Raw genomic sequence first — 57,671 nt, 5'->3', positions numbered from 1 at the left:
AGCCATTGTACAATTTAACCTGAGCGTCGAAATTTGGGTAACTCCACTGATGATTTTAGGTACACAGTGGTATATTTTATTTAATGTGATTGCGGGTGCGTCAACAATTCCGCGTGAGCTTTATTTGGCGGCAGATAATTTTGGTGTAAAAGGATGGCAGTGGTGGAAACGCTTGGCTTTGCCAGGGATTTTTCCTTTTTACATTACAGGGGCTATAACCGCCGCCGGAGGCGCGTGGAACGCGAGTATCGTCGCGGAATGGGTGAGCTGGGGAAACACAACCTTGGAGGCTACCGGTTTGGGTGAATACATTCATGCAAGTACAATAGCAGGAGATTTTCCAAAAATAGCTTTAGGTACCGCGATGATGTGCACTTACGTATTGGCATTTAATCACCTAATCTGGCGCCCACTTTATCGATTGGCGGAAGAACGCTTCAATTTCAGTTGAGGATGCTATGTCAGAGACCATTATTGCTATTGAGAATTGCCGCAAATCATTTAAAAAGGCATCCACACAAGAACTTTTAGTCCTCGAAGACGTCAATTTTAAATTGCATGAAGGCGAGATTGTCGCTTTGCTCGGCAAATCAGGATCGGGAAAATCGACTCTGTTGCGCATCATTGCGGGACTTGTCCCCCCTTCATCAGGCACTGTCACCTATCGTGGTAAACCAGTGACAGGTCCAGTCCCAGGTATTGCCATGGTATTTCAATCCTTTGCGTTGATGCCCTGGTTAACTGTGCTTGAAAATGTGGAATTAGGGTTAGAGGCTCAAGGTGTTGGTCGAGAAGAGAGGCGTCATCGGGCAATTGAAGCTATTGATACTATTGGTCTTGATGGCTTTGAATCTGCTTTTCCCAAAGAACTATCTGGTGGAATGCGTCAACGAGTTGGTTTTGCCCGTGCTTTGGTGATTAATCCTGATGTATTGTTAATGGATGAGCCTTTTTCTGCACTCGATGTGCTTACCGCCGAAAACTTGAAGTCAGACCTGCTTAAATTATGGCAGGAAAAGAAAACGAATACGAATGGCATCTTATTGGTTACCCATAACATCGAAGAAGCGGCGACACTTGCGGACCGCATTATTATTTTTGGCAGCGATCCAGGTTATATCCGTGCTGAATTACAAGTCAGCTTAGATCAACCTCGCAATCCAGAAACCGAAGAGTTCAGGGATCTAGTTGATAAGATCTACACCTTAATGACGACTGGACCTAAAGAAAAGGCAAGGGGAGCGCAGCGTGAGCGACAAATTGGCTTGGGTTATCGGTTACCCGATGTAGAACCTTCGGAGTTATCTGGTTTAATTGAGACCATGAAGTCATTTAAAGATCAAATTGATTTACCCGAGCTGGCTGATGAATTAATGATGAACATCGATGATTTATTCCCCATATTGGAAACGTTAGAAATTCTAGGTTTTGCTAAAGTTTCAGATGGTGATATTCAGCTTAGTGAATTGGGCAAACAATTTTCTGAAGCCGATTTACAGGCACGCAAGCAGTTGTTCGCGAAACGCCTCTTGGAAAAAGTACCTTTAGCACGCTATATCCGTCGGGTGTTGGATGAAAAAATTGGCCATCGCGTTTCGGAAGAGCGGTTTTTATCCAAGCTTGAGGATTACCTCAGTGAGAAAGAAGCTGAACGCGTTTTACGCACCATGATCGATTGGGGACGCTATGCCGAAATTTTTGCCTATGACTTTAATACAGGAATCTTAAGTTTAGAAAACCCCGGCATTCCCGATGGAGTGACAGTGAATTAACGACTTTGAGTATTCGGCTAATACTCCTCCGCTATCCTCGATATTCCCGCTGTTATCATGTGATTTCAAAGTACCTTATTGGGTGAAAAATACTAACTTTGACTATAATTAAGTCAAATGTGGTTGACTGTAAGTATAAATGAGCCCTCCTCCTGGAACTGATAATACCGAACTTGGATATAGCGATATTATTGGAATGGATCAGTACAATCTAAACAAACTGATAATGCTCTATTTAGAAAATCAAAAATTAGAGATTAAAGTTAATGATGAGGGTACGTGTAATGGTTTAGCTGTCGCATTTTGCAAATATGCAACAGAAGGTAGACAAACGGACTTTATTCAAATTATACAAGCGATTATTAAAAAGGGAGCAGCCCTTGCAACAATAAAAAGGGCTGAAACAGACATTAAATTGGCTGAAACAGCCACTCAAAAGGCTGAAATAACCCAAAAAATAGCCGAAGTAAAAATGCAATTTGATGAGCCTACTGATATCAGTGATAGTCAGATTAATAAGTTCATTGGCGAGGTAATTTTTACATTTTTACCCGAAGTCTTTGACAAACGTTATTCCCAAGATGACAGCCTAGGCTTAATATCGGTTTCAACTCCCTTTAAAAAAACCGATCCCTCTGGCCAAGTGGTTGAAGTACAAATCCCGAAGCCAATGCAAAAAATTTACAATCTTGGTCTGATTGCTAAAACCGATTCCTGGGCAAATATATTCGAAAAAATGAAAGCAAATGGAACTTCCTGGACTTTGGCATCACTTACGCATACTGTTGCAGTCTCTGTAAAAGATAACCAATTTCATGTTTATGATCCTAATGAGAGGAAAATTATCGTTTGTAAGGATGGAAAAGAACTTGCCGATCATTTAGCTAAAAAATGTTTTCGGCTAAGGAACGATATACCACCATTGGACCAAATGCAAATAACAATCAATGTCGTGGCCCATCCTGACAAGAAAATAGATTTTCAATTTCCGAACAAAAAGGAATTGGTGGAAGAACTTATTTCCCAGGATCCAGAATATTTAGGGCGAACCAAAGAAATTGATAGATCAACTTACGATCAGTTAACGCTTGCTGCTATCCAAAATGATACAGCCATGATGAAAATATTACTTGATTTGGGTGTTGATTATACCGACATGGCTTTAAAAACAGCTGCACAACATAATCGCGTTGATGCAATATCGCTTTTGTTAGAACCTCAGTATCGCGATCACATAAAAGGGGAATATGGTGATCAAACAGAAACTTACGCTAGGGCATGTAAAAATGCTATTGAAGAAGGAAGGATAGAAGCGTTTAGACGGCTTTTAGATGACCCAGCAGTTAGAAATTACGTTGTTGAGAGTCTTCAAAGGAAATATATTCAACAGAGCTATCTGGAATTGGCTGCTAAATCGGGCAATCCAGAGTGTATCAATCAGGTGATTTCCTTGATTAAAGAACACAACCAGAATATTGATATACCAGGGCTGATAAATTCGTCAAAAGCACTAAAAAAGGCTGAGCATCCCGGTTGTATTAAATTATTAAAAGAGCAAGCGGGTATTACAGAAGCAGTAGAGGATAAAATGCCCCAGCACCAAGAATTGAAAAGTTATCAACCGCCAGAAAAGTCTAGTTCGTTTATTGAGTCGCTTACCCCTTTCACCCTCGTTTTAAGAGACATATTAAAGAGTCCTATAGCGAGTATTGCTAAAGTTATCCATAAACATCTGATGATCCCTCAAACTGAGGTTAAAGGTTCTTCTAACGGGTTAGATAAACAACGTCAACTCAAAGAATCGCTCATGGCTGAAAGAGATAAAACAAATGAAGTGCTGGACGAGAAAATAAATGAGGAGGAGTCTGTAAGCAAATCCTTCCACTAATAAAGCAGGGAAGCCTTATATATTTAGTACAAAGGTTACACGCGAATGATTTCCATACAGCTAGTCCCTCCCGGATGGCCTATCCTATGTCCCCTTGTTAATAAGACAAAACTATTTTTCTCAATCAAACTAAGCTCTAAAAGATAAGTAATAACTACTTCATTCACTTTATTTGGCTTGTTCCCATGGTAATTGAGCAAAATGGGGAAAACATTATTCACCAAACTTAATTTGCGCACAGTATGAGGATTTGCAGTGACGGCAAAAATGGGCACTATACCGTGGTGTCGAGACATCCAAACCGCGCTAGCCCCCGACTCTGTTAGGGCGATAATCCCTTTGATAGGAAAATGATTTGCGGTATGCATGGCTGCCATAGCAATAGCTTGGTCAGCACGTTGATAGTGGCAACTCTCATCATCAGTTTTGTAGAAAAAGCTAGTATGCTTTTCAACACTGCGGCAAATTCTATCGACCATACTCACTACTTTCACAGGAAAATGGCCAGTTGCTGTTTCCGCAGACAACATCACAGCATCAGTACCGTCAAGAATCGCATTAGCTACATCAGATACTTCAGCACGCGTGGGTTGTGGATGATTGATCATTGACTCCATCATCTGTGTAGCGGTAATCACAATTTTATCGAGTTGTCGACTTTTCTCAATAATCCGTTTCTGAATGGCAGGCACTTCGGCTGCGCCAATTTCAACTCCCAAATCACCACGGGCTACCATCACAGCGTCTGTTGCATGAATGATTTCTGTAAGGTTTTCCAAAGCTTCTACACGCTCAATCTTGGTAATGATTGGCATATCCTGAGCACCGCATTGCTGCAATAATTGTCGAGCTTCTAAAATATCATTAGCTTCTTTGACAAAAGAAAGAGTAAGGTAATCGAATTCCAAGGCAACCGCCGTTTCGATATCCTTTTTATCCTTTTTAGTCAGGGCTCTTGCTGCTAGTCCGCCGCCCTTGCGGTTTAACCCTTTATTATTGGCTAACAATCCTCCTTCGATAACTAAACAATGTATTTGCGGAGGGGTAATCGACTTAACTTCTAACTCAATGAGGCCGTCATCTAAAAGTAGGTGATCGCCAGGGTTTAATTCATAACATAAATTCGTGTAATCAATTGACACAAATTGGTTATTACCAAGTTCTTTGGAGCCACAATCGAGTATAAAAGATTGGCCATCAACTAACTTTGTCGAATTCCCTTTAAAATGTCCAATTCGAAGTTTAGGTCCTTGCAGATCCGCTATAATGGCAAGCGGCCGATCAAGTTCAGTTGCTATCCCTCTTGCCTTGCCAATAAGTTGGAGCGTGTCCTCGTTGATATGAGAGAAGTTGACCCGCAGAACATCCACGCCTGCAGCCAGCATAGCACGGAGCGTTGCTGGCTCACTACAAGCAGGACCAAGGGTTGCAACAATTTTAGTGCGGCGCTGCTGCATTGGCGCGCTCTACTAAAATCGCGACAGCAGGTAATGTTTTGCCTTCAAGAAATTCAAGGAAAGCTCCTCCTCCTGTGGAGATATAAGAGATTTGCTGGGTGAGATCATACTGATCAACTGCAGCCAGCGTATCGCCGCCGCCAGCAATAGAAAAAGCTTCGCTGTCGGCAATGGCTATCGCTAATGCTCTTGTTCCATAGGCAAACTGTGGAAATTCAAAGACGCCTACCGGACCATTCCAGATAATCGTATTTGCTTTATCGATGATCTCGACATACCGGCCTACCGTTTCTGGTCCGATATCCATGATCATGTCATCGCTGGCAATACTGGCTAGCGTTTTATTGAAAGCCGGACAACTGTCTGAGAATGTTTTCCCGACAACGACATCGGAAGGAAGGGGGATTTGACAACCGCTCTTTTTAGCCAAATCCAAGATTTCTCGCGCTGCATCCAACAAATCATCTTCATGAAGAGATACGCCAATCTCATAACCCTGTGCTTTAAGAAAGGTATTGGCAATACCACCACCAGGAATCAAGTAATCCACCCTGCTTACTAGTTGAGTGAGTAAAGTCAGTTTAGAAGATACTTTTGCTCCGCCCACAATGGCAACAATAGGTTTAGCTGGATCCTTGAGAACATGTTGTAAAGCATCTAATTCGCGTATTAAAAGGGGGCCAGCTGCAGCAATGGGTGCATATTTAGCCACACCATGGGTTGATGCTTGAGCCCGATGAGCGGTTCCAAACGCATCCATCACGAAAATGTCGCATAAGTTTGCAAGTTTTTTTGCGAGAACATCATCGTTAGCTTTCTCACCCGAGTTGAACCTTACGTTTTCACAAATAACTAATTCACCTGGATGAACGTCAATCCCTTCTAAATAATCACTGACAAAACGAACGGGATATTCAAGATGATTTGCCAAATAATCTGCAATAGGTTTAAGAGAAAAGCGTTTTTCAAATTTACCTTCTTCTGGTCTTCCTAAATGGGATAACACCATGACGGCTGCACCCTCATCCAAGGCAGTTTTAATAGTTGGCAAAGCAGCTTGTAAACGTTGATCGCTGGTGATAATCCCGTCTTTTATAGGAACATTTAAATCCTCACGAATCAATACCCGTTTATCACGAAGACTGAGCTCGCTCATTTTAATCAGATTCATCATGCTGTCCTTAACGATTCATCATGCAGTTTGCAGTGTCTAACATACGGTTAGAAAAACCCCACTCATTGTCATACCAAGCAACTACTTTCACTAAGTTACCCAACACCTTAGTTTGGGCAGTATCGAAAACGGCTGAGGCTGGATAATGGTTAAAGTCACAAGAGACTAATGGTTCTTCATTAATATGCAAGATTTCACTTTTTGCATTACGCATGATGTCATTGACTTCCGCGGCAGTGGTTTCACGTTGGGCGGTAAAGGTCAAGTCGATTACAGAAACATTCAGGGTGGGTACACGCATAGCAAATCCATCAAGCCTGCCTGCCAATTCAGGGAGAACTAAACCAACGGCTTGTGCGGCCCCTGTTTTAGTTGGGATAATGGATTGGGTTGCTGAACGCGCCCGGCGAAGATCGCTGTGGCTTGCATCCAATAGCATTTGATCTTTCGTATAGGCATGGACAGTATTTAACAAGCCGTAAGAGATCCCCAGAGCCTCATGGAGGGGTTTTACTACAGGCGCTAAGCAGTTGGTAGTACAAGAAGCATTAGACACGATAATGTCAGTTGCCTGCAAAGTATGGTGATTAACGCCGTAAACGATTGTTGCATCCGCATCTTTACCGGGCGCTGAAATTAATACTTTTTTGGCACCTGCATGAATGTGTTTCATAGCCCCTTCGCGACTTGTGAAACGTCCGGTGCATTCAAACACAATATCTACATCCAAACTGCTCCAAGGTAGCAGGGACGGATCGCGTTCAGAAATAACGCGGATAGGATGGCCATCGACAACCAAGTTGTCGTTGTCAATACGCACTTCACTACCAAAACGACCATGAGTTGAATCGTAACGTGTTAAATGAGCAGTGGTTTCTATGCCAGACACATCATTGATTGCGACTACATTAAATTGATTTTGGCGCTTATATTCGTAAATGGATCGTAAAATGCAACGGCCAATACGACCATAACCATTTATTGCGACTCGTATCGTCATATACTTCTCCGAATTACAGGGGACTCTTCTTTTTGAGTCAGTTTTTAAAATGAGCTGTTAACCTAAAAATAACTGCGTTTTAGGCCTAAGAGTTTATCTTTTAGCAATTCAAGATGCGCTCTAGCGTCGTAACAATATTTTCAACAGTAATACCTAGATAATCATAAGCTTGTGCAGCAGGTGCAGAAACACCGAACCGGTCGAGGCCGATTACTGCCCCGTCTAAGCCAACAAAACGGTACCAGTAAGCTGTCGCTCCTGCCTCAACAGCTAGGCGTTTTCGGACTGCTTTAGGTAAGACATGCTCTTGGTAAGCGCTATCTTGAGCGAGAAAGCGTTCACAACAAGGCAAGGAAACAACGCGGATCTTTCTTCCGGAAGCTTGCAATTTACTTGCTGCAGCTAAAACTAGATGCACCTCAGAACCGGTTGCTAACAGAATAGCATCGGGCTGTCCCTGGCAATCACTCAGGATGTAGCCGCCTTTTTTAACATTATCCGCGGTACCGGCACTATGGTTTAGTGCGGGTAAATTTTGCCTTGATAATAATAGGGAAGAAGGGCCTGTATGGTGTTCAAGGGCTTGCTGCCAGGCAATAGCCGTTTCGAATAAATCGGCTGGCCGCCATACTTGCATATTGGGCGTCATGCGGAGCATTGCCGCGTGTTCAATAGGTTGATGAGTGGGACCATCTTCGCCTAAACCGATCGAGTCATGCGTAAAGACATAAATAACTCGTTTTTTCATGAGTGCACTTAAGCGTATGGCGTTTCTTGCGTAATCAGCAAAAACTAAGAAAGTGCCGCCATAAGGAATGAAACCACCGTGCAGTGCTAAACCATTCATGATCGCTGCCATGCCAAATTCGCGAACTCCATAGTAAAGGTAGTTGCCTGAAAAATCATTGGATTTGATTGCTTTAGAACCTGACCAATCGGTGTTGTTAGACCCCGTTAAATCAGCGGAACCGCCTAACATTTCCGGTAAAGACTTGGCGAACTGTTCGATACATAGCTGAGAACTTTTGCGGGTAGCTATTGCTTTATCATTGAGGCGGCATCGCTCCACAAACTCATTGGCGAAAGTGCTCCAATTATCGGGCAGATCGCCGTTAATGCGACGTAGAAATTCATGATAATCGCTTTGATATCGCTGTTGATAATCGTGGCAAAGTCTAAGCCATCGATCCTCATCTTCCTGGCCTTGTTGCACATGGTTCCATTCCGCATAAATGGCTTCGGGGATTATAAACGGCTCATAGGGCCAATCAAAGGATTCCCGGACTTTCATTACGCCTTCGGCGCCGAGTGGTGCACCATGGGATTTTTCGCTACCTGCAACAGGAGAGCCATAACCAATGACCGTTTTGCAAATGATTAAGCTGGGTTTGGACGTTTCTTGGCGGGCTTGGTGGATGGCTTTTTCGACACCTTGTTGATCATGGCCATCAATGGGGCCAATGACTTGCCAATGATAGGCTTTAAACCGCATGGTGGTGTCATCTGTAAACCAAGATTCCACGTTACCGTCGATTGAAATGCCATTATCGTCATAAAAAACAATGAGTTTTCCAAGGCCAAGGGTACCTGCTAAAGAACTCACTTCATGAGAAATGCCTTCCATGAGGCAGCCATCACCAACGAAGGCATAAGTGTAATGATTAACCAATTCAATGTCAGACCGATTAAATTGGGCGGCTAACAATTTTTCTGCAATAGCCATCCCTACTGCATTAGCCAGTCCTTGCCCTAGAGGACCTGTTGTTGTTTCAACGCCTGGTGTATCCCCATATTCGGGATGGCCTGGTGTTTTCGAGTGAAGTTGGCGAAAATGTTTTAATTCATCGAGGCTTAAATTATAACCAGTCAAATGTAACAATGAATAAAGTAGCATTGAGCCATGGCCATTCGATAAAACAAAGCGGTCACGGTTAAACCAGTTGGGGTTCTTAGGGCTATGTTTTAAAAATTTTTTCCAAAGCACTGTCGCGATATCCGCCATACCCAGCGGCATGCCTGGATGTCCGGATTGTGCCTGCTCAACGGCATCAATACTTAAAAAGCGAATAGCGTTGGCTAAATCATTGGAAAGACTCATGGGTTCTCTTCTGCAGTCATCAGGGGCACTATTGTCGCTCAGAAGCCTCTAATCAGCAAGTTGGGTTTCAATAATTGTAGCAATAATGAGCAAAAAAAAATTTAATAAAAAATTTTTACTTAAATTATCCTTTAAAATTTACTTTTTGTCTATTTTTTGGGATTATTGACCAGCTTCAACATAACTTGGGGTTGTATGTCAGCACTTTTGCAGCGATTGCAGTCTCTTACAGATGATACACCCATAACGCATCAACAAATAGGGACAGGAAATTTTTGGGTATTCCGTGATAATTTGGAAGAAAAAGGAGTCGACTTTTTTCAACCCCTTGTCAGAATCCACCTGCTATTGGAATTCGAATACAGTGTGCACTGCACTCATCTTGTCCATAGTTTTGCCCGCAAAACAGAGAAATCGCAAAAGCGGAACCTGAGCGTAAAAGAACAGGAAATGCTTACCAAAGAGCTGGTAGCTGCTTTGGCGATGGCTGAGCTTTTGGCACATATCTATCACTATTATCTTAACGTGCCACGGGAAGTATTGCGGTTGCAGGCTGAACAAAAATACTATCGCAAATTGCTCAGGATGCGTGGCTATGAGTTCAACAACACGGCGAAACTTGATGATGAGCCCACTTATTCGCTTTCACAAGCCATTAGAGGAACCACAGTCAGGTATAACTGGCATCGGTTGTTTACCATCCGCATAAGGCGATTATTTATAACTTTGTTACCGTATCTACAAAATTGGCAAACTTTTTCTAAAGTGATCAATGGGGTTGACCGGTTTCTTGGTCCCACATTGACCTACGTGGCGTGGCTATTCTTTATTCCTAGACTAACGGTTAATTTGGTTTTATTGTTCAAGCATCTTTTCCCCAATAAATGGACGGGAATGGCAGAGAAGGAAAAGCAGCTAGATTGGCTGGTACGCCTTGAAACCCAACTACAGCGCCGCTGGTTCCAATTAGGCAATGATACTGCCTGGTTTACTGGAGGCGTTTTGGGCTGTTTCTTGTTTGTTGGCGCCCTAGCGCCAACGGGCTGGTATGTGACTGTCTCAATCTTTTTCTTTGATGTCATTAATGCAAGTATCCGTGCTGTGGTTGAGATGAAACGAATCCAAAAAATACGTGAGGAATATCAGGTCGTCGCAGCATTCAAACGCAGTAATGGGGCGAGCAAGGAAGAGCTTGATGAGATAGAAGAATACCAAAAGCATTTGGAAGAACGTTTCAGTTTCGAACGAAAGCGAGTGATCCTTGGGATAATCAATACCAGTGCATTATTTTTAGGAATGGCTTGTGCTTTACCCATTTTTGCTGCAAACCCCATAATCCCGCTTATTGGTGCAATATTAGTTGTCACAGTAACATTGGCAAATTTTCTTGCTAACCGATGGATTGATAGCCACTCCCCCTCAAGTAACATCGAGAAAATTAGTGAGCAAGGACAATCTTTATTCGGGAATCGTTATGTGATGTTTCAGCCAGTAATTCCAACAGAAGGGCGTCCGATGGAACCCTCGTCCCGCAATTCGAGCGATGAAGGGCCTTTGGGCGAGCGTGAACTTGAATTTGATACGCCACTTGTTTGATTGGCATAGAGCAACCTCGAATTCAATGCTATTCTTAGCAATTTGGAATTTTGCGAGGTTCTATGTCAGCAGTTAGCCTACCCCAATTCACTTCCTTTAACACAGAACACTTTGTCGAACATCTAGATAAGCTTTTGCAGACTAATTTGGAACAAATCGAAGTGATGTTAAGGGAAAATACCCAGTTTACCTGGAATAATCTCATGAAGCCTCTAGAAGATATGGATGATGCACTTGAACGCTTTTGGGCGCCTTTATCCCATTTGCATGCGGTGGTGAATTCAAAGAAATTGCGCGATTGTTATCAAGCTTGTTTGCCTAAATTATCTGCGTATGAAGCTGCAATAGGGCATAACCATGAGCTCTATAGTGCAATTAAATCGCTAGACAAGACAGTGCTGAATGAAACTCAATGTAAGATTGTGGAAGATGGTATCCGTGATTTTGAATTATCCGGTGTCGCTTTGCCCACGCAAAAGAAACAACGCTTTGAGGAAATTCAAACCCGTTTGTCGCAGTTATCAAATCAGTTTGAGAATAACGTATTAGATGCCACTCAGGCCTTTAGTTTACACATTACTGATGAAAAGCGCTTAGCTGGTTTGCCTGAGCACGCTGTAAATACTGCTTACGAATTAGCTGGAGAAAAAGGGGTATCAGGCTGGATGCTAAATTTGGAGTTTCCTTGCTACCTTGCAGTTGTGACTTATGCAGAAGATCGGGCTTTACGGGAAGAGATGTATTACGCTTTTGCGACCCGTGCTTCCGATCAAGGTCCAAGTGCGGGCAAATTTGACAACACCACGTTGATTGATGAAATGCTGGATTTACGACAAGAAAAAGCCGAGTTACTCGGTTTTGCCAATTATGCCGAATTATCATTGGCTACAAAAATGGCTGATTCTACAAAACAAGTTCTCGATTTTTTGCATGATTTATCAGGACGTAGCCATCATCAAGCTGAAACGGAATTCCAATCCTTGCAAGAGTTTGCCCAGAGAGAGTATGGCATCGATAAAATCGCTCCTTGGGATCTGGCTTTTCTCTCTGAGAAAAAAAGCCAAAAGGAATACGCGATATCCCAAGAAGAACTCCGCCCCTATTTTTCGCTGAATAAAGTGATGGAAGGGTTATTCACGGTAGTGAATAAGCTCTATGGTATGAATATGGAGGAAATCACAGGCGTTGATACATGGCATCCAGATGTAAAATGTTATCGTGTTCTCGATGAAGACATGCAACTAAGAGGATATATCTACGTCGATTTATTTGCGCGTCAACATAAGCGAGGAGGCGCTTGGATGGACTCTTTGCAAAGCCGGCGCAAATTAGCCGATGGCGATATCCAACTCCCTATTGCGACATTAACCTGTAACTTTGCAAAACCCTCCGCGAAGAAGCCTGCTGCTTTATCGCATGATGAAGTGTTAACGTTATTCCATGAGTTTGGCCACTGCTTACATCACGTTTTGACAAAGGTCGATTATTTAAATGCTTCAGGAATTAATGGCGTGGAATGGGATGCTGTTGAACTCCCAAGCCAGTTTTTTGAAAATTGGTGCTGGGAGCACAGTGCCATCCAGCTATTGACTCAGCATGTTGATAGCGGGGAAAAGTTACCCGATGAATTATTTAACAAATTGGTTGCTGCTAAAAATTTCCAGTCAGCGATGGCGATGATGCGCCAGTTGGAATTTGCTTTATTTGATTTTCGCATTCATCAAGAGTTTAAGCCAGGAAGCTCAGGCCTCGTGGCAAAAATCTTAAATGAAGTGAGAAAGGAAACGACCGTTGTTCCGGTTGCGCCCTACAATCGTTTCCAACATAGTTTTACTCATATTTTTTCAGGTGGCTATGCAGCAGGTTATTACAGCTATAAATGGGCAGAGGTCCTTTCCAGTGATGCTTTTTCCCGCTTTGAAGAAGAGGGAATTTTGAACCCTAAAACAGGCCGAGATTTCTTACATTTAATTTTAGAAGTAGGCGGTTCAAAGAAAGCGGCCGATGCTTACCTACAATTCAGAGGACGGCCTGCAACGGTGGATGCATTGTTAAGACACAATGGTATTCACTAGCGTTTAAGAATAACCGCGGTTTATTGTAGACCGCGGTAATTGGTTTTCAAAGCGCAGACCCCGAAATTTTGTTCGCTATAAAGATGTGTTATAATAAAAATGTACACAAAGGGGGCGACCTGGCTTCGACGTGGGTTGCGAAACCTGAGGTGCATGCCGAGAATGAGATCTCTCGTAAATAAGACTCACTAAATATAAATGCAAACGATGAAAACTTTGCTGGTGGAGAAGGCGCTATCGCTGCGTAAGCATTGATAGAAACTTTTCCCCAATCGTGCGCTGCCAAAAACCAGCGCCCCGTTGACCGAGCTCGCTTACCGGTATCGAATCAACGGTCATAAGAGATAAGCTCGCAACTTGGTTAGTCCCGCATCAAGTTGTTAAATCCAGGGAATCGCCGTAAACCATCCTGCCTGTCGGAGGGGCTACGGTTAACTTAATAGACAAGGCTAAGCATGTAGAACTGATGGCAGAGGATTTGCGGACGCGGGTTCAATTCCCGCCGCCTCCACCAATTATCAAAACCATTCCTGACCACCAAAGACCATCATAAACCCCATAAAATCAATACATTCCGCGGGTTTTTAATAACTTTTATGTTGTATTTCATGGCCTATCATTGTCTACAAAATGTCCCAAAAAAGCCCCAAATTTTAATTTAATGCCCCAATAGCGCCCCAAAAATATAGGCCGAAAAAACCTTTAATTTGTTTATCCCAACCCCGCAAACGATACGAGGACGTAAGCCTAACATATACTGGTATTAGCCGACACGAGAATGAAAGCATTGGTTTGTATGAAACTGTCATTAGCGCACAAGAGTATCGTGGCGGAGCTGCCGGATAGGCCGTTGGATAGAACTTAGTTATTACCGCTTTATTTACCTTGATGGCAATTAGTAGTTTCTAGTCTTTTGTACTACTATGCCAATAATTTTAACGTTAACATCATCAGCAACTTTAATGTTCGGCCAATGATCATTTAATGTCAGTAGCTCAAACTCAGATGAGGTATAAGATAATTTCTTATACTGGCAAATAATTACTTCCGATTTACCATCAATCTTGACCGCAACATAGTTGCCAGGTTTTGGTGGTATAGCAGGATCGATGATAAGAACATCATTCACTCTAATTTCAGGGGTCATGCTGTCATCTACCATTTTTAGTGCAAATGTCTGTGCACTTAATTCTGGTAGCAGCTCAGTACTCACAGAAATAAAAATCATACCACCAGACAGCTCTTGTTCACGAATCGTATCGATATATAACTTTGAGTTACCTGCTTGACGATGATCCAAGAGAGGAATTAGCTGGCTTGGAGCCTTTGCTTTTATAATTTGCTTCTCATCCGACAAACACATCAAAAAAGCAGGCGAAACGTCCAGTGCCTGTGCCAGTTGCTTGATTTCTTCTGGCCCAGGAGCACGTGTACCTTGTTCCCAATTGGTTAGGCGGGTTTGTTTCAGATTACCTGCAAGTTCACCGAGTTCTTTTAGCGTTAATCCCTTTGCTTTCCGCGCTTCGAGAATTCGCCTGCCAATTTCTTTTTTAATATTCAACTCAGCCAAGTTCACCTCAAAGAAAAATGAATTATCCATTGATATATCACATTTTGTGATATATAGTGAAGTCTATTCTTCACAGTATGTGATATATATATTTGGTTTTTATAAAGATATCACATTATGAAAATAAAAACGAGGATTAACAGGGATAAGTACCAATGATGGATTTTGTCATTAATGGTGATGAGCTGGCAGCAATGAGTGGTTTACCTCATATCCAGCAATTGGCTTATCTAAGAGGAATCAGACCGTATATGGATGTTAATACAGGAATAACGGGCATCAAGCGCCGAATCAGTTATCAGTCGATCTCTGAACAGCTTTATATCGAGCCACATCAGGGAATTAAAAGCCAAAGCTTTTCTCGTGATCAAGTACGTCGTGCAGTTTCAGGTTTGGAACGTGCAGGCATGATTGAAGTTCAATCTGACGGCATGCAGCTCATTTTAAAATGTCCATTAGCTTCCAGGGATTTTTCTGTTCAAAATAAAGCCGCCATAAACCCGCCACAGAAAGCCACCACAAACCCGCACGATAAAAGCTTTGTAAATAAAGGGATATCGGAGGTTGAGCACACAAATGCCGACATAGCTGAACCCCAAAAAGCCGCCATACCTCATAATGATAATTATTATATTTTTTTATTTAAGCAATTCGAAAAATTTTGGGAACTTTATCCGATAAAAAGATCACAACAGAAAGCTTGGGAAATTTTTCAGCAGCTTAATCCTTCAGAAGATTTAGTTAAACAAATTCTAGCAGCGCTAAAAAGCCAAATTACTTTCATTCAAAAAAAACAAGCTAGAGATCAGTGGGTACCCAATTGGAAAAACCCAGCCAACTGGTTGTCGCAACAATGCTGGAAAGACGAATTAACCATGGAATTGCCACAGGAGGAAAAACATGCAACCAATCAAACAAATTATCCAAAACAACAAGCTACAGACCTCCTCTGGGATTCATGCTCACCAGGCTCAAAAGGCAGTGAAAGGAGCAACGCCAACGTCATCTTCTTCCCAAAATGGGGAAGTAAGTCGTAATCGGATGGACAGCTTATTTCTAAAGTTTGCTGCCTGTTATGGGCATGCTTGGAGAAGCCAATTAAAACATGAGCAATTCATCAGTTTTATGAAAGAAGAGTGGAGTCAAGCGCTTATTGATATCAAAGATACTGTACTTGAATCTGCAATTAAAGTTTGTATGGCCAATAAGGAACTTCCGCCAACGTTGCCGCAGTTTATCGAAATCTGTAAGTCAATTGAGAAGAAAAATGCTGTTTTTAAAGTAACACCTTCGACTAAACCAAAAACACCTGCGATAGCCGAATTTAATCTTTCTCAAATGAAAAAAATATTAAATATCAAATCATAACCACTAGGAGTAAACATGCTTGTATTAACAAGACGGGTCGGTGAGCAGGTCTTAATTGATAAGGGTCAAATCAAAATCAAAATTTTAGGCAAGAAAAATGGCGTTATCGCTATCGGCATTAATGCGCCAATTCATGTTGATGTGGATCGAGAAGAAATTTTTTTGCGCAAACTAGCTACAGCTAAATTTCAGCAAAAAGCCGCTAATGAGGAAAATACAAATGAATAAGAAATTACAAAAACTTGCCAAGATAAATCCTTTGTACCTCTTGCTACTGGTTTTGCCAGTACCTGCTTTTGCGGCAACGCTTGAAGGGGTCATTAATAATGCTGTCAATTTTTTACAAGGTTCCCTAGCTCGAGCAGTTGGAGTAGGTGCAATTATCATCGGTGGCTATTTGTGTATCTGGAAACACCAATTCCCTAAAGAATATTTCACAGCCCTTTTAATTGGATTGGGGCTTATTTTTGGTTCCTCAATGATTTACACCCAATTAGTAAGGTGAGCTAATGACTGAACGAAATTCAATCGAAACTCATCTTGTCTATGGGGCACTGACAAGACCCGCGATGACAGCGGGTGTCACCTTTGAATACCATGCGCTTAACCTCATGGTTTCAGTATGTTCTTTTATTGCCTTAGGCAATTTAGTTTATCTAGGGCTTTTTATTCCACTTCACTGCTTTGGCTGGTTAGTTTGCCGCAAAGACGCGGCCTTTTTTAGCATTCTTTTCAAACGGATAAACCTTCCTGTTATTCCTAATCAACGTCTTTGGGGAGTACGCGCTTATGAGCCTTATTAACCCCTTAAAGACAGCACGCCAAGAAACAAGAATCAGCACCATGTTTCCCATCACGCATTTAAATTCGCCCACTATTTTTGAGTCTCAACATGGCTATTTAGGTTCAATATTAAAAATTGAAGGAATCCCATTCCTCCTAGCGGATGAAGACTATTTAAATCAAATGACCTACCGCTTACACCAAGCCCTACTAACGCTTGATGAACGATTTATCCAATACGTTACTGTCCATCGGCGAAAAGAAGAAACGAATTTAGGTGGGGAATTTAAATCAAGCTTTGCAAAAAGGGTTAACGATAAATATCATGCGCGATTTAAAGGAAAAAACCTTTATCGCAATGACATTTATTTAACGACTGTCCTTAAAGGGGATACCTCAAGCAAAATTGCAAAATCCCTCTCCTTTTTAGAAAAACTTAAAGAATCGAAGTTTAAGGAAGAAAAAGCAAAACGACGTGAAGACAATTTAACTGCTTTAAATACCAAAGTAGAACAATTAAAAACATCGCTTTCAGCATTTACCCCTTATCAACTGGGTGAGAAAGACGGAATCAAAGGATATAGCGAGCTTTTAGAATTTCTTTCCATAGTGATTAACGGCGGAGAAAAGATTCAATTTAAAAAGCCTATCACTTGCCCGCCTTCTTCAAAACACATGGCCAAGGCTTTATTACCAGAATTGATTTATCCTCATGGGCATATCGGCCATTATCTTTCTAAACACCAAATTTTCTTTGGCGAAGCCATTCAATTCCAAGGCGCTAACAAAGACGATACCCGTTTTGCCGCTATGCTATCGATTAAACAATACTGCGAAGAAACAGGAAGCGTTATCTTTGACCCACTGCTTGAGCTTGATTGCGAGTATGTACTGACTCACTCCTTTGCGCCCATACCCAAAGAAGTAGCGCTCGATATCATTAAGAAAAAACGCAGTAAAATGCTCAGTGCAAACGATTTAGGCCGCAGTCAAATAGATGATTTAGAAAAGCTTGAAGACAGTATCGCCAGCAGCTTAAGCCTGTTAGGCTACCATCATCATAGCCTCATGCTATTAGCTTCCACTAAAGAAGAATTAGAAAAAGCGATTCGCCAAGCGGTTAAAGCCTACCAGCTATCAGGAACTGCAGTCATTAAAGAAACCATTGGTGCTGAGCCTGCTTTCTGGGCACAAATCCCGACAAACCATCATTTTATTACTAGGGCTACCCCTGTCACCTCTCATAATTTAACCGATTTATGTTCACTGCATAACTTTGAGGCAGGCTTTTATGATGAAAATCATCTAGGCCAAGCCGTTACCTTATTAGAAACGCCTTCTAAGACCCCGGTGTATTTTAACTACCATTCCAAATCGTCAAAAACAAATCCTGCCAAAGGCCATACCGCCATATTCGGGGCAACAAACGCAGGGAAAAACACACTGGTTGCATTTTTAGATACGCAAATGGGACGTTATAACAATCGCAGCTTTTTCCTAGACAGAGACGAAGCCTCAAAAATTTATGTGCTCAGTGCTGAAAACAGTAGTTATACGGTTATCTCACCTGAATTTGTCAATAAAATTCAAATGAATCCTTTGCAGTTACCCGATAGCCCTAAAAATCGTACCTTCATTAAAGAGTGGTTTGCTGAATTGATTAAGCACCCTAATGAAGCTGATTTACCCAGTCAAATCCGTGAGACAATTAACGAGTGTGTCAATTATTCTTTCGAACAGTTAGAAAAACGCTATCGTAATTTATCCAATATCGCCCGTTGCCTACCGAAAGATTTTCCTCGCTGGCCTGAACTTCGCCGCTGGCTTCGTGCTAGCGAGCAATTCGAAAAAGGGGAGTATGCTTGGATTTTTGATAATGATGTAGATGGCTTAAATTTTCATTTCGATAAGGTCGGTTTCGATATTACCTACCTTATCGATGAGGTTTCCCCGTTAATTTCAACGCCAGTGTATTTGTATTTATTACACCGCATGCGCCAATGCTTAGATGGCAGGTTAACCTCATTTATCATTGACGAAGCCTGGCAAGTGTTTGCCTCCCCTTTCTGGCTTAAGCACTTAAAAAGTTGGGCTGCCACCATCAGAAAGAAAAACGGCCACTTCATTTTCATGACCCAATCACCTGAGTCAGTGATTAATTCTCCCATCGCCTCCGAAATCATTACTAATGTGGCAACCACTATTTACTTTCCTAACCCTACAGCCAACGAGAACGTGTTTAAAGAAAAGTTAGGTTTATCGGAAGTGGAATACCAAACCATCAAAAAGCTCACACCCGAATCACGCTTATTTCTCTATAAACAAGACAAGAAAAGTATCCTTTGCAAACTCGATTTGAAAGATTTGGCCGAGGAAATACGCGTTCTGTCAGCAAATCAAAGGAGTGTGAGCTTATTAGATGCTCTTATTGAAGAAGTAGGCACAAATCCAAACGACTGGTTACCTCTCTTTTTACAGCGGAGTGCCTTATGAGAAAGCAAGTCCCTTATTTTCTTCTCATGAGTTTGTTTTTCGCATCAGAAGTGCAGGCAGACGTGTTGGGTGTTTCTGATGCAGCCCTACTTGCGAAAGTGGCTGAAGAAATAAGTCAGCTTAAAAAAGAGTATCAATTACTGGCTGAAACCTATGACAATGCTAAAACGCAACTCTCAGAACTTAAAAAACTTAAAGATTTAAACACCGGTCATTATGGCTTTGGTAATTTAGCTAACTCCATCGAAGACTTAAAAAACCGCCAATGGTCTCCCAACACATGGGATGAAGCCCTACAAAATATTTCAGGCGGAAACCCTATTCGTTATCAAGAACTCATTAAAGCCTATCAAAAAAATCACCCCACACTCGATGACCAATCTTTTCTTAAAGGGGCTTCCAATGAGCGTCTTACACAATACCAACAAAATAAAGCAGTTAACCAGGTCATCAGTGTGCAAGCAACCTATGCGTATAACGAAATTAACACGCATCTTAAAGCCATTCATGCCTTATCGGCCAATATTGAAAAGACAGCGAATACGAAATCAGCCATTGATTTAAATTCACGGCTTATCGCAGAGCTTGCTTACATTCAAACCGAAAACCTGAAATTACAAACGTTATTAAGCCAACAAGCAAGTGCTAATAATGCCAACGATATCGTATTGGATAGTGAAACGGCCAAATTTAATCGATTGCCTGATGAATAACACGGAGAAGGTTATGCGTTTAAGACTAGTCATGCTCATTTTGATGTTAACCGGTTGCGCTCAACCGCCAGATTTAATGGCCCCTTGTCCTGATTATGGCAAGCACTGTTCACAAACAGCCATTAACACGGATTCACTCGTTTATGAGGAAAAATTGCCATGAAAAGAAAATTAAAGGTCTTGTTGTTAAGCAGCTTCTGCCTTCTAAGTGCCTGTCATCAAGGTTCATTCAAAGGAGTCCCTAAAGAAAAGCAAATTACACATTTACTTAAGGCGTCAAAATCAACCGAAAAGCAATTGGGGCTTTTTACGCCACCCGGTGGGGGCTATTACTTAAGTTGCATGGGAAGTAACGAAGGGAATATTGATTGCCAATCTTTTTTTAACGCGATGGCTCACTACCTTAATGCGTCTACAGAATTTAAAAAAGCCCAATTAACCGACATTACCGACCCATCGCTTTTTACTGCGATTGCACTTGATTATCAAATGGCTTTTTTTAATCAAACGGATGAAGAATGATGGCTAATCCCACTTACGCCAACATCATTGTCGAGCTCACCAATCAAATCGATGTGCTGACCAAAACGTTTGTTTTTAATGGCTATAGCACTTTAGCAAGTCTCTTGGCTAAACCTTTAGCTGGGCTTTGTACTATTTTCATTATTGTTATGGGGTATAGGGTATTACGAGGCCTTACGCAATCGCCCTTGCAGGAACTCACTAAAAGCTGCTTTCGCATCGGCCTTGTCTACCTTTTCGCCATGAACTGGAGCTTCTTCTCACAATACTTTGTCAAACTCTTTGTCGATTGTGCTGGCGAGATAGGGGCTTCATTAATGCAAATTATCCCTTTTAAATTACCCATGAGTGGTGGTGGTATTAATGCAGGATTACAAGCCGTGTTCACTGAAGTCATCCGCGTGGGTTCATGGACTATCGGTAAAGCGTCTCTAAAACATGTTGCACCGGTGTTAACTGGGCTCATGATTTATTTATCAGGGCTTGCGGTTGTAGGGCTTGCCCTTTTTGAAATCATAATTGCTAAACTCATGCTCTCCATTTGCCTAAGTTCGGCCCCTTTATTTTTTTGTTTTACTTTGTTTGAACAAACAAAAACGTTTTTTGACCGTTGGCTAGGTGTTTTAGTCGGCTTTTCCTTAATCCTTGTTTTTGTCTCTTCGGTGGTAGGTTTATGCATGCATTTAATTCACTGGACAATTGGCGGTCATTACGCCACGCATGCAGTCAACATTAGCGCAACCGATTGGATCCCTATCTTTGTTGTAGCTTGTTTGTGTGTCATGGGGCTTCTTGAAATCACAGGGATTGCTAAAAGCATTGGTGGTGCCTGTTCTACTAGCACGGGTTCGGCCATGGTTGGTGGCTTTATCGGTGGTGCATTGGGTGCCTCAACCCAAGGAAAAAATATAAGCCAAAAAGCAATTAATCTAGCTAAGAAAGCCGGCTCTTATGGTCTTGCAAGCCTAGGCTTCCCCAGCACCAAAGCAACGCAAACCATGTCAAGCATTCGAAATCAAATGCGAGGTCATTCATGAAGCGATTAAGTTCAAGCAAAAACACCCTCAACCATTATTTTAAGCAAGCCAAAACTTGGGCTGATGATAATTTCGCGCGTATTGAATTGTCGCGTCAGCGTTATCAAATGGCTTTCATGCTGGCTATGGTGCTAAATGTCTGCTCGATAATTACCATTGCCATTTTAGCTAACTTGCAAACGTTAGTGCCCATGATGGTGCACCATTACGAAAGTGGGGTAACTACTGTAGAGCCTCTCACCCAAAGCAACGCTCCAATTAATCGCACGCAAGTAGAAAGTGATCTCGTTCGTTATATTACGAATCGGGAAAGCTATGATTTAAGCTCCTACCGCGCGCAATTTGAGTTAGTCAGCTTACTTTCTAATTATGAGGTCAATAACGATTATTTACGCGAACAAGCCAAAACTTCCGAAGAAGCGCCTATCAATCGCTTAGGGGCAGCCGCTTATCGAACAGTGCATGTCTATAGCATCAACTTCTTAGATAACCTCATTTTTAATGAAAAGGATTTGCCTAAAAATCACCAAAATCTCGCCGAAGTCGTGTTCACTTTAACCGATACCGATAAAGCCACTGGTAAACAGAGTATTACCCACTACAACGCGCTTATTTCCTGGCGCTATACCAAACCTTCGGATGCACCCGATGTGCGTTGGAAAAATTGGGATGGGTTTCAAGTAACTCGCTATAGCAAACAACTTCGTAATGTCTGAGGCCGCCGCCATGAATAAATTACTTTTGACAAGCGTCATTACCTTAATTCCCCTCATAAACTATGGGGAACAAACCCCGTTAGCGTATAAGGAAGATGCGCGGATTAAGTATGTGAACTACCAAGACAATAACGTGGTTAAGCTTAAAGCCTCTACTTTTGCCGCTACTCAAATTTTATTTAGTGAAAAAGAATCTATCCTTGCTGTGGAAGGTGGGGATACTAGCAGCTGGATGGTGACCTATCATGAGCATTTGCCCAATATGATTTTTGTAAAGCCTACCACGCTCAATTCAAACACCAACATGACTGTCGTCACCAATAAGCACAATTATTACTTTAACGTATCGAGCAATACTCGTCTAATGGGAAAACCTAGCCCTCCTGTTTATGCGATTAAATTTAATTACCCAAAAGATGAGCAAGCTCAAAAAGAAACGCAACGAAAAGAAGCCCTTTTGCAAAAAGAAAGCCTTAAAAAGAACAAAGACAAAAAGCAATTCAATTGGAATTATCGCTTCAGTGGTAACAGTCAAATTAGACCTGTGCACGTGTATGACGATGGGCAATTTACCTATTTCGAACTCAATAAAAATCAGCCTGTTCCCGCTATTTTCGCTGTTGAGGATTCACAAGGCAAAGAAGCGATTGTTAATACGCGCCGTCAAGGCGATACCCTTATTATCCATCGCTTAGCACCGCAATTTACTTTAAGAAATGGAAGCCTCATCGCTTCAGTGTTTAATAGCAATGAAATTGCCCGAATCAAACAAGGAAGATAACAATGAATGACGAAGTCTTACATGATAACGAGGAGAACCCCTTTATCTCTCTTTCGCAAGTGACTCCCAATAAAAATACATCCAAGCCCTTGAACCTAAAGCAACTATCTCTAATTATGTTATTGGGTCTAGGAGTAGTTACTTTTTTCTTTTTTCCAACCTTTGAAACGAAAGCAGAAGAAGTTAGCGAGCCAATGAATGAACAAAAAGAATTAACCCTTTCACAAAATCTCGATTTGATCGAACAAATGAAGCATCAAGCTAAGGAAAAAGAAAAACCCCTACAAACTATTTTCACTCCTATCGAAAAGCCTAATAAAGCTAGTCCCGTTCATACCAAATTAAGCAAAGAGCTATTAGCGAGAATGAATGCACCCACCACTTTCTTTGTTTCATCGGAAGCAAAGCACTCACAAAGCCTTAGAGAAACCTCGCAAACCACTGCGTCGTTAATTTCTGGTGATAACCCCGATGTGCAATTTTTAAATCAGCAAAATGAGATTACTTCCGTTAGTGCTACAACACTTGCCCATCCTTATCACACCGTCCCTGCTGGTGAAATGATTTCAGCCACGCTAGAAACCGCTATTCATTCCGAATTACCGGGTATGGTAAGAGCGATTACCACGCGTGATATTTTTTCCCTTGAAGGTCAAAACTGCTTAATTCCGCGTGGCTCTGTTTTAGTAGGGCAATTTAATTCATCCGTGGTCGAAGGGCAAAGTCGGATTCTAGTTGTCTGGAATCGCGTGCAATTGGCCAATGGCGTTATCATTAGTTTAAATAGTCCAAGTACTGATCGCATTGGACGAGCTGGCATTGGCGCTGATTACATCGACAGACACTTTTTTGAACGGTTTAGCACCAGTGCCTTGCTGTCAGTCCTAGGTGCCTATGCTGCAAATAATAGTGTTAATGGTCAAGATGAATTTAATTCCCGTTCACAATATCGCATGGCCATTGCCTCAAGCTTTCAACAAGCCTCAAACCAAGCACTTCAAGAACGCTACAACATCAAACCTACCTTGCAAATTAATCAGGGCACACAAATTAATGTCTTTGTTGCTCACGATTTGGATTTTTACTCCATCGCTTCACGTATTGGGGGTAAATCATGACAGAAAACAAAGCCTTTTTTGCACCCGGCTCTCAAGGTTTACTCAAACCTTTAGAACCTTGGTTAACTGACAAGCAAGTCTCAGAGATTTTAATTAATCAACCAGGTGAAGTCTTTATTGAACGCTTAGGTGAAATGCATCGCTTTGAATTGCCAGTTTTAGATAGCCTACATTTAAAACGCTTATTCACCCTTATTGCCAATGAAAATAGTCAGGTTATTAACGAATCATGGCCTCTTTTATCAGGAAACTTAAGGGATGGCTCTCGCGTTCAATTGGTGATTCCTCCGGCCGCAAAAGAAATGACGTTATCCATTAGGCGTCAATCGATTGCGAGCCACAGTCTCGCTGATTATGAAGCGGCTTCTTTTTTTAGTAAGGCAAAGCCTTTTTCGTTAAGTAAAGTGAATGATTTATTATCGGAAAATGACCACCAATTACTCAAGCTTTATCATCAGCAACAATGGGGTGAATTTATCGTACTTGCCATTCTTGCTAAAAAAACCATTGTCATTTCAGGTGAAACCTCTTCCGGGAAAACTACTTTTTTAAATGCCTGCTGCCATCATATCCCCAAACATGAACGCCTTATCACGCTTGAAGACACCTTTGAAATTAATTTACCTCATTTAAACAAAGTGAGCCTTCTAGCCCCAAAACTTCGTGAAGGGGCTGCAACAGTTACCATGCAAGATTTAGTGCAATGCTCATTAAGGCTAAGACCCGAACGACTTATTATGGGTGAAATTCGCGGTCGTGAAATTTTAGACTTCATTAATGCCTGTGCCACCGGGCATGAAGGCTCGATGACCAGCATTCACGCTTCTAATCCACAAGTCGCTTTTATGCGCATGACCCAACTTTACAAACTCAATAATGTCCCTTCGATGCGTGATGAAGACATTTTACGCGAACTTAATGAAGTCATTGACATCATTGTTCAATTGAAGAAAACGCCTGCTGGAAGGGCGGTCACTTGGGTCTACTTCAAGCTTGCTTCCAATAAAAATACTGCAACACAATGAGGTAAAACATGAAAAAACTAATCCTTTACTTTTCCTCTTTCTTAGCAAGCGTGCCGCTTGCCCATGCGGATGACCAAGAAATCTGGCAGCGCATTGGCTGGCTACAGGAGCAAGTCATTATACTCAGCCAACAAATAGCTTCCATTGGTCAAGGCTCCCAAGGCCTCCCTGGTCCTGAAGGCCCTCAGGGTGTGCCGGGACCACAAGGTCCGCAAGGCCCTCAAGGCCCAGAGGGTCCTCCTGGTTATTACATCGCAGGAGAGGGCATTAAAATTGAAGGTGATGTTATTAGTGCTATTACAAAAACTCATGAGTTAGGTGATATTTACCAGGGGGGGATTATTTTTTGGTTAGATGAAACGCGCCAGCATGGCCTTATTGCAAGTCTTAATGACTTAAATAACTACAAGGGCACCCAATGGCGTAATGGGGCAAGCGGTAATAAAGTCACTAATGCACGTGCTGATGGGATAGGAGCTGGGGAAAGTAATACTCGACTCATTATCGCTCAACAAACCATTGATAATCAAAAGGGGAATTTTGCTGCATTAATTGCTGCACGCTACAGTGTACTAGAAGACGGCGTTACGCCATGCTCTATACCTGCAAGTCCTTACGAAACCTGTTATGGCGATTGGTACCTGCCTTCGATTTATGAATTGAGCTTACTCAAAGCCAATTTACAACCCCGAGGTGTTGCCCACTTTGCACCAGAGTATTACTGGAGTTCGACTGAAGCCGATGTGAGCAATGCTTGGCTACAAAATTTCAGTACAGGCGATTTAGTACAAAGTGACAAATCAAACACCTTGGGGCATGTGCGTGCAGTGCGTAAATTCTGATAAAAAACGATATGGGCTCATTGGAATTATTGCTTTACTGATTATCAGTGAAGCAATAAGCGCTTTGTCGCTTTATTTCTTAAATGTTAAGAATACCCCTTATCCGTGGTCAGTATTGACTATTTTGTCTCATGGGTATTATTTAGAGGTGATGGTCGGTAGTTTTATTGTTTTATTTATTACCATATCGCTTATCGCGTATTTTAAAAGAGGTTTTTTTCGTTTTTTAAGCTTCTTACTTTTTGCACTGTTTTTTCTATCTATCTTAAGTTTTTTTATTAGTAAGGGCCTATTTGCCTTAATTTTTGATGATTCAATAAACAATTTCTCAATCATTACGCTATTCGCTAGCTTAGGCTCGGACTCATCGGATTTAAATGGCTTTTGGATGGTTCAGTTTGCTTCTTTCCTACTGATAGTCTTATTACCTATTTGTTACTTCTTAGGAAAGCTAAGGCCTTCCGATACCGTACTCGGTGACGCGCATTTTGCCAATGCGTTTGAAATCCAGCAAGGCGGATTCTTTAAAAAAGAACAAGAGAGTTTAATTATCGGCTTGAAATACGGCGCACCGCTTTATTCGAATGGCTTTGAGCATGTCTTAGTATTTGCCCCATCAGGTAGCGGTAAAACACGCTCTATCGCTATACCTAATTTATTTCATTACCCTTATTCAGTCGTGTGTAATGACGTTAAGTTAACCTTATTTGAGACCACATCAGGCTACCGGCAAAAGGTATTAGGACATACTTGCTACTGTTTTGCACCTGCTAATAAAGACGGGAAAACGCACCGCTATAATCCCCTTTCGCTAATTTCGAAGGATAAAAACCATCGCATTACTGATATTCAGCGCATCGCTCATATTTTGATACCTGATAATCCAAAATCAGATCCCATTTGGACACAAGCAAGTCGGAAGCTATTTAAAACATTACTACTGTATTTGCTAGATTCATCGGAACATCCAACAACTCTAGGGGAAATTAATCGGCTGGTAAAACAACAGCAATTTGATTATTGGTTGCAAGAGCTACTGGATAATACTGACCATCTCGATCCAGAGTTTTATCGCAATGGTTATTCCTACATCAATAACCATGAAAAAACGCGAAGCTCCATTTTAGAAACCTTTTCTGGTTATTTTGAGTTATTTGATGACCCTATCATTGATGCAGCCACCAGTGAATCTGATTTTGATTTAAGTGATTTACGTCGTAAGAAAATGACTATTTATATCGGTTTTACCGATGAGGATATGGAACGATTAGCACCAATACTTACTTTGTTTTGGCAACAATTAATTTCAGTAATGATTAGAGAAATCCCTGATCCGCAAAAAGAACCTTATCCATTACTTTGTTTAATTGATGAATTTTCATCCTTAGGACGCATTGAACGTTTACGTCGTTCCTTAAAGTTGCTGCGGGAATACCGAGTGCGTTGCATTTTGTTGTTTCAATATATTGCCCAGACTTATGAGAAATACAGCCATGATGAGGCGCGTGCGTTTACCAACATTAAAACAAAGATTGCTTTTGCAACTGAGGATATTAATGATGCCGAGTTTATTAGCAAGATGCTAGGGACTCAAACTAAACGTATTGTTACTTGGGCAACATCTCATCAAACCCAGGGTACAAGTAGAAGCAGAAATATAAGCTATCAGGCGATCCCACTTTTGCGAGCTGATGAGGTGATGAAGTTGCCCAAAGATATTTCCATTATCATGCGCTCAGGCTTTGCGCCTATTCAGGCAAAGCAATATGTTTGGTATCAATGTGAAAAGATGAAAAACCTCGTTGCGCACTCTATTGACGTCCCTAAACAAGAGATTAAGAAAAATATCTTCGTTAAAAATACTGAGAGCTACTCAATAAGTGAAACGTTTTAATTGTTTTTATCAGTTAGATACTTACTGATAAGGCTTTGTGGATGACACTTATTAAATAGCTTTGTATTATCCTCTGTCCTAAAGCAGGCCAATTGGAACTTAATTGAAGAGTCATACATGGATATCGTGAGCATTACTTTTGAAGAAAAATTAATTTTTCAAATTAAAGGCCCAGATTGTTACTATTGTTTCCCAACAAGGAGCCTAACATGGAGAAATTTCCTTTGGGATTAGTGTGCCTAAAGCTATTCATGTGGATAGGGAAGAGATTTATCGTCAGAAAAAATCCGAAAATAATAGAAATAGTTAAGAACTAAACTCCATTAATTCTCTTGTTTTTAGAAAAGAAATGAGTATTAATTTAAAAATTTGAAAGGCGGTAAAAAATGTCTCCTGAGCTTCAAAGAATTTTTGATGTAATACTGCATCATGTGGCTAAGTCATTTATTCATTTTAATTATTCTGTAACTTTCTTTGAGATGTTACAAAAAAATCAGCATTTTTCTATACCTAAGACCCATTTTATCATGGACATGCATGAATCAAATTTTAACTACAGTGTCCAATGTTTAATAAAATTATATGATCAGCAGAGGGATGCTCTTGGGTTATTTGGCTTCTTAAGAAGAATTAAAGAGGAAATTTCGCTTTCCATGGAAACATATTTAGATTGTATCGATGCAGATTTCAAGGCACTCGAGTACATTGATCTGCAACGGCTTATAAAAAAGCTCAAGACAATACGTGATAAAAAACAATTCCATATTGATAGAAGAAATGTTCTGGGTCCGATTTTAATTGACCCGGAAACAAATACGCCTATAACCATGTCCCTAGAAGAAATAAAAATTTTACTTGATCGAGCACTCAGTATTGTCTCAAACTATGAGAGGTTATTCGAGAAGTCAATTAAAGCATGTATTGATATGCCTAGCGGTATAGAGGAAGTTATGAGCTTGTTGGAAACGGTGTGCTTTAGTAGTGAAAGAGAATCGACTGCTTTCTATTGAATACTCATTTAATTTATTCCTTACTACGTGTATGTATTTGTTGAGATGCAATTTTTAACTTATTGATAAAATGCGGCAATTTCTCCTGAAGTTGGATAAAAAGTTCTTTATTACTAGTTATCTCCTTGCTTTTAATTTCCAAAATTGTGGCTAATTGCTCGGCTTTAAAACCTGTGACTTTTTTTCTTACTGAGTGTAAGTGCTCAAAATCAGCTAAGACAGGGTAAGTTACTTTAAGCTGGTTAAAAATCTGTTGTTGGTGTTTTTTTTGTAGATTTTCAATTTGTTGCACTACCTCTGTTGGGTTTTTATTATTTTGGCTACATAGTCTCGCTATATGGATGTAATCTTTTTTTACATCAATTGAAAGTGCTTTCGCTACCGATTCTTTATTAGGTTTTATGTGAGAGGGTAATTCAACAATCGTTTTAATGGCCATATACCGTTCATAACGGTCGCTTCCTTGCTGAAGTTTATCTTTTATCGATGGCGATAGATGAGGCTGCTCTTTTACCTTCATAAATAATTCATAAGCTTTTTTGTTCATCTCAGTTATTCGATTATAAAGTGAGTCAAAAATAGGCGATTTGGTTTTATCAGTGCCTTTAAAACCTTCTTTTTCGAAAATCGATATTTCCTCTTTAAGCACTGCTTTATTATCTAAATATGTAGCTAGCTCGTTTGCCATAGCCCGCGCTTTCTCTCGTTCAGCTTGGTTTTGCATTTTTTCTTGGGCTTTCAAATAAGTTTCATAGTTAATAAGATAATTCCAGCTTTGTTTTACTTTTTGGCCGATATCAGTAATACGATTAATCACTCGCCCAATTAATTTATCAGGGTCAAAGCCTACGCGGATCGCATAGTCCAATGGCCAATCAATGACATTATCTTTTGTTTTTGTGCGAGAAAGCGTTTCAGAAAGGGCCTTTAAATCAGGATGATTATTTTTATCAGCATAAAGTGCGAGTTTTTCTCGATGACGAGTCATTGCGACAAAACTTAAGTTTCTATCCCAGTACTTACTATCAATAAGCACACTAGCTTTATCAACTGTCATTCCTTGGGATTTATGCACTGTTAGCGCATAACCGTAATCAATGTATTTGTAGCTTTTAGGAATAGTTACCTGTTCACCACTATCTAAAATGGCGGTAAATTCTTTGTCATTAATCGTACAAATGGTGGCTAAATCACCATTCCTTACACCTAAATTTTTATCATTCTGGCGCAAAAGTATGCGCTCGCCAACTACTAATTTGATTTCACGTTCGCTATTGTCTTTGTAATAACTATATTCACTAGTACCAAGCTGACCAGCTTCTTGCAAAGCAATTCTTGCTTTGTCATTTAATGCAGAGACTGCTTTACGCGTAAAAGCAAGCATTACATGATTTCTAAGCCCACACTCTTTGACGCTATGAATCCAGTCCGAAACGATATGCTGTTTAGCATTTATTTCATCCTTTTCTAAATGCACTGCGCCTTGTTTGATATAATGGGCAAGAGCAGCATCAACTTTGCCTTTGGCTAAATCAAGACTTGCTTGTTTATCTCCGGGATTCTTTTGCCTTCGAATATTATCTAGCTCGATATAACCAGTGTGCTCGGCGATACCACGAAAAATTTCACCTTTCTGTATGGGCTTTAATTGGTCAGGGTCACCGACTAATATCACCTTACATTTGGCCTTATTGGCTTCATCTAGTAAATAAGCCATATTGGCAAAATCAACCATGCCGGCTTCATCTATGACTAAAACATCATGCCTGGTAAATTTAAGCATTTGCTTATCTAGGCGATATGTCAGTGAAGCAATGGTGGAGGACTCTATACCTGTATCCGCTTGCAGCGCTTTGGCCACCTTCCCTGATAAAGCGGCTCCAATAACCCGACAATGGTTTGTTTCATAGTACTCTTTTAGAGGCTTTAATAAATAGCTTTTCCCCACACCTGGACGACCAATCAAAACACTAATATTTTCACCTTGGGTGATAAAAGAAAATGCCTCCTTCTGCTCTTCGTTTAAACGATAACTTTGAATGAATGGTTCTATGTCATTGTTAAATACAAATGAGCGACGCGCTTGTAATTGTTCTACATTAGTTAATAGCTTAGCTTCTGCAAGGTATTGATACCGCGTGGTGTAAGAATCAATACCTTGATGATTAACCCCTAAATGAATGACGTCTTTGTGAGCGAGTAACCGCTCCACTATGGCCAAATAAACTGAGCTATTTATTTCTGACTGTAAAGTTTTAAACAAAAGCCGCTCAATGTCGCGACGCGTGAAGACACTGTTTGTTAATGAGATTTGATTAATTAAGTTATCTAAATCATGAAGGGCTAGTTCTTTACGCCCTTCTCGAATTAATTCGTTTTCTTCGTGAAGATAGTGGTTACTTCCCTCACGCATACGGCCTGCATGTCGTTCGCTAATAAGGTGATTTAGGTCAACTGCCAAATCAATGTCTTTTTCCTGAAAGTAAGCATTTTGAAATTCACGCCATTGTTCATGCCAATAATCTCCTTCGACAATTAGCCCTTTAGCAAACTGAGGATTTAAATCCCGTGCTTTATATTTTGAGAATTGATTGCCTTCAATACGGCGAAGCGTTACCAGAATATGGGCATGTGGATTGCCATCATTACCGTCATGAATAGCCACATCACAAGCTAAACCATTTTCAACAAAATGCAATTGTGCAAAACGACGAGCCAGTTCGATGTGCTGAACGCGATTGAGTTCTTTAGGTAATGCTAAAACCACATCCTTGCACAGTTGTGAGTTAATGCGGTTCTCAACTCGCTCGACCTCATTCCACAAAAATTCACGGTTTAAAAATTTTTGCGACGTGCCAGGTGGCAACAAAATTTCAGAAAACACGACCTCGCTACGATTAGAAAAATCATAGTTAGTTCCTATTCTCTCATCAAATAGCTTGGATGCAGTGCGATAAGCACTTGCGGCTACGGCGCTATGTCCTTTAGAGCGCGAGTGTATGGAAACACGAGCGAAAGCGATAGCCATAGCTCATCTTAGCAACACAAACGAAGTTTGTATATTGCGCCCTTAGCTTTCGCTTCGGGATAGATGGAATTCGCTTTGCTCATATATTTTTTTGATATTGAATTCGGAGATCGAAGGAGTTATGCTGTTTTTGAGACTATTCAATTTGCGGAGAAAAAAATGTCAAAGAAGACAGTATCGCAAATGGAAGCTGAACTCATGGATAAAATTCAAAAAGCTCAAGAAAAACTTGAAGCCCTTCAGCAAAAACATAAGATTGCAATCGGTGATCTTGCTTATAAATATAATCTTCATCAATTTGATATGCAGCAATTGGACTTATTCTTTTCCAAAATTTCTGCGGAGCATCTTTATGGACATAGTTGATGAAATTAAAACTCAAAAGCAAACTATTGCGCGTTGTGAAAAAAACCTCGCTCTGGAAAGACTCAAAAAAAGACGGGCTGATACTAGGCGTAAAATTGAGTTAGGTGGGTTAGTGGTTAAATCGGGAATGGGTGAATATAACAAGGCAATCATTTTAGGTGCATTAGTATACGGAGCTGAGGCAATACAAAATGATTCACACTATAAAGTATTATTTAATTCTATTGGAAACAAATATTTTATAGAAAAGTGACTCTAAATTTTTATTTATTACAAAAAAGGCAAATTAAATCATCCATAGTTCTCTTACAGTTAAAAATGAGACTTAAGTCTTTTGAGAATATTATCCACAATTTTGTGGGAGATAAAGTTGTGAATCATAGTCTAAAAAATCGAGATTTTCCTGATGTTAATCAATTTTGGGTGTGAAATTGAACTGTAATTAGCTATCAATAAACAACGATTCATTTACTTGCGGTTTTAAGCCAGTTTTTGACATAGATTACTGTTTCCTCAATGACTGAAACGGCTTGTTTATAGAGTTTATCGAATAGTTCTCGTTGACCTGATTTCCAGTAGCGCTCTAAATATTGGCAGGCATATTTCATGCGAATTGTACCCACATACACTGCGCCACCTTTTATTTTGTGCGCGAGTTTTTCGACTTGCTCATAATTCTGAGCAGCAAAGGCAGTTTGCATTTTAAGAAAGTCTTCGGGGACTGCTTTGTCGACTAGGTTTTCTAATAAATCAATAAGAATTGATTTAGATCCTAAATTTTTTAATGCTTGTTCAATTTCAAGCAGTGGATATTGCTCTAGCTCAAATAATTCTTCTTCGGTATCGGGTAAATCAAGTTTGGCTAAATTTTGAGGCTCTACTGCAGCTTTTTCTTTTCTAATAAATCCATTAAGAATATTGGATGCATGGTTTTGTGTAATGGGTTTTGACAAAACTGCATCCATACCTGCCTCAACACAACGTTGCTTATTTTCCTCTGCTGCATGTGCTGTTAGAGCCACAATTGGAACATGATCTGAATCCTTCTCTCTTTTTCTAATTTCTCTGGTTACTTCATAACCATCAGCTCCTTGACCAAGCCCTATATCCATAAAGATTAAATCATAGTGGTTGAGATTAACTTTATTTAAAGCTTCTTTTCCATTGGATGCCAAATCAACTGCACAGTTCATTGAAGAGAGGATGGTTTTCACTACTTTTTGAGCAATAACATTGTCTTCAACGACTAAAACTTGCGTTTTCTTACTGGTTCCTTCTTTATTTTTGTTATCTTCAGTGGAGTTAGAGTTAGAGGGTAGACTGTGTTCTTTATATGAAGGAAAATGGTTATCAATATCGGTTGCATCGGCTAATAAGGGCTCTTGCAAAGGAATAATGCAAGTGAAAGAAGTACCTACACCAACTTGACTATTCACTGAAATTTCAGCCTCTAATTCATCAATAAATTGCCGGACTATGTATAAACCTAAGCCTGCTCCTTTATAAATGCCTTTATAGGAAGGAGTAAGTCGCTTAAATTGCAGGTAAATATCCTGTTGTTTTTCTGGGGGTATGCCAATTCCAGAATCACTCACCTTTATTCGGATGATTAACTGTCTGTCATGTTTTTTAGCTAAATCAGCCGTTAGGGTAACATGACCTGCATTTGTAAAATTAAGTGCGTTTCCAACTAACTCTAGGATAACTCGATGAATCCTGATTTTATCGCCAATGACATATTGTGGAAGATTTTCATCGACAAGAAAATGAAGCTGTAATTTTTTTGCTTTTGATTTTGCTAAATTAAGATCGATGACATTCTTTAATAAAGCTTTTAAATCAAATTTTTGCCTAAGCATCGGGATTTCACCAGAGCTTACACGAATTGCTTCTAACACATCGTCCATTAAATCCAATAAAGCATGACTGGATGCAATTAAATTGTCAGCATATTCTTGCGTGTGTTGCTCTTTTGACTCGCTTTTAAGAATTTCAGCAAAGCCAACAATTCCAGAAAGAGGGGTGCGAATATCATGACGCATGTTTTCAAGAAACTCAGTTTTAGCAAGACTTGCAGCTTCAGCTTTTTTTTGAGCGTTCACTAAATCATGTTCTAATATTTTCTGCTCAGTGATATCCATTGAGGTACCGATTATGCCAACAATCTCATTTTTTTCATTATATAAAGGGCTTTTGATGGTGAGTTCGGTAATGATCGAGCCGTTTGCTAGTTTTGCTGTTTCTTCCCTCTTATAGGTTTTATTCTCTCGCATCACTTCTAAATCGAGGTCGCGCCACTCTTGAGCGAATTCTTTCCAGCACAAATCAAAATCTGTTTTCCCTATGATATGCTCAGGCCGCTCAAAACCTGCCATTTGAGCCACAAATTGGTTACATCCCATGTAGTGGCCTTCGGTATCCTTCCAATAAATGGCGCCAGGTAGGGTGTTTATGATGGTATTGATGTAGGTTTTTAATGCTTCATTTGTTCTATTTATGAGCGTCAATATAACCACATAGATTGTCCCTGTATAGGAAGCCGATAGCATGTATTCTCGGTGTAGCTCCTTGTCGCTAAATTCTGAATGCTCAAAAAAAGATGCAGTTGCCCGTTGAATTAGATTCAATACCCTATTTGTATCAAGATGTAAGAACTCTAGTGCTTCTGTAAAAGATTTTTTATCGTAAGAAGAGAGTTTTAAAAGAGCTTCTTGGTTGGTTTTAAGAATAACTTTTTGAATAATATGGTTTTTATCGATAAAGAAAACAATTTTTTCAGACTCTTTAGGGGAAGAAAGAAAAAATAGGCTATCAAGGCTTTTTATCACTGATTGATTAATTGGTGCATGATTGTCCATCAAAAATCCTTAACTTTTTCATTACCCAGTGATGATGCGAGTAAAGTTTCGATATAGGATGCCACTTTTTCCATGGTATTATGCTGATGAAATTCATGATAAGTCATGTGAAGATGAAATTTCTCATTGATTGTCGCCAAAAAATAATACATGGATAAAGAGGATATTCCATGAGTCCAAAATTCTTCTGTAATCAACGCATTGTCACCTGTAATATTAAGCCACATTTGCTTTAGTTGTGATAGCACTGAACCTTTATCTTGATTATAAGTATAGGCTTTCGGTAGAGATAATTTTTTTTTGTCCAGTTTACCGTTCACCGTTTGAGGCCATTTTTCAACCCATATATAGATAGATGGATTTACCCAGGCCATAACATGTTTTTTGACATTCATCTTGATGTGATCAAAATAGAACTGTTGAACCCATGGGCTAAAAGGTTCTCGGCAATAGGGGTGAAAAGAGTCAATTTTCTCTTTTTCAAGAGGGCGTATTAATGATGGGTTATCAGAGAGGGGAATGAATAGCGCTTGTAAATACCCCTGTGGTGCATTACTTTGATATTGAATAAAGGTTTCATAACCTTCAATTCTATGGTGCAATAGTGAAGAGATAAGTTCCTTCTTTTTATCCTCCAAGGGGAAAGTGAAATTTTTTAGTAGGCTATTAATGGATAAATTTTCGCACAGATTATCAAGATAATCATAAGGGATGTTTTGGATTTTTATCGGTTTTGGTTCCTGATTGATTAAACTACTTAAGTCATTTTCATCACTTAATTCATTGAACCCTTTAATTTGGTATTCAACTTGTTTCACTTCTTTTTCAATGTGTAGTATTACATCATAGCGAAAATAATTAAGCTCATTTAGATAAGTACCCTGTTTAACATTAATATCAACCCAACTTATGCGCTTAACTTGTTCTTTTAATGCATAAAAGAATAGGGGGGATAGAACAATTTCAGCATCTCTTGATTTGTAAAATAAATGGGACGGGCATATTTCAGTGTTTTCGGGATGATGACAAAAATGTTTAATTGTAAGAAACACATCTAACAACTCGAGTGAGCGCACATCACCAATCAGTACAGAACCACCTGGTTTTGTGGCTTTGATGAGTTGTTTTAGTGAATCAACCAGTGATTTTATACTGGGCAAATATTGAATTACTGAATTAACAATAATACAGCTGTATCGATTTATTTCATGAATATTAATAATGGATTCGAGTTTAAAGCCAATTTTGGCTAATTGGGCTTTGGGAACTATGGATTTGACATAATCGATTGCTTTCTGGGAGATCTCAACTAATGTGACTTGCTGTGCTTTTGGTAGATAGTCTAAAAGTAAACTGCCAGTACCACACCCAACTTCAAGCACATCGCTTAAGTCTGCATTGTGAATATATCGTTTAATATTAATATAGGATTCAGCAAGTTCCTCTGGTTCAAACACTTTCCCTGTAAAAGAGTTTTGCCAACCGCAAGTATTTACAATCTTATTTTCAAATTTTTTTGCATTAGTATAGGCTTCATCATAGATTTTTTCCATGTAAAAAGAGGAGTCTTCACTGACAATATGAGAATCGTGAGAAAAAAAAGACTCTTCATCAATTTCGACATAAGCGGCTAATGTTTTGTAATAATCGTTATGCTCGTGAATTTTTACAACAGCTTTTTTCACAAAAATTTCTTGTTCAATGGTTGATTCGATTTCGCCTGCTTCAATGCGAATACCCCCAAATTTTAATTGATCGTCTTTTCTCCCCACATAGCAAATAGTGTCGTTATCTGTTTTGATAACGAGATCACCTGTTTTATAAAAGCGGTCATTTTCGTCAAAAATAAATTTGCTATGAGTCCGTTCTTCATCATTCAAATAGCCTCTCGCGACACCCAGTCCACCAATATAAAGTTCGGCTTCGGCCTGGTCGGAATCCTCCTCGTACACAAGTTTAAGACTAGTGTTTGCAACAGGTTTTCCTAAAGGCACAGATTCTGTGGTTATTGGATGTTTTAAATGATAAATCATTGACCACATGCTAGTTTCGGTTGGTCCGTAAACATTCCAAACATTTCCTTTTTCATAATGAAGTTTTAAAGCAAGGCTAGTTTTAAATTTTTCACCGCCTACTAAGAGTCGTGTTAACCCATTATTTGTCCAACCATTTTTCAATAATATTTCCCAAGTCAATGGTGTCGCTTGCATAAAGCTGATCTCAAAGTTCTTAAGGTATTGTTTTATCCTTTTTCCATCTGCAACAACGCCGTGTTCGGTAAGAACAATAGAAGCACCAAGGGTTAATGGCATTAATAATTCTATTAATGAAATATCGAAAGTGTAATCAGTAATTGCAAGAAATAAATCATTATTTGATAAAGACAAGGTTTCAATTAATGAAAAAAAGAGGTTCATCATTGATTGATGCTCAATTAAAACGCCCTTTGGCTTTCCCGTTGAGCCAGACGTATACATGACATAAGCAAGGTCATTGCCATCATAGACCATATGAAAACCGTTATTAGTGTCAGAATAAAGCTCTTCGGGTGAAATTTTCTTAACTCTTTCTGGGATCTTAAATTGAGTAGTTGCATCGCAAAACAGCAGCTTTGATTTTGTTTCTTCTAAAATATACTCAACACGAGAACAAGGAGATGAGGTGCTTATTGGCAGAAAGGCGCACCCTGATTTTAATATACCGACCATGGTTATGAGCATGTTAGGCGTTCTTTCCAAGATTAAAGGAATAATCGTTTCTTTAGGTAAACCAAGCTTGGAAATTTCATTGGCGATGTTATCAGATAAGTGATTTACCTTTTTATAACTAAGTACTTCCTTTCCAAAGTAAATTGCTGGTTTATTTGAATAATTCTTAACGGCGAGAGTAAAAGCACTAATAAAATGGTTCAACATTATCCCATTCCTATTGGTTAATTTTATTTTATGATGATAATTTTATCATCAATTTCAGTTATATTTCTGTTTTGATAGATAGAAAATGTAACTATTTGTAAAAAAATGCATTTCTTTTTCAGACACAACATAGGCTAAACTTTACACAATAATGCCTAAGGATGAATGCAATGGAGTTGCGTATTCTACTTGTTCAAGCAAACGGGATAATCCAAAAAGTTGAGAAAATGCTTTTGGAAAATCAGGATGCTAAAGTGGATATTGCCATAAATGGCAATATTGCCTTACAAAAGGCTAGTGAAAGTTTGTACGATGTCATTGTTGTAGATCCTGATCTTGAGTATGGATTTGATGGATTTGAAGTGATTCTTGCCATAAGAAATCATACGATCAACACAAAAGCCCAGTTCATAATAGTAACTTCTTATAAAATTCCGTCTTATGTTTTAAAAGCAATCGAGCTTAATATCAATTGGTATATTATAAGACCAATGACCACTTCTATTGTAAAAGCAGTAATTCATTGGATTACCGAGCAGAAAGAAAGAGAACCTTGCTTTATTGTTTACAATCGTCATTTGCTGAAACCTTTTAAATAATCAAGAAACAGGGACTATATTCCAAATATAGGCTTAAGTAGTTGGACAATCATTGGTGGAGTGATTTTCAAGAGAAGGCAGAACTTAAAACTTAAGATTTTAGCGTGCTGTTTGCGGTCGTAAGTAATGGATTTGTTATCCTCAAGCGATTAATGACTCTTTTTAGTTATTAGTTAAAGGATATGGTTTGTTTCAATCAGCTTTTTTTGATCGGTTTATTTTTTATATCAGCAGATGCAATTTGAATAAAATTATTGAAATTTAGTGTGACACATTATATATTTTCTGAGGTTTTTAAACACATATACCTCGGATGTAGAAATTGAATGGATGCCTCAGAATTTTGCAAAGCTATAAAAGAAGTTTTTAACAGTCTGCAGAATGTAGATAACTCATCGGAACAATACCAAAAAAATTATTATTTTCTGACCGAATTGGAGAGGCTTCTTATAAATGATTCAATGGAGGAATCGCTTAAGATGACAAGCGCTTCCATTTTATTTGAGGGGTATTACCGCCATTTAGACATTGATAATTTTATTTTAAAACGAGCGTTAAGTGCTATTAAAGCTAAAAGGTGGGAGCAGCATTTTGGTACACCTACAGTTACCTTTCTTTTGTCATATAAATCCCAAATCGATTTAACGAAACAATTGTTCGATGAATTTTCAACTGTTTCACAGCCAAAACATGATCTTCCCTGGCTTGTTAAAGAAATGAAGGATTTTGCTGTTGATAATGAGAATGGCGTAATAATCGATCCTAAAAGTATTTCTCGAATAGAAGTACCAGGAAAAAATGAATTTACAGGCATTTTTACTAAGACACTTAACCCTTTTGGTGGTTTTACTACTACACCATGTGATCCTGTTTCTCAGCAATTTATTCAGCATGCAGCAATTGCTTCAAAATGTGGAGGTAAAGTTCTTGAAATTGGAGCGGCTTTTGGTGCTGCAACTTTGGAAGCTATAGCAAAAGGTGCAACGGTTTTTTGTAATGATATAGAACCAGCCAATTTAGCTGTGGTACGAAGGCGTTTCATAGAAATGAATGAAGGACAAATCGAATCCATAACTGGAGATAGCAACAAGCTTGTTCTTATCCCGGGTGCACTCCCTGAAGAGCTAATGGGTTTACCTGAAAGATTTTTTGACGCAATTCTAATTTGCCGTGTTTTACATTTTTTTAGGGGTACAAAGATAGAGGAATCGCTATTTCTTTTATCAAAATTATTAGCCCCAGGTGGAAAAATATACATTGTCTGTGAAACTCCCTATTTAAAAAACTGGCAACGATTTCTTCCTGAATTAAATAGAAGAATCGAAAGCGGTGTAGAATGGCCTGGTGAAATTACCAATCCAGCAGAATACGAAAGTAGTGGTAGAGCTGCATCATTACCTAAATTTGTCCACTGGATTACAAAGGAAGTGCTAGAGCGGAGTTTATCTAGAACAGGCTTCGATATAGAACATTCCGCTTATATAAATAGACAGGGTCAATTCCCAGAAGATTTACTACTACCAGAAGAGGGTAAGGAAAGTGTTGGTGCAATAGGAGCTATTAAATTATGAGTCAAAAAATAAGTTGGTATAATTGGTTATTCTTAATGTTTAAGGAATTTGTTGCAGAAACCACAAATAGGTCTCAATATGAGATAGTAGATATTTATGAATGTAAAAAAACGGGTTTTACAAAAGCAGTAGTAAAGTTATCTGAGAGACATACAATAGAAAAAAATATCAGCGATATTGTACTTGATAATGAACTTATTGAAGGATTAGATACTAAAACTGTTCGTACCCTTACATTTATGGCTACCGTTGAAAATTTAAAACCGGACTATTCTATTGTAGTACAGCAAATGACACCGGAAGTAGACGAGTATCTTCTAGTAATAAAGTCCAAAAAAAACCGAACAACAACTAAAAAATCACCGTCTGAATTGTCGAGGGATAAAGATATTATTGCTAAATTCGATCCTGTTGAAGCTAATAGAATTGGATATATGGCAGGTGTTCGAGAGACAACAAAAGAATATCAACTCATACAGAGAAAAAGTTAGGAGTTATTTTTGGGTAACGCAGTACTAGAGACTTTATCACGTAGGAAGCAATACAAATATCCTTATTTTTTCTTAGGATTATATCTAATTTTTTTATTATCTACCGTATGCTTGGCAGGTAAAATAATCCAAATAGGGCCAATGCTAGTTCCTGGAGGTATTTTCGTTTTCCCCATCACTTTCTGCATATGTGATATTGTGGGAGAAGTATATGGCTATGCTTACCCAAGATTATTCATCTGGATAGGTGTTTTAGCGGAATTCATTTTCTCTTTTATAGTTATAACTGTTTCCCACTTATCCTCCCCAAATTTTTTTAATGATGCAGAAGCCTATCAAATTGTGTTCGACCCTACTATACGATATGTAGGGTCAGGCTTGATAGGGTTGTTAGTTGGTGAATTAACTAACGTCTATTTGCTTGCGAAATGGAAGATTTTTTTAAAAGGGAAATTTTTCGTATTTAGAAGCTTACTATCAACAGCGTTTGGCCAAGCACTTCTCACCGTGATTGTAGATATTTTGAATTATTTTGGAAAAATGGCAGAACATAGCTTAGGATGGATGATGGTTTGTGGTTATTTTTGGAAAATGTGTTCTGCACTAATTATGGCTTTTCCAGCCTGGTTACTTGTAAGGTATCTGAAGAAAGTTGAACATATAGATCATTACGACATTCACACAAATTTTAATCCATTTATGCTTAATTTAGATGATAACAATGACTGTGCTGCCCAGCCTGTCAATATTGAATCCTCGCTTCAATAAGGACTCCAATAATCTTATCAATAGTCTTACGTAGCTTAATGAGTTTAAAATTTCCATCTTCTAAATTCTGTTTAAGATAGAGTTCGTTATTTTCAGTAAATAGTCTATTAAATAGAATATTATTATTTTCTTCGATATACGCTATGACAAAATCTCTATCTTGTGGGACCTTACCCACATCAAAAATTAAAAGGGTATTTAAAGGAAACAAAGGCTCCATGGAAGAATTTTTTACAATTACCGCAAAAGAATCTGGGGCTATTCTTTTCTCTAACAATATTTCTTTTGAATATTTAATTTTGTCTTTATCATTCGGCCAATGCTTTAGCGTATCCCACTCTATAATAGGGATAGTTCTGAGCTGTAAATCCTCTTTGATATTCTCAGGAATAACTTGAGGCAACTCCTCTTCTCCAATTAACTGTTCGATTGAGACAGAAAAATAATTAGATAGGGCTTCTAAAGCTTTTTTCCTGGGGTTTTTTGTAGACCCATATAACATGTGGTGGATCGTTGGCTGCGGGATATTAGTTAACCTTGCCAACTCGCTAACAGATAGATTCCCATGGGTCCGCATTAATTGTTTTAAATTACTACTTAGGGTTGATATGGTCATTACTAATTCACAATATGAATAAAAGTATTCAAAAATAAATTGACAAGCTTAATAGGAAAAGTATAAATTACCCTTATAACGAATAAAATTATTCATTTAAAGCTAATAATTAGTTCAAAACAAGAATAATTTTGCTCAATAGTAGCATGGATTATCACTCCCACAAATAAGAGTTTTTTAAAAATCAGGGAGATAATCTTAAGGATTGGAGAAAATAGGGGTTTTGAATGGAAAACACTTCTAAGTTGCACATTTACAGAGGAATAATCCAGTATTTACTTGAATCAACAAACTACACTTTAAAAAATATTGCAGATTTATGTGATACCTCAATTAAAAATATTCACTCTATTTATTGCGATGAAATTCTTCCTGCGAATTTTGCCTCAGAATTAAAATTAATAAAACTGTACGAGTTCATATTGCTGCTAAAACCTAAAGCAATATAGATGCTGAATAAACAAGGATGGATATAACGGAGTTTAATTATGAATTGGGTAAAGCTAAAAAAATATTGCGAAATATCGGGGGACACTTCTAATGCAGTTCACGCCAAACGAAAGCGAGGTATGTGGTTAGATGGTGTACAATGTAAAGTGGGGCCCGATGGTAACATATGGATTAATTTAGTTGAGGTTGAACGATGGGTGGAAAACGGCAACAAAGCAACGAATATCCGGTTGCGCGTGGGATAAGTGTTCGAGGGTTAGATTCCAGTAAATGCATTAGAATTGATTTTACGTATCGTGGTGTTAGATGTCGTGAAACTTTAAAAATTGAACCAACCAAAGCAAATATTAAATATGCCGAAAGGTTGAGAGGTGAAATTCTAAACGCCATTAGTCTGGGTACTTTTAATTATCAGGATTATTTCCCAAATTCTCAAAGGTCAAAAATGTTTGGCTATTCAGTAGTGAAATCTACTGTGGGTGAGTTGCTCAAAGAATATATGGAAATTGCTGAAAAAACACTTGAGCCCAGTACTTTTAATGGCTATAGAAAAGCATGTGAAGCACATTTATACCCAGCATTTGGCAATATTCCTATAAAAGATCTGTCATCTATGATCATTCGTAATTATGTGACAAAACTCGAATTGACGCTAAAAACAATACGAAATATTCTAACCCCATTAAGAAATACTTTAGATCAAGCATTAAATGATGGAATGATTACATCAAACCCTTTAGATAGATTGGTTTTATCTAAGTTAGTTGATAAAAAAACTCGCATCAGTAATTGGGAGGTAGATCCATTTAATCAGGAAGAAATTAAAGCCATTCTTTCGGAGGCTAAAGATCAAGCAAGGAATCTATTCCAATTTGCTTTTTATAGCGGTTTACGTACTTCTGAGCTTATTGCTTTAGAATGGGGCGATATTGATTGGTTAAATGGGATTGTAAGGGTATCAAGGGCCGTGGTTCTTAAAAAAGAAAAAGGCACTAAAACAAAATCAGGTCAACGCGATGTGCTTTTACTTCCGCCAGCATTAGAAGCTCTGCAAAATCAAAAAAAATTTACTTTCCTTGAAGGGACACGTGTTTTTTATAACCCTCGCACTAACACAGCTTGGGAAACAGACGGCCAAATTCGAAAAACCTGCTGGGCTCATATTTTAAAAAAGGCAGGAGTTCGCTACCGCAACCCATATCAGACTCGCCATACTTATGCTTCTATGATGCTTTCCGCTGGCGAAAATTCTTTATGGGTTGCGAAGCAAATGGGACATAAAGATACAGAAATGATTATTAAAAATTATGGTAGATGGATTCCTGACACATCAACCATAGCAGGATATACAACAGTGAATGAATGGGTCTCACCATTGTCTAGCATGGCAAACAAGTAGCATTATCATTCAGCACCTTTCCATGACTCACCTGGCAAAGAGGAAAGAAGCTTCTCTTTTACATGCTTCGCTGCATCATTAATGTCCCAGTTTAAACCAGACACCAACAACGGCTCCATATCACGAATAAAAAGTTCAGATGACATTTTTTGCGCTATATTTTCTTCAAATTGAGCCTTGCTAATGGTAAGGTTTTGTTGCTGTACATAATGCTGGAAAATTCGGACAATTTCTTGATGATTACATTCAATCTGGCTATCCACATACCACAGGTCAAATAAATCTCTTCCCTTTTTTCTTTGATACAGCGCACGCAGTTTAGTTCCAAGCAATTCTTCCAACTGATAAGTCAAAATTTTTGCTTCACCACTAAACCAGTCAGATGATATGGAAAACAATTTTTGATGATGAGCCAGCACTGTAAAGTGTTCCTGGGTATTGATTTCTATCTTTAACTTCATAGGAATGGCTGGCAATCCCTCAGCCACATAACGATAGGTCAAGGCGACCCTACCTTGAGAGCGTTTACTGTTTGGCTTTCCTAACCAAGGATCTAAATGGGTGCGAATGGCATCTAAGACAGGGCCGACGGGTTCTGATTTTAATTGAACCAAATCAATATCCTCAGAGTATCGCGCTGGTTTATCTATAAATAATTTATACAGAGCAGTGCCGCCTCGAAATGCTATCGATTCAGCGATAAGCGGATCATTAAATAATTCAACTAAGGCTCGACAAATTATCAGATCTTGTTCTATCTGACGTTCAAAAGCCCACGGAGCATGGGCCTGCCATTGTGTTATAAATCGTGTGGGAATCATAAATCACTCTCTAACATTTCATTTTGAATTACTTTCCATCGTTTATTAATGGGTTTATCCATATCCTGATTCGTTATTTTGGGCACCAATGCCACAGCACGAATAGTTCGTTTTCGCAAAATAGTTTCTATGACCATAGCAAGTTCATCTAATTGTCCAGCTTCAAACATAAATCCAAGCCGTTGCAACTGTGGTGATGAAGGTAATTGATTTGCTAAGCGCTCTAACGCCTGTGGTTGTATTTGCTCGGCAAGTTCTTCCAGTGTAGTCAAAACATTACTTAGCCCTCCGCAATACATTGGATAGTTAGCCAGATCCAATGCTGTCGCTTCTGGACTCGATATTTTTACATAGCCTTTAGGTGTATTAAAATTTTTCGTCGGAATGTCATAGATATTTTTTCTAGCAATAAACTCAACTCGTATTTGCCCGCATTGAATTTTTTTTCGGTTTTTGGGAACAAGCACTTGAAAAGTTTGAGCTTGCTGATGTGAGGCGCCATAATATTGAGCAGCACTTAAAAGACCAACATAATAAGGTATTTGCAAATAAGTCATTAAATCAGGAATAAACTGGTCGGGTGGGAGGCAGCCCGGACGTTGAAATTCAGGTGGGACAATAATATGAAATCCCCGATGAGGTGTAGCAATAACACCCTTTTTTTCAAGACGAGTAATCGCAGCCCATACCGCTGTTTGTGACATTTTAAGTGCATGCATCATGTCGTCTGTTGTAAAACAGTGTTGGCCTTGGGCGGCTAAATGATTCAAATAATTCGTTGTGTTCACAATGACCCCAATGCAATCCACTTTATATACTTAACACTTTTTGTTAAGTTTAGAGAGTATATTGCATGAAATCAAGAATGTATCTCAAATTAAGATGTTTAAACTTGAGATCACAGATTGTGATCTTAGGTGAAGGTAAGGAGTGTCAAAAAAGCCCCATTTACGCCCCAAAATTAGTAAGAAATAAGTTAAGCCCATAAAAATCAATTGGTTATGAAAAATTGTCGCGGGTTCAATTCCCGCCGCCTCCACCAATTATTCAAACCATCAAAGACCACTAAAGACCATCATAAACCCTTGTAAATCAATGAGTTAAACCATAATTTTTCATAATTGAAGTTGTCTTTTGTGGTTTCTCGTTGGCTCAAAAATCACCCAAAATATGCCCAAAAATTTTAGAAAAGTACCCAATATCTGCCCAAAAGCTGGATGGAAAAAAGATGAAAAATTGCAATTTAGCTACCTTTATTTTTGTTTGCATCAAAATTGGAACGCACGGGTGAGTATTCAATAGACTGAATCAAAGAATTATTTATGAACACTATATGGTCATTATTTTTAACTAGTATTCCTGTAGAAAGATTAGCTAATATTTTAGATTGATAAATTTGCATGTTTGTTAAAGTTATCTGCTCAAGATTTTTAGTTGAGTAGTACTTGAAATATCCTGACATAAATCCCAAAGAGTATACAATAACCATTAGGTTAATTATTATTTTTAATATTATAGGAACAATTGGTAAAGATTTTATAAAACTCAAAAAGGACAGAAAAGCAAGAAAGGAAATCAATAAAGTGAATCCCTTAAATGCAATAGTCGATAAAAGTATAAAGAAAATAATAAATAAAAATATAGAGTAAACAACATCAGAAGTATGAATTTGAACTTTTTCCTCAGTATTTTTAGAATATTGATTTAAATCACTAGAAAAACTAAACAACATTTTTAATATAATGCCTACCAATATTCCAGATAACGCAATTGGTAAATTAGACAAATTCCATTTGTTATATCTATAACTGTCAATGGAATAGAAGAGGGCGGAATTCCTAAACCATAAAAATATCCAAGATAATAAATTAGAGATAAAACAAATAAAAAGGCTGTCAGGTATGACATAGTGATATTATCTTTCGAGAGTGTTCATCTAACTGTGTCACCTCATTGATTATCTAAGTCTCAGGTTCATACGGTCTTCAAAATAAATATGAAGCTGAGACGCGATAAGCGCCCAATTGTGCATGGGCTGACTCCATTTTTCCAGTACTTTTTGGCAGGCACAATAAATAAGCTTTATCAGTGCGTTTTCACTAGTGAAAGCGCCTTTGTTTTTGGTGTACTTGCGAATTTGGCGATGGAACCCCTCTACGATGTTCGTGGTGTAAATGATACGTCTTAGCTCTTCGGGGTATTTGAAGTATTGAGACAAAGCCTCCCAGTTATTATTCCATGACTTCATAACTGCTGGGTATTTCTTGCCCCATTTCTCCTCTAGTTCAAGCAAATGATGCTCAGCTAAATCTTTGCTAGAGGCCTTATACACAAGCTTTAAATCAGCCATGAATGCCTTTTGGTCTTTACTAACAACATACTTCAGGGAGTTTCGTATTTGGTGAACTACACATAGTTGGATTTCTGTTTTAGGAAAGACTTCAGCAATAGCTTCGGGAAAACCCTTAAGTCCATCGATACTCGCAATAAGAATATCTTCTACCCCTCGTGCTTTAAGGTCATTTAAGACACCAAGCCAAAACCGCGCGCCTTCAGTTTCTGACAAATAAAGCCCTAAAATATCTTTCTTGCCCTCAGGAGTAACGGCAAGGACCGTGTAAAATGCCTTACTTGTGACTTTGCCCTCAACACGTACTTTAAAATGCATCGCGTCTAAAAAGGCAATAGGATATATAGACTCTAAAGACCTATTGCGCCATTCGGTAATCATAGGCAACAATTTATCCGTGATGAGGCTTATTTTAGCTGAGGATACGTCTAGACCATACATTTCAGCCAGGTGCTCACTAATGGCTTCATAGCTCATACCTAGGGCATATAAGGCCAGCACTTTATTATCTAATGACTCATTCAATACTGTTTGGCGCTTCTTAACAATTTCAGGCTCAAAAAGTCCTTCTCTGTCCCGTGGAGTGTCTAATTCAAAAATACCAGTTGTAGATTTCATTAACTTGGATGTTTTGCCATTGCGACGATTGGTTAGGCCTGAATCATGACAATCAGAAATGTGAGCCTCCATTTCACCTTCTAAGGCTGCTTCAAGAAGCTCTTTGATCAGAGGAGTTAAGATACCGTCTTTACCAGTAAGGGACTGGCCAGACTTTAATTGCGTTAAGGCTTCAGACTTAAAATCATTGAAATCAAAATTGGATAAATCTATCTTTTTATTCTTACTCATGGGCACCTCTTTTAAGTGTTGAAATTATAACAAGTTAAAAGAGATGACACAGTTATTTAAACACTACCTATCTTTCATATAAAATTCCTTTTTTCTGGCTCTAGAGATCCACTCTCAGATATTTCATCTTTAACAAATTTAATTAAAAGTAGTAATAGATCAAACCAGATCTTACTGCCAATCTTTTTTGATATTTTAGTGCTTAAGATACGAAATCCATTTTAATCACAGATAAAAAATAAATTTCATAATCTTTGGCTCCACTGATCACTCAAAGCAGCTGCTTGATCCATAACCAAATTGATTGCATCAGCTTGCTTATCTGGTGGATATTTATATCTCCGTAATATAATGCGAATTAAGTTGCGCATTTTTGCTCTGACACTATCTCTCTTTTGCCAATCTACACTTATACTATTACGTAGTTTTAGTGTTAACTCTTGGGCAATTTTCTTTAAAGTTTCATCACCCAACTCTCGGATAGCGCTTTCATTTTCAGCCAGTGCATCATAGAAAGCGAGTTCATCATCATTTAACCCAAGATCTTGGCCATGCTGTGTTGCTTTAGCCATGTCCTTAGCCATTTGAATCAACTCTTCGATAACCTGTGCAGTTTGGATTGCACGGTTGTGATACTTGTTCATTGATGCTTGTAGCCGTTCACTGAATTTCTTTTCCAGAATCACGTTGCATCGGGTCTTGGCTTTGATATTGTCATTGATGAGTTTTTCTAATAACTCAACTGCCAGGTTTTTATAGGGCATGTGTGCAACATCTTCCAGAAACTCCTCTGACAAAATACCAATATTCGGTTTATCTAATCCTGCTAATTCGAAAATATCTTCTACACCTTCAGAGATAATTGCATTATCAATGATTTGTTTGATAGCGGCCTGCTTATCAATGCCTTTTCGATTAGAGCGAGATGCTTTTTGGATAACCGACTTGATTGCTTGAAAAAATGCAACCTCTTCGCGGCATATTCTGGCTTCGTCTGTTGTGGCGCATAGGCTAAATGCTTTTGATAAAGCGAGAACCTCATCTAAATAGCGTTTTTTTCCATCATCCAAACCAAGAATATGGTTGGCAGCAGGAACCAGAAGTTGATGAGCATTAGTTTGATAGGCAGAATAATCAAAGCTATGATACATATTGCGAACAATATCTAGACGCTTTAAAAATTCAGCCAATGCTTCGGCTACGTCTACAGTGGTTCGTCCTTTGCCTCCTGAATTAGCATAATCTTTGAGTGCTGACTTAAGTTCACTGGCAATTCCAATATAGTCAACGACTACACCACCTTTTTTATCCTTGAATACCCGGTTGATTCGAGTAATAGCTTGCATGAGATTGTGCGCTTTCATGGGTTTGTCGATGTACATTGTATGGGCGCAGGGGGCATCAAAACCGGTGAGCCACATATCACGAACGATCACTAGTTGCAGCTCATCGTCTGGATCCTTAAACCTTTTTTCAATGTCTTCTTTAATTTTTTTAGAATACAAATGTGGTTGCATGATGGTATCGTCACTTTTTGTACCTGTCATGATAATTTTTATTTTACCTTTGAGGGGATCCTCACTATGCCAGTCTGGGCGCTCAGCAATAATGACATCATACATGCGAACGGCAATATGTCGGCTCATCGCAACAATCATCCCTTTACCGCGTATGGCTGCGGTTCGTTCTTCAAAATGGCAAACTAGATCATGTGCTACTTGTTTTATTCGCTGTTCAGCACCAACCAATTTTTCCAATGCCGTCCATTTGCTTTTGAATTGTTCTCGATTCGCCAGCTCTTCATCTTCAACCAAACAACTCACATCCTCATCAATTTCTTTGAGGATTTCAGAATCTAAATCAAGTTTGGCCAAACGGCTTTCATAATAGATTGGAACTGTTGCGCCATCCTTAACTGCGTCTTCAATATCATAAATGGAAATGTAATCACCAAACACAGCTCGTGTATCGCGATCTGTACCTTCAATAGGTGTTCCGGTAAATCCAAGAAAGGTCGCATTGGGAACAGCGTCTCGTAAATGTTGAGCATAGCCATATTTAAAACTACCATCGTCATCAAGCATGGCATCAAAACCATATTGACTGCGATGCGCTTCATCAGCAATCACCACAATATTTTCCCGATCTGACAGCAAAGGGAAATGCTCTTCATCCTTTTTCAAAGAAAATTTTTGAATGGTGGTGAATATAATGCCACCCGCAGGCTTGTTGCTCAGATACTCACGTAAGGCATCGATACTATCCATTTGCACCGGCTGTTGGCCAAGCAGTTGTGTTGATTTGCAAAAGGTGCCGTACAGCTGACCGTCGAGATCATTGCGATCAGTTACCACCAACAAAGTTGGGTTTTTCATTTCTGCTTGCTTGGTCAATTTGCTGGCAAAACACACCATGGAAATTGATTTACCAGAGCCTTGAGTATGCCAGACCACACCACCTTTACGGTGTTTTTTCTTAGCGGCTTCAATTACCGAATTCACAGCTTCTCTAACTGCATGAAACTGATGGTACCCAGCAATTTTTTTAATAATAGACTTGCCATTATCTTCAAATAATATGAAATACTGTAAGTAATCCAACAGCAAAGCTTTATCAAAAAAACCACGAATTAAAATTTCCAATTCATAGGACAATAAAGGTCTATCTGCTTCATCCTTGACGGTTCTCCAATACATGTAACGTTCTTCTGAGGCAGTTAGCGAACCGATTCGAGCATTAATTCCATCACTAATGATGCAAGCCTCATTGAAAATGAATAAATCTTCAATTTCCTGTTTGTAGGTTTGCAAGTCATTATAAGCCTTAAAAATATCAGCAGATTCATCCGCAGGGTTTTTTAGCTCAATCACAGAGATAGGGATACCATTGATGAAAACTACAATATCTGGCCTGCGATTCATCTTACTGCCTTTCAGCGTAAACTGGTTCACGATCAGAAAATCATTATTTTCTGGGTGATGAAAATCAATTAATTTAATCCGCTCACCTTGCCAACCATCTTCCGTTTTCACTTCCAATCCGATTCCTTGCGTTAGCATGTGGTGAAAGGACAAATTATTTTGAATGAGACTGGCTTTTTGTGGATTCTTAAGTTTCGCTATAGCTTCTTCAATAGTAGAGGCCGGCGCATTGGGATTCAACCTACTCAAGGCTGAGCTTAATCGCCTTTCAATGAGGACAGATTGATAATCTGCTCTTAATGGGTTTATGCCATCATACGCAATATCGGGACCATATAAGTAATCATAACCTAGTTCTTGGAACCATTGGATAGCCAGTTGTTCAACTTGATCTTCATTAATCATGTTTTGGTTCCAGGTTTAGATTTGATACATCTATTTGGCCAGACAGTAGTGGTGGTAATATGAGTTCTTTAATGCAAGTTAACTCGCTGATTTCTCTGCAGTTTATTTTAATTTTATTGAAAAAAGTTGAAACTATCTCTGTAAATAATTTAACAATTATTGAAGAAGGAAGTATAACTTGTTGGTTCTTCAAAATATCTGTTTTTAAATTTGTGAAAATACTACCATTACCTTTGGATATAAAGTCATTGCGAAGCTCTAAGAATAAAAAATACAAGTAGATTTCTGTAAAAAAATTAATTTTTGAGAAATATAACCACCCATCATGTATACAGGCATCTATCTCAAGAAACTTTGGAAGTCCGGGAGTTGCGCTGTTAGATAATATCAAAGAGCCTGATTTTAAATAGACTGTATTTTTTAAACCTGATTCTTTTATATATTCTTTAGTTTTAAGGATGAATGGACTTGGCTCAGCAGTTGCATCAGCTATCTTGAGCCAATGATAACCGGTGTCAACAATAAAATTTTGTATGGGGCGTGGAGAGCTGTCTCGTTTTATTTCCACTTGCGAGCCCAGTTTTGTCACTCTCCACCCATCGGGAATCATGCCCAGCTCACTTTCTTCAAATTCATTGGGAAATAAATCTAAAATCTCTCTGGAAATGCCAAGCTCTTTTGCAATTGCATTGTACTCATCCTCACTTTGAGCATTGGCCTTGGCATGAATGGGATCAAAATCCACAAACCATGATTTAAAAATGGCTTGCGCTATGGATTCCAAGGTTTGATTGATTTTTTTGTTGAGTTCGATTTTGTTGTCTAGGGTAGATAAGATGTGCGCTATTTTTTTTTGAATCGATAGAGAAGGGAAAGTTAACTGAATTTTTCTAAGTTCTGATTGTTTTATCCCTAAAACGGTGGTTCCACTGGATCTGCCATTCAGAGCACTCTGAAACTCATTCGACATCAAAAGATATTTTAGGAATGTATTATTTAAAAGATCTTTTTTTCCTCTCAATGTAATAACTCTTTGAGCTAAAGCAATTTTTCTTGAATCAAGTTGAGCAACTTCTCCTAAAGGAGCTTCAACAGTCAAAACAACATCTCCCTCCTTTGGTATACCTCTCCGCATCCAACTTTCATAATCATTTTCAGCAATAAACTCAGTGGGTGGTAGAATTTTCCCATTTTTGATAACTTTAGCCGTAATCAAAGGAATACCTGAATCTGTTTTTTTAGGAGTTTTACCTCTGTAATCAATCAATTGCTCCACGCATTCTTCAAGGGTGAGTTTAATTAAACTATAGGTCATAACCAAGCTCCGATAAATTATTTCTAATCTGCTTCTCAAGCTTGGCCGATTCCGCAAATTGCTCAGCTAATAAGGCGGTTAAACCTTGCATTTTCTCCGAAAAACTCACTCCATAATCTTTAACATCAACAGCCCCTACATATCTCCCTGGGGTCAAAATATATTCATGTTTTGCAATTTCTTCTGTAGAAGCCTCGTAATACTTTCCAGCAACATTTTCATAACCATTATTTTTACGCCATTTATGAAATACATTAGCCAATTCATGGATGTCATTATCTGAGAAAGCTCTTTGCTTGCGGTCAAGCATATATCCAACTTGTCTTGCATCAATAAATAAGGATTTGCCTTTTTGAGCTTTGTTTTTGTTTAATATCCAAATGCAAGCTGGAATTTGAGTATTACTGAATAATTGAGATGGCAAAGCCACAATCGCTTCGACCAAATCTGCTTTGATGATTGCTTCGCGTACTTCTTTTTCACCAGTAGTATTGGTGCTCAACGAACCGTTAGAGAGTACTAAGCCTACTACACCATTAGGGCTGGTGTGGTGCAACATATGTTGCATCCACGCAAAGTTCGCATTGCCCTCACAAGGCTTACCATATTTCCAACGACTGTCTCCATCCAGTGAACCATCCCACCATTCCTTCATGTTAAATGGCGGATTAGCCAAAACAAAATCAGCCCTTAAATCTGGATGCTGATCTTTGGTAAAGGTATCAGCGGGTTCTTTACCGAAGTTAAAATCAATGCCGCGAATCGCCATATTCATAGCGGCCAATCGCCACGTGGTAGGGTTGGATTCTTGCCCATAAACAGAGATATCGCCTATTTTTCCACTGTGTTCCTCAATGAATTTTTCAGAAGAAATAAAAAAACCACCCGATCCCATGGCTGGGTCATAAACACGGCCTTTGAAGGGTTCGACCATTTCGACCATCAAATTAACAATGGATTTTGGCGTATAAAACTGGCCGCCTTTTTTTCCCTCAGCAGCGGCAAACTGGCCGAGGAAATACTCATATACATGCCCAAGTATGTCTTTCGACTTCATCCCATCGTAATGAAAGGGAATGGTGGCGATCAGATCCAGTAAATCAGCCAGTTTAGCCTGATCAATCTGTAACTGAGAGAAGTCCTTTTTAAGGATTTTTTTAGCTTTGGATTTTCTGCTTCAATTAATGCCATCGCATCATCAATGAGTATCCCTGCACCTTTAAATTCACCGCCTAAGGGTAATGGTGTACCCAGTGATAAACGGATATTGTCTTGCAAATAATGCCAACGAGCAGCACGAGGAACCCAAAACACGTTTTTCTCTGTGTAGTAGTCTCTATTTTCCAACTCTTCTTTGATGATGTCCTCTTCAATATCATCTCCCAGATAATAATCATGTTCTGGATTAGCAAACGCTACGCGCAGCTCTTCTCGCCGAGTTTCAAAACTATCTGAGACATACTTAAGAAAAATAATCCCAAGCACTACGTGTTTATAAACAGCGGCATCCAAAGAAGGTAGTAATTTATTGGCAGCAGTCCAGAGCTTGGCTTCAAGGCTTTTTAAGAATTGATTTTCAGTCATAAGTTATTTTTTCCATGGTACAAATTATAATATCCATTAGTTAACATTTAACTTCTGGTATTCCTATTCCCTGCTTATTTAAATAAGCAGTTATTTATCTTCAACGCTACTTTTAGGGGTGGCAACATATTGGCCTTTGGTAAATTTATCAATTTCGTCGCGACGAAAACGCCATGCACCGCCAACCTTAAATGCAGGGATTTTCCCTTCAGCCGCATATTTGTAGGCTGTTTTTTCATTGATTTTTAAATATTCCGCTAATTCCTTGATTAGCATGATGTCATCTTTCATTGATTTTATTTTTCTTGTTTTATGGAAGATGAGAGAAAATAATGGAATTTTGAGGAAATATCAATCTTCAGTAAGAGATAATAGCCATGTGTACAATCATTATCGTGTCTTGCTGGAGTATGACTTATATCAAATATTACTCAGATTAACATGTCCGAATGTTTTGCATCACTGTTCCAATAATTTCTATTTCGAGACCATCTTCTGCTTTAATATTCGGCCAATTATCGTTTAAAGTATGCAATGCAACTCAAACTCTGGTGAGGTGTAAGATAACTTTTTATATTGGCAAATGATTGCCTCCATCTTATTGCCAATTTTAACTGCTACATATTTACTTGGTTGTGGAGATACTGCAGGATCAATGACCAATATGTCATTTAATCTGAACTCTGGCATCATACTGTCGTCCAAAATCTTCAATGCAAATGCATCAATACTTAAGTCAGGTAACAACGCCGAACTTACAGAAATAGTAATATTCTCTGATTCTTGTTGTTTTGGATGCATGTTTATATGTTTCTTTGCATCACATGCTTGACAGTGATCTAAAAGCAGAATTAGTTGGCTAGGGCTTTTTACTTCAAACTGCTTTTCATCCGACAAACACATCAAATAAGCAGGCGAAACATCTAACGCCTGGGCAAGCGATTTAATCTCTTCCGGCCCCGGAGTACGAACACCTTGCTCCCAATTAGTTAGCCGTGTTTGTTTCAAACCACCCGCAAGCTCGCCAAGAGCTTTTAACGTCAAACCTTTAGCCTTCCGTACCTCAAGAATACGTTTGCCAATTTCCTTTTTGATATTTAACTCAGTCAAGTTTACCCCTAAAAAATGAAAATCAACTATTGCAATATCACCTTTTGTGATACATGGATTTTGTGATTAATGGCAATGAGTGGGTTACCCCATATTCAGCAGCTGACTTATTTAAGAGGGATACGACCATATATGGACGTTAAAACCGGAATAGTCGGAATCAAAAGGCGCATCAGTCATCAGTCTATTTCTGAGCAACTGTATGTTGAGCCGCATCAAGGCATAAAAAGCCAGAGTTTTTCGCGTGATCAAGTTCGGCGAGCTATTTTAGGATTAGTAAGTGCCGGGCTAATCGAAGTGCAATAGCTTAGCACAAAATTGCATTTCTGTATCCCTTGGGATACAATTAACTTATGAAAGAAATAAAAAGAAAAACAATAAAGATTTACCAAAAAGATAATGGAGATTGTCCATTTATCTTATGGCTTGAATCATTGGATGCTGCAATTCGTCATCGCATTCAATCTCGTTTAGCTAGAGTCGCTATTGGAAATTCAGGGCGAGTATAAAGTTCTAGGTGATGGGATAAGTGAATTAAAATTTAAATTCGGCTCAGGTTACCGCATTTATTATACTGAGCGAGATGATGTGATTGTGCTTTTGCTCTGTGCTGGAGATAAAAAAACACAAAGCAAAGACATTAAACTAGCAAAAGAATATTTGAATGATTATTTAGAAGGAGAGAATCATGGCTAAGAGTATCAATTATCATGATTATTTAATTGAATCCTTAAAAGAACCTTCTGAGGCTGCTGGGTATTTAAATGCAACGCTCGATGATGGTGATATTGATGGTTTTTTAGAAGCATTACGCAATGTTGTAGAGGCACATGGAGGCATGACCAAGTTATCAGAAAAAGCGTCTAAGGGTAGAAACAGTTTATATAAAACAATTTCAGGTAAAGGAAATCCTTACTTAAGGAATACAAATGAGATTCTGAATGCATTGGGATTTCACTTGTCTGTTATGCCAAATGATTTTGAAGATCGGAAGAATGCTTAATCCCAATAATGCATTAGTAAACAGTGCAGCGACATTAATGGTTATATTGAATTTGCTTTAAACATTTTGGCGCGTAAACTTGCGGGTAATGCTCTGTTAACAAATTGAGGCTAAACTAGCATTATACAAAATAGATTTGGATCGTTATGTTTAATGATTTGTATCATTATTTACTCAACATAAAAAAAAGAATTGACTGAAAAATACGCTAGCGCTTCTGTGCAAGTAATAGAGAGAGCTATTTTTAATGAAAAGCAGGATAGGGCAGAGTCAACGGATCCATCCAAATATGATACATCGATATCGCTTAAATACCGAATCCGTTTAATTATTTTACGGGAGTTATATTGTGAAAAAATGCCACCTCAAGTAACTGAAAAAAGTTTAAAAAAATGGCAGGAATTAGCGCAAGCTTACACAAATTTAGAAAAGACACTCTGTAATGAAGCAGAGGCAACTCTAAGAGAGGGTAGTGAAGAAACCTTACAATCCGAAATTAGAAAACTGGAAATTTATATCCAAAAGACGGGCCTAGAGGGTAGCGTCGAAGAATCGGAGTTTTTTCCAGAGATACCTGCGAAGAGTTCAACAAGAGATTTTTTAAAACTCATTGCTGAGGTTAAAAAAAGGCATCTATCCGTTTCTCTCAGAGAATCCCAAGATTGCATCAACTCCTTGACTGAGAAAAGTGAGGAGCTTGTGAATAAAATTAAGGAAAATGAGGAAAACTTAAGTCGTTTGAAAGAGAAAGAAGGTGAGTTAAACGACAACAAGCTCTCTCTAGAAAAATCGTTTACTTGGCTTGAACGATGGGGACTTGAAGATATTAATAAGCAAGCGAATGTGTTTAAGCAATTAGTTTTTTGGGTTTACAATTTTTTTTCTTCCCAGCGTATTCAAGATAGAAGCCTTGTGCTCAGCAGGCAAATCAGAGACGCGTATTCTGCATCAACAGAAAATGTTCAGAACATTAGTAACCTTAAAAGTGAGATCAAAGAACTCAAACGCCACCATCAGAACCTGGAAAAGGATCTCAATGAAGCTAAAAAAAGAAACGCCACCGCATTAAAATTAATTACGCCAAAAAGTGAACCAACAGTCAAAGAGACAGACGAACCGTTACCAATTTATTACCCAAAGAGGTTAACATAGTCTATTGATACAGATCTTAGAAATTATCGAATGCATGCAACTGAAGGTTTTCAAAGGTTACCTGCTTTAGAAGATTCAATCTTGTATGATTATTTGAAAGCCCGGATGGCTTTTCGCTGAAAACAATATTTTTGTTCAATGTTCAACCATTTTTGCTAGCAGTGGAGC

Annotated in this window: 52 protein-coding genes, 1 other RNA gene and 2 pseudogenes (1 of these 55 only partly in view); 36 read left to right on the top strand and 19 right to left on the bottom strand. The window is 38.9% G+C overall.

Annotation, left to right across the window (positions count from 1 at the left end; all coding sequences use genetic code 11):
• The 3 genes from LMI_RS13870 to LMI_RS13860 form a co-directional block, all read left to right on the top strand.
• Positions 1–451, top strand: partial view of an ABC transporter permease gene (locus LMI_RS13870; protein ID WP_082050759.1) — the 3' end only. Its footprint begins 1,289 nt before the window's first position; the window shows 451 of its 1,740 coding nt (coding positions 1,290–1,740); its start codon lies beyond the left edge, outside the window; it ends in the stop codon at positions 449–451.
• 7 nt (positions 452–458) lie between these two features.
• Positions 459–1,772 (top strand): ABC transporter ATP-binding protein, encoded by a 1,314-nt coding sequence (locus tag LMI_RS13865; protein ID WP_045100313.1) that lies wholly within the window; start codon positions 459–461, stop codon positions 1,770–1,772.
• A gap of 139 nt (positions 1,773–1,911) precedes the next feature.
• Positions 1,912–3,660, top strand: coding sequence for an ankyrin repeat domain-containing protein (locus tag LMI_RS13860; RefSeq protein ID WP_045100312.1), 1,749 nt, complete (start codon positions 1,912–1,914; stop codon positions 3,658–3,660).
• Positions 3,661–3,695: 35 nt separating this feature from the next.
• Here the strand turns inward: LMI_RS13860 and pyk are convergent, their stop codons facing one another.
• From pyk to tkt, 4 genes are all read right to left on the bottom strand, one after another.
• Positions 3,696–5,117, bottom strand: a complete 1,422-nt coding sequence (gene pyk / locus LMI_RS13855) for a pyruvate kinase (RefSeq protein WP_045100311.1) — start codon at positions 5,115–5,117, stop codon at positions 3,696–3,698.
• Entirely contained in the window at positions 5,098–6,288 is a 1,191-nt protein-coding gene (locus LMI_RS13850) for a phosphoglycerate kinase (protein WP_045100310.1), read from the bottom strand. The genes pyk and LMI_RS13850 overlap by 20 nt, the downstream gene beginning before the upstream one ends.
• A 10-nt stretch (positions 6,289–6,298) precedes the next feature.
• Positions 6,299–7,291 (bottom strand): type I glyceraldehyde-3-phosphate dehydrogenase, encoded by a 993-nt coding sequence (gene gap / locus LMI_RS13845; RefSeq protein ID WP_045100309.1) that lies wholly within the window; start codon positions 7,289–7,291, stop codon positions 6,299–6,301.
• Positions 7,292–7,391: 100 nt separating this feature from the next.
• Positions 7,392–9,431, bottom strand: coding sequence for a transketolase (gene tkt, locus LMI_RS13840; protein ID WP_256324288.1), 2,040 nt, complete (start codon positions 9,429–9,431; stop codon positions 7,392–7,394).
• 153 nt (positions 9,432–9,584) lie between these two features.
• Here tkt and LMI_RS13835 point away from each other — a divergent pair, with 153 nt between their 5' ends.
• From LMI_RS13835 to ssrA, 3 genes are all read left to right on the top strand, one after another.
• Entirely contained in the window at positions 9,585–10,985 is a 1,401-nt protein-coding gene (locus LMI_RS13835) for a hypothetical protein (RefSeq protein WP_045100307.1), read from the top strand.
• A gap of 62 nt (positions 10,986–11,047) precedes the next feature.
• Positions 11,048–13,060: a M3 family metallopeptidase gene (locus LMI_RS13830; protein ID WP_045100306.1), complete on the top strand. Its 2,013-nt coding sequence runs from the start codon at positions 11,048–11,050 to the stop codon at positions 13,058–13,060.
• Between the two features lie 110 nt (positions 13,061–13,170).
• Positions 13,171–13,574, top strand: a transfer-messenger RNA (tmRNA) gene (gene ssrA, locus LMI_RS15170).
• 381 nt (positions 13,575–13,955) lie between these two features.
• Here ssrA and LMI_RS13825 read toward each other — a convergent pair.
• Positions 13,956–14,660 carry a LexA family protein gene (locus LMI_RS13825; protein ID WP_102010567.1) on the bottom strand — a complete coding sequence of 235 codons (705 nt, stop codon included), beginning with the start codon at positions 14,658–14,660 and terminating at the stop codon, positions 13,956–13,958.
• A 125-nt stretch (positions 14,661–14,785) separates the two neighbouring features.
• Between LMI_RS13825 and LMI_RS13820 the strand changes: the two genes are divergently transcribed.
• The 17 genes from LMI_RS13820 (at position 14,786) to LMI_RS13745 (ending at position 28,932) form a co-directional block, all read left to right on the top strand.
• Positions 14,786–15,667 (top strand): LvrA C-terminal domain-related protein, encoded by an 882-nt coding sequence (locus LMI_RS13820; protein WP_231852183.1) that lies wholly within the window; start codon positions 14,786–14,788, stop codon positions 15,665–15,667.
• A 4-nt stretch (positions 15,668–15,671) separates the two neighbouring features.
• The gene (locus tag LMI_RS13815) at positions 15,672–15,998 is read left to right on the top strand and encodes a hypothetical protein (protein ID WP_045100305.1); all 327 of its coding nucleotides are present in this window, start codon (positions 15,672–15,674) and stop codon (positions 15,996–15,998) included.
• A gap of 15 nt (positions 15,999–16,013) precedes the next feature.
• Entirely contained in the window at positions 16,014–16,226 is a 213-nt protein-coding gene (locus LMI_RS13810) for a carbon storage regulator (protein WP_045100304.1), read from the top strand.
• A complete protein-coding gene (locus LMI_RS13805; RefSeq protein WP_045100303.1) occupies positions 16,219–16,503 on the top strand; it encodes a TrbC/VirB2 family protein in 285 nt (94 codons plus the stop codon). The genes LMI_RS13810 and LMI_RS13805 overlap by 8 nt, the downstream gene beginning before the upstream one ends.
• 4 nt (positions 16,504–16,507) lie before the next feature.
• Entirely contained in the window at positions 16,508–16,801 is a 294-nt protein-coding gene (locus tag LMI_RS13800; protein ID WP_045100302.1) for a VirB3 family type IV secretion system protein, read from the top strand.
• A complete protein-coding gene (locus tag LMI_RS13795; protein WP_045100301.1) occupies positions 16,788–19,274 on the top strand; it encodes a VirB4 family type IV secretion/conjugal transfer ATPase in 2,487 nt (828 codons plus the stop codon). The genes LMI_RS13800 and LMI_RS13795 overlap by 14 nt, the downstream gene beginning before the upstream one ends.
• Positions 19,271–19,987 carry a type IV secretion system protein gene (locus LMI_RS13790; RefSeq protein ID WP_045100300.1) on the top strand — a complete coding sequence of 239 codons (717 nt, stop codon included), beginning with the start codon at positions 19,271–19,273 and terminating at the stop codon, positions 19,985–19,987. The genes LMI_RS13795 and LMI_RS13790 overlap by 4 nt, the downstream gene beginning before the upstream one ends.
• A 13-nt stretch (positions 19,988–20,000) precedes the next feature.
• Positions 20,001–20,150 carry a T4SS-associated protein LvhB7 gene (gene lvhB7 / locus LMI_RS15485; protein WP_164493054.1) on the top strand — a complete coding sequence of 50 codons (150 nt, stop codon included), beginning with the start codon at positions 20,001–20,003 and terminating at the stop codon, positions 20,148–20,150.
• Positions 20,147–20,509, top strand: a complete 363-nt coding sequence (locus LMI_RS13785) for a hypothetical protein (protein ID WP_045100299.1) — start codon at positions 20,147–20,149, stop codon at positions 20,507–20,509. Before lvhB7 ends, LMI_RS13785 begins: the two co-directional genes overlap by 4 nt.
• Entirely contained in the window at positions 20,506–21,546 is a 1,041-nt protein-coding gene (locus LMI_RS13780; protein ID WP_231852182.1) for a TrbL/VirB6 family protein, read from the top strand. Before LMI_RS13785 ends, LMI_RS13780 begins: the two co-directional genes overlap by 4 nt.
• Positions 21,543–22,262, top strand: a complete 720-nt coding sequence (locus LMI_RS13775) for a VirB8 family type IV secretion system protein (RefSeq protein WP_045100298.1) — start codon at positions 21,543–21,545, stop codon at positions 22,260–22,262. The genes LMI_RS13780 and LMI_RS13775 overlap by 4 nt, the downstream gene beginning before the upstream one ends.
• A gap of 10 nt (positions 22,263–22,272) precedes the next feature.
• Positions 22,273–23,043, top strand: coding sequence for a P-type conjugative transfer protein VirB9 (virB9, locus tag LMI_RS13770; RefSeq protein WP_045100796.1), 771 nt, complete (start codon positions 22,273–22,275; stop codon positions 23,041–23,043).
• Between the two features lie 2 nt (positions 23,044–23,045).
• Positions 23,046–24,161: a TraB/TrbI/VirB10 family type IV secretion system protein gene (locus LMI_RS13765; RefSeq protein WP_045100297.1), complete on the top strand. Its 1,116-nt coding sequence runs from the start codon at positions 23,046–23,048 to the stop codon at positions 24,159–24,161.
• Positions 24,158–25,186, top strand: coding sequence for a P-type DNA transfer ATPase VirB11 (virB11, locus tag LMI_RS13760; RefSeq protein ID WP_045100296.1), 1,029 nt, complete (start codon positions 24,158–24,160; stop codon positions 25,184–25,186). Before LMI_RS13765 ends, virB11 begins: the two co-directional genes overlap by 4 nt.
• Before the next feature lie 8 nt (positions 25,187–25,194).
• On the top strand, positions 25,195–26,028 hold the full coding sequence (locus LMI_RS13755) for an Lcl C-terminal domain-containing protein (protein ID WP_045100295.1): 834 nt from the start codon (positions 25,195–25,197) through the stop codon (positions 26,026–26,028).
• Positions 26,009–27,922 carry a type IV secretory system conjugative DNA transfer family protein gene (locus LMI_RS13750; protein WP_231852181.1) on the top strand — a complete coding sequence of 638 codons (1,914 nt, stop codon included), beginning with the start codon at positions 26,009–26,011 and terminating at the stop codon, positions 27,920–27,922. Before LMI_RS13755 ends, LMI_RS13750 begins: the two co-directional genes overlap by 20 nt.
• Positions 27,923–28,308: 386 nt before the next feature.
• Positions 28,309–28,932 carry an AbiU2 domain-containing protein gene (locus tag LMI_RS13745; protein WP_045100294.1) on the top strand — a complete coding sequence of 208 codons (624 nt, stop codon included), beginning with the start codon at positions 28,309–28,311 and terminating at the stop codon, positions 28,930–28,932.
• Between the two features lie 13 nt (positions 28,933–28,945).
• Here LMI_RS13745 and traA read toward each other — a convergent pair whose 3' ends face one another.
• Positions 28,946–31,960 carry a Ti-type conjugative transfer relaxase TraA gene (gene traA, locus LMI_RS13740; protein WP_045100293.1) on the bottom strand — a complete coding sequence of 1,005 codons (3,015 nt, stop codon included), beginning with the start codon at positions 31,958–31,960 and terminating at the stop codon, positions 28,946–28,948.
• A gap of 159 nt (positions 31,961–32,119) precedes the next feature.
• On the opposite strand from traA, the gene LMI_RS13735 reads away from it, so the two are divergent.
• Both LMI_RS13735 and LMI_RS13730 read left to right on the top strand, forming a co-directional pair.
• Entirely contained in the window at positions 32,120–32,326 is a 207-nt protein-coding gene (locus tag LMI_RS13735; RefSeq protein WP_045100794.1) for a hypothetical protein, read from the top strand.
• Positions 32,313–32,579 (top strand): conjugal transfer protein TraD, encoded by a 267-nt coding sequence (locus LMI_RS13730; protein ID WP_045100292.1) that lies wholly within the window; start codon positions 32,313–32,315, stop codon positions 32,577–32,579. Before LMI_RS13735 ends, LMI_RS13730 begins: the two co-directional genes overlap by 14 nt.
• Before the next feature lie 211 nt (positions 32,580–32,790).
• On the opposite strand, the gene LMI_RS13720 is transcribed toward LMI_RS13730, so the two are convergent.
• Both LMI_RS13720 and LMI_RS13715 read right to left on the bottom strand, forming a co-directional pair.
• Positions 32,791–35,184, bottom strand: a complete 2,394-nt coding sequence (locus LMI_RS13720) for a response regulator (RefSeq protein WP_231852178.1) — start codon at positions 35,182–35,184, stop codon at positions 32,791–32,793.
• The gene (locus LMI_RS13715) at positions 35,184–38,099 is read right to left on the bottom strand and encodes an amino acid adenylation domain-containing protein (protein WP_045100290.1); all 2,916 of its coding nucleotides are present in this window, start codon (positions 38,097–38,099) and stop codon (positions 35,184–35,186) included. The genes LMI_RS13720 and LMI_RS13715 overlap by 1 nt, the downstream gene beginning before the upstream one ends.
• Positions 38,100–38,269: 170 nt before the next feature.
• On the opposite strand from LMI_RS13715, the gene LMI_RS13710 reads away from it, so the two are divergent.
• From LMI_RS13710 to LMI_RS13695, 4 genes are all read left to right on the top strand, one after another.
• Positions 38,270–38,698: a response regulator gene (locus tag LMI_RS13710; protein ID WP_045100289.1), complete on the top strand. Its 429-nt coding sequence runs from the start codon at positions 38,270–38,272 to the stop codon at positions 38,696–38,698.
• A 326-nt stretch (positions 38,699–39,024) separates the two neighbouring features.
• On the top strand, positions 39,025–40,269 hold the full coding sequence (locus tag LMI_RS13705; RefSeq protein ID WP_045100288.1) for a class I SAM-dependent methyltransferase: 1,245 nt from the start codon (positions 39,025–39,027) through the stop codon (positions 40,267–40,269).
• The gene (locus tag LMI_RS13700; RefSeq protein WP_045100287.1) at positions 40,266–40,760 is read left to right on the top strand and encodes a hypothetical protein; all 495 of its coding nucleotides are present in this window, start codon (positions 40,266–40,268) and stop codon (positions 40,758–40,760) included. The genes LMI_RS13705 and LMI_RS13700 overlap by 4 nt, the downstream gene beginning before the upstream one ends.
• 9 nt (positions 40,761–40,769) lie before the next feature.
• Positions 40,770–41,528, top strand: coding sequence for a queuosine precursor transporter (locus LMI_RS13695; protein WP_045100286.1), 759 nt, complete (start codon positions 40,770–40,772; stop codon positions 41,526–41,528).
• Here the strand turns inward: LMI_RS13695 and LMI_RS13690 are convergent.
• Positions 41,503–42,144 carry a LexA family protein gene (locus LMI_RS13690; RefSeq protein WP_045100285.1) on the bottom strand — a complete coding sequence of 214 codons (642 nt, stop codon included), beginning with the start codon at positions 42,142–42,144 and terminating at the stop codon, positions 41,503–41,505. The genes LMI_RS13695 and LMI_RS13690 overlap by 26 nt on opposite strands.
• Positions 42,145–42,632: 488 nt before the next feature.
• Here LMI_RS13690 and xisR point away from each other — a divergent pair, with 488 nt between their 5' ends.
• Together xisR and LMI_RS13680 are read left to right on the top strand one after the other, a co-directional pair.
• The gene (gene xisR, locus LMI_RS15445; RefSeq protein ID WP_074454213.1) at positions 42,633–42,839 is read left to right on the top strand and encodes an excisionase family protein; all 207 of its coding nucleotides are present in this window, start codon (positions 42,633–42,635) and stop codon (positions 42,837–42,839) included.
• Positions 42,788–43,993: a site-specific integrase gene (locus LMI_RS13680; RefSeq protein ID WP_045100283.1), complete on the top strand. Its 1,206-nt coding sequence runs from the start codon at positions 42,788–42,790 to the stop codon at positions 43,991–43,993. The genes xisR and LMI_RS13680 overlap by 52 nt, the downstream gene beginning before the upstream one ends.
• 5 nt (positions 43,994–43,998) lie before the next feature.
• On the opposite strand, the gene LMI_RS13675 is transcribed toward LMI_RS13680, so the two are convergent.
• From LMI_RS13675 to LMI_RS13635, 10 genes and pseudogenes are all read right to left on the bottom strand, one after another.
• Positions 43,999–44,814, bottom strand: coding sequence for a nucleotidyl transferase AbiEii/AbiGii toxin family protein (locus LMI_RS13675; protein ID WP_052679593.1), 816 nt, complete (start codon positions 44,812–44,814; stop codon positions 43,999–44,001).
• Entirely contained in the window at positions 44,811–45,602 is a 792-nt protein-coding gene (locus LMI_RS13670; protein WP_045100282.1) for a type IV toxin-antitoxin system AbiEi family antitoxin, read from the bottom strand. The genes LMI_RS13675 and LMI_RS13670 overlap by 4 nt, the downstream gene beginning before the upstream one ends.
• 455 nt (positions 45,603–46,057) lie before the next feature.
• Positions 46,058–46,600, bottom strand: a complete 543-nt coding sequence (locus LMI_RS13665) for a hypothetical protein (RefSeq protein ID WP_143000983.1) — start codon at positions 46,598–46,600, stop codon at positions 46,058–46,060.
• Positions 46,601–46,771: 171 nt separating this feature from the next.
• A complete protein-coding gene (locus tag LMI_RS13660; RefSeq protein ID WP_045098241.1) occupies positions 46,772–48,013 on the bottom strand; it encodes an IS256 family transposase in 1,242 nt (413 codons plus the stop codon).
• A 245-nt stretch (positions 48,014–48,258) separates the two neighbouring features.
• Complete coding sequence (locus tag LMI_RS13655; protein ID WP_197540463.1) at positions 48,259–51,339, bottom strand: type I restriction endonuclease subunit R; 3,081 nt, start codon at positions 51,337–51,339, stop codon at positions 48,259–48,261.
• Positions 51,332–52,654 (bottom strand): restriction endonuclease subunit S, encoded by a 1,323-nt coding sequence (locus LMI_RS13650; RefSeq protein WP_045100280.1) that lies wholly within the window; start codon positions 52,652–52,654, stop codon positions 51,332–51,334. The genes LMI_RS13655 and LMI_RS13650 overlap by 8 nt, the downstream gene beginning before the upstream one ends.
• On the bottom strand, positions 52,644–53,711 hold the full coding sequence (locus LMI_RS13645) for an N-6 DNA methylase (RefSeq protein ID WP_231852174.1): 1,068 nt from the start codon (positions 53,709–53,711) through the stop codon (positions 52,644–52,646). Before LMI_RS13645 ends, LMI_RS13650 begins: the two co-directional genes overlap by 11 nt.
• 29 nt (positions 53,712–53,740) lie before the next feature.
• Positions 53,741–54,238, bottom strand: a complete 498-nt coding sequence (locus tag LMI_RS15700) for a type I restriction-modification system subunit M N-terminal domain-containing protein (RefSeq protein ID WP_231852173.1) — start codon at positions 54,236–54,238, stop codon at positions 53,741–53,743.
• A gap of 90 nt (positions 54,239–54,328) precedes the next feature.
• Positions 54,329–54,529 (bottom strand): helix-turn-helix domain-containing protein, encoded by a 201-nt coding sequence (locus LMI_RS13640; RefSeq protein ID WP_045100279.1) that lies wholly within the window; start codon positions 54,527–54,529, stop codon positions 54,329–54,331.
• A 145-nt stretch (positions 54,530–54,674) separates the two neighbouring features.
• Positions 54,675–55,348: pseudogene (locus LMI_RS13635) on the bottom strand (helix-turn-helix domain-containing protein).
• A 69-nt stretch (positions 55,349–55,417) separates the two neighbouring features.
• On the opposite strand from LMI_RS13635, the pseudogene LMI_RS13630 reads away from it, so the two are divergent.
• From LMI_RS13630 to LMI_RS13615, 5 genes and pseudogenes are all read left to right on the top strand, one after another.
• Positions 55,418–55,651: pseudogene (locus LMI_RS13630) on the top strand (hypothetical protein); the annotation flags it as partial.
• Positions 55,652–55,701: 50 nt separating this feature from the next.
• The gene (locus LMI_RS15695; RefSeq protein WP_231852171.1) at positions 55,702–55,857 is read left to right on the top strand and encodes a hypothetical protein; all 156 of its coding nucleotides are present in this window, start codon (positions 55,702–55,704) and stop codon (positions 55,855–55,857) included.
• Positions 55,835–56,044, top strand: a complete 210-nt coding sequence (locus LMI_RS15690; protein WP_231852170.1) for a type II toxin-antitoxin system RelE/ParE family toxin — start codon at positions 55,835–55,837, stop codon at positions 56,042–56,044. Before LMI_RS15695 ends, LMI_RS15690 begins: the two co-directional genes overlap by 23 nt.
• Positions 56,037–56,351 (top strand): addiction module antidote protein, encoded by a 315-nt coding sequence (locus LMI_RS13620; protein ID WP_045100277.1) that lies wholly within the window; start codon positions 56,037–56,039, stop codon positions 56,349–56,351. Before LMI_RS15690 ends, LMI_RS13620 begins: the two co-directional genes overlap by 8 nt.
• 192 nt (positions 56,352–56,543) lie before the next feature.
• Positions 56,544–57,503, top strand: a complete 960-nt coding sequence (locus LMI_RS13615; RefSeq protein ID WP_058393268.1) for a V-type ATP synthase subunit I domain-containing protein — start codon at positions 56,544–56,546, stop codon at positions 57,501–57,503.
• The last annotated feature ends 168 nt before the right edge of the window (positions 57,504–57,671 follow it).

It is taken from the genome of Legionella micdadei (assembly GCF_000953635.1).
Classification (GTDB): domain Bacteria; phylum Pseudomonadota; class Gammaproteobacteria; order Legionellales; family Legionellaceae; genus Tatlockia; species Tatlockia micdadei.
This window is presented reverse-complemented; position numbering and strand designations above follow the sequence as displayed.

Coding starts and splice junctions, on each gene's coding strand:
- LMI_RS13865 (WP_045100313.1), top strand. CDS start 459: ATGTCAGAGACCATTATTGCTATTGAGAATTGCCGCAAATCATTTAAA.
- LMI_RS13860 (WP_045100312.1), top strand. CDS start 1,912: ATGAGCCCTCCTCCTGGAACTGATAATACCGAACTTGGATATAGCGAT.
- pyk (WP_045100311.1), bottom strand. CDS start 5,117: ATGCAGCAGCGCCGCACTAAAATTGTTGCAACCCTTGGTCCTGCTTGT.
- LMI_RS13850 (WP_045100310.1), bottom strand. CDS start 6,288: ATGAATCTGATTAAAATGAGCGAGCTCAGTCTTCGTGATAAACGGGTA.
- gap (WP_045100309.1), bottom strand. CDS start 7,291: ATGACGATACGAGTCGCAATAAATGGTTATGGTCGTATTGGCCGTTGC.
- LMI_RS13835 (WP_045100307.1), top strand. CDS start 9,585: ATGTCAGCACTTTTGCAGCGATTGCAGTCTCTTACAGATGATACACCC.
- LMI_RS13830 (WP_045100306.1), top strand. CDS start 11,048: ATGTCAGCAGTTAGCCTACCCCAATTCACTTCCTTTAACACAGAACAC.
- LMI_RS13825 (WP_102010567.1), bottom strand. CDS start 14,660: ATGGATAATTCATTTTTCTTTGAGGTGAACTTGGCTGAGTTGAATATT.
- LMI_RS13820 (WP_231852183.1), top strand. CDS start 14,786: ATGATGGATTTTGTCATTAATGGTGATGAGCTGGCAGCAATGAGTGGT.
- LMI_RS13815 (WP_045100305.1), top strand. CDS start 15,672: ATGGACAGCTTATTTCTAAAGTTTGCTGCCTGTTATGGGCATGCTTGG.
- LMI_RS13810 (WP_045100304.1), top strand. CDS start 16,014: ATGCTTGTATTAACAAGACGGGTCGGTGAGCAGGTCTTAATTGATAAG.
- LMI_RS13805 (WP_045100303.1), top strand. CDS start 16,219: ATGAATAAGAAATTACAAAAACTTGCCAAGATAAATCCTTTGTACCTC.
- LMI_RS13800 (WP_045100302.1), top strand. CDS start 16,508: ATGACTGAACGAAATTCAATCGAAACTCATCTTGTCTATGGGGCACTG.
- LMI_RS13795 (WP_045100301.1), top strand. CDS start 16,788: ATGAGCCTTATTAACCCCTTAAAGACAGCACGCCAAGAAACAAGAATC.
- LMI_RS13790 (WP_045100300.1), top strand. CDS start 19,271: ATGAGAAAGCAAGTCCCTTATTTTCTTCTCATGAGTTTGTTTTTCGCA.
- lvhB7 (WP_164493054.1), top strand. CDS start 20,001: ATGCGTTTAAGACTAGTCATGCTCATTTTGATGTTAACCGGTTGCGCT.
- LMI_RS13785 (WP_045100299.1), top strand. CDS start 20,147: ATGAAAAGAAAATTAAAGGTCTTGTTGTTAAGCAGCTTCTGCCTTCTA.
- LMI_RS13780 (WP_231852182.1), top strand. CDS start 20,506: ATGATGGCTAATCCCACTTACGCCAACATCATTGTCGAGCTCACCAAT.
- LMI_RS13775 (WP_045100298.1), top strand. CDS start 21,543: ATGAAGCGATTAAGTTCAAGCAAAAACACCCTCAACCATTATTTTAAG.
- virB9 (WP_045100796.1), top strand. CDS start 22,273: ATGAATAAATTACTTTTGACAAGCGTCATTACCTTAATTCCCCTCATA.
- LMI_RS13765 (WP_045100297.1), top strand. CDS start 23,046: ATGAATGACGAAGTCTTACATGATAACGAGGAGAACCCCTTTATCTCT.
- virB11 (WP_045100296.1), top strand. CDS start 24,158: ATGACAGAAAACAAAGCCTTTTTTGCACCCGGCTCTCAAGGTTTACTC.
- LMI_RS13755 (WP_045100295.1), top strand. CDS start 25,195: ATGAAAAAACTAATCCTTTACTTTTCCTCTTTCTTAGCAAGCGTGCCG.
- LMI_RS13745 (WP_045100294.1), top strand. CDS start 28,309: ATGTCTCCTGAGCTTCAAAGAATTTTTGATGTAATACTGCATCATGTG.
- traA (WP_045100293.1), bottom strand. CDS start 31,960: ATGGCTATCGCTTTCGCTCGTGTTTCCATACACTCGCGCTCTAAAGGA.
- LMI_RS13735 (WP_045100794.1), top strand. CDS start 32,120: ATGTCAAAGAAGACAGTATCGCAAATGGAAGCTGAACTCATGGATAAA.
- LMI_RS13730 (WP_045100292.1), top strand. CDS start 32,313: ATGGACATAGTTGATGAAATTAAAACTCAAAAGCAAACTATTGCGCGT.
- LMI_RS13720 (WP_231852178.1), bottom strand. CDS start 35,184: ATGGACAATCATGCACCAATTAATCAATCAGTGATAAAAAGCCTTGAT.
- LMI_RS13715 (WP_045100290.1), bottom strand. CDS start 38,099: ATGTTGAACCATTTTATTAGTGCTTTTACTCTCGCCGTTAAGAATTAT.
- LMI_RS13710 (WP_045100289.1), top strand. CDS start 38,270: ATGGAGTTGCGTATTCTACTTGTTCAAGCAAACGGGATAATCCAAAAA.
- LMI_RS13705 (WP_045100288.1), top strand. CDS start 39,025: ATGGATGCCTCAGAATTTTGCAAAGCTATAAAAGAAGTTTTTAACAGT.
- LMI_RS13700 (WP_045100287.1), top strand. CDS start 40,266: ATGAGTCAAAAAATAAGTTGGTATAATTGGTTATTCTTAATGTTTAAG.
- LMI_RS13690 (WP_045100285.1), bottom strand. CDS start 42,144: ATGACCATATCAACCCTAAGTAGTAATTTAAAACAATTAATGCGGACC.
- xisR (WP_074454213.1), top strand. CDS start 42,633: ATGAATTGGGTAAAGCTAAAAAAATATTGCGAAATATCGGGGGACACT.
- LMI_RS13680 (WP_045100283.1), top strand. CDS start 42,788: ATGGGTGGAAAACGGCAACAAAGCAACGAATATCCGGTTGCGCGTGGG.
- LMI_RS13675 (WP_052679593.1), bottom strand. CDS start 44,814: ATGATTCCCACACGATTTATAACACAATGGCAGGCCCATGCTCCGTGG.
- LMI_RS13660 (WP_045098241.1), bottom strand. CDS start 48,013: ATGAGTAAGAATAAAAAGATAGATTTATCCAATTTTGATTTCAATGAT.
- LMI_RS13655 (WP_197540463.1), bottom strand. CDS start 51,339: ATGATTAATGAAGATCAAGTTGAACAACTGGCTATCCAATGGTTCCAA.
- LMI_RS13650 (WP_045100280.1), bottom strand. CDS start 52,654: ATGACCTATAGTTTAATTAAACTCACCCTTGAAGAATGCGTGGAGCAA.
- LMI_RS13645 (WP_231852174.1), bottom strand. CDS start 53,711: ATGAAGTCGAAAGACATACTTGGGCATGTATATGAGTATTTCCTCGGC.
- LMI_RS15700 (WP_231852173.1), bottom strand. CDS start 54,238: ATGACTGAAAATCAATTCTTAAAAAGCCTTGAAGCCAAGCTCTGGACT.
- LMI_RS13640 (WP_045100279.1), bottom strand. CDS start 54,529: ATGAAAGATGACATCATGCTAATCAAGGAATTAGCGGAATATTTAAAA.
- LMI_RS15695 (WP_231852171.1), top strand. CDS start 55,702: ATGAAAGAAATAAAAAGAAAAACAATAAAGATTTACCAAAAAGATAAT.
- LMI_RS13620 (WP_045100277.1), top strand. CDS start 56,037: ATGGCTAAGAGTATCAATTATCATGATTATTTAATTGAATCCTTAAAA.